57 protein-coding genes and 1 pseudogene (2 of these 58 running past the window's edge) are annotated in these 56,306 nt (G+C 64.5%); 46 read left to right on the top strand and 12 right to left on the bottom strand.

Annotated features, from left to right (window positions below):
* Both AAF358_15945 and AAF358_15940 read left to right on the top strand, forming a co-directional pair.
* Nucleotides 1-448 carry the 3' portion of a PaaI family thioesterase gene (locus tag AAF358_15945; GenBank protein MEM7707048.1) on the top strand. The gene continues 11 nt to the left of window position 1, outside the view, so only the last 448 of its 459 coding nucleotides appear in the window; the start codon falls outside the window, past its left edge; the stop codon is at nt 446-448.
* A gap of 26 nt (nt 449-474) precedes the next feature.
* Nucleotides 475-666 (top strand): hypothetical protein, encoded by a 192-nt coding sequence (locus tag AAF358_15940; protein MEM7707047.1) that lies wholly within the window; start codon nt 475-477, stop codon nt 664-666.
* 79 nt (nt 667-745) lie between these two features.
* On the opposite strand, the gene AAF358_15935 is transcribed toward AAF358_15940, so the two are convergent.
* Nucleotides 746-1,474 carry a 16S rRNA (uracil(1498)-N(3))-methyltransferase gene (locus AAF358_15935; GenBank protein ID MEM7707046.1) on the bottom strand — a complete coding sequence of 243 codons (729 nt, stop codon included), beginning with the start codon at nt 1,472-1,474 and terminating at the stop codon, nt 746-748.
* Nucleotides 1,475-1,534: 60 nt separating this feature from the next.
* Here AAF358_15935 and gspG point away from each other — a divergent pair, with 60 nt between their 5' ends.
* Genes gspG through AAF358_15890 form a run of 9 tightly spaced genes read left to right on the top strand, consistent with a single transcriptional unit; the run spans nt 1,535 to nt 7,735 of the window.
* Nucleotides 1,535-1,963: a type II secretion system major pseudopilin GspG gene (gspG, locus tag AAF358_15930; GenBank protein MEM7707045.1), complete on the top strand. Its 429-nt coding sequence runs from the start codon at nt 1,535-1,537 to the stop codon at nt 1,961-1,963.
* 2 nt (nt 1,964-1,965) lie between these two features.
* Nucleotides 1,966-2,451 carry a prepilin-type N-terminal cleavage/methylation domain-containing protein gene (locus AAF358_15925; GenBank protein ID MEM7707044.1) on the top strand — a complete coding sequence of 162 codons (486 nt, stop codon included), beginning with the start codon at nt 1,966-1,968 and terminating at the stop codon, nt 2,449-2,451.
* Nucleotides 2,441-2,854 (top strand): type II secretion system minor pseudopilin GspI, encoded by a 414-nt coding sequence (gspI, locus tag AAF358_15920; GenBank protein MEM7707043.1) that lies wholly within the window; start codon nt 2,441-2,443, stop codon nt 2,852-2,854. Before AAF358_15925 ends, gspI begins: the two co-directional genes overlap by 11 nt.
* On the top strand, nt 2,851-3,471 hold the full coding sequence (gene gspJ / locus AAF358_15915) for a type II secretion system minor pseudopilin GspJ (GenBank protein ID MEM7707042.1): 621 nt from the start codon (nt 2,851-2,853) through the stop codon (nt 3,469-3,471). The genes gspI and gspJ overlap by 4 nt, the downstream gene beginning before the upstream one ends.
* Nucleotides 3,468-4,445, top strand: coding sequence for a type II secretion system minor pseudopilin GspK (gene gspK, locus AAF358_15910; protein ID MEM7707041.1), 978 nt, complete (start codon nt 3,468-3,470; stop codon nt 4,443-4,445). The genes gspJ and gspK overlap by 4 nt, the downstream gene beginning before the upstream one ends.
* 50 nt (nt 4,446-4,495) lie before the next feature.
* Nucleotides 4,496-5,674, top strand: a complete 1,179-nt coding sequence (gspL, locus tag AAF358_15905) for a type II secretion system protein GspL (protein MEM7707040.1) — start codon at nt 4,496-4,498, stop codon at nt 5,672-5,674.
* Nucleotides 5,671-6,138 (top strand): type II secretion system protein M, encoded by a 468-nt coding sequence (locus AAF358_15900; protein MEM7707039.1) that lies wholly within the window; start codon nt 5,671-5,673, stop codon nt 6,136-6,138. The genes gspL and AAF358_15900 overlap by 4 nt, the downstream gene beginning before the upstream one ends.
* A complete protein-coding gene (locus tag AAF358_15895) occupies nt 6,135-6,914 on the top strand; it encodes a type II secretion system protein N (GenBank protein MEM7707038.1) in 780 nt (259 codons plus the stop codon). Before AAF358_15900 ends, AAF358_15895 begins: the two co-directional genes overlap by 4 nt.
* A 41-nt stretch (nt 6,915-6,955) precedes the next feature.
* Nucleotides 6,956-7,735: an inositol monophosphatase family protein gene (locus AAF358_15890; protein ID MEM7707037.1), complete on the top strand. Its 780-nt coding sequence runs from the start codon at nt 6,956-6,958 to the stop codon at nt 7,733-7,735.
* Between the two features lie 287 nt (nt 7,736-8,022).
* Here the strand turns inward: AAF358_15890 and AAF358_15885 are convergent, their stop codons facing one another.
* Both AAF358_15885 and AAF358_15880 read right to left on the bottom strand, forming a co-directional pair.
* Nucleotides 8,023-8,751 (bottom strand): gamma-glutamyl-gamma-aminobutyrate hydrolase family protein, encoded by a 729-nt coding sequence (locus tag AAF358_15885; GenBank protein MEM7707036.1) that lies wholly within the window; start codon nt 8,749-8,751, stop codon nt 8,023-8,025.
* Between the two features lie 142 nt (nt 8,752-8,893).
* Complete coding sequence (locus tag AAF358_15880) at nt 8,894-9,715, bottom strand: alpha/beta fold hydrolase (GenBank protein MEM7707035.1); 822 nt, start codon at nt 9,713-9,715, stop codon at nt 8,894-8,896.
* 49 nt (nt 9,716-9,764) lie between these two features.
* Between AAF358_15880 and AAF358_15875 the strand changes: the two genes are divergently transcribed.
* The 6 genes from AAF358_15875 (at nt 9,765) to AAF358_15850 (ending at nt 17,437) form a co-directional block, all read left to right on the top strand.
* Nucleotides 9,765-10,223: a MarR family transcriptional regulator gene (locus AAF358_15875; protein MEM7707034.1), complete on the top strand. Its 459-nt coding sequence runs from the start codon at nt 9,765-9,767 to the stop codon at nt 10,221-10,223.
* Nucleotides 10,224-10,521: 298 nt separating this feature from the next.
* Entirely contained in the window at nt 10,522-11,514 is a 993-nt protein-coding gene (locus AAF358_15870) for a class I SAM-dependent methyltransferase (GenBank protein MEM7707033.1), read from the top strand.
* Nucleotides 11,511-12,737 (top strand): threonine/serine exporter family protein, encoded by a 1,227-nt coding sequence (locus AAF358_15865; GenBank protein ID MEM7707032.1) that lies wholly within the window; start codon nt 11,511-11,513, stop codon nt 12,735-12,737. The genes AAF358_15870 and AAF358_15865 overlap by 4 nt, the downstream gene beginning before the upstream one ends.
* Before the next feature lie 382 nt (nt 12,738-13,119).
* Nucleotides 13,120-15,414, top strand: a complete 2,295-nt coding sequence (locus AAF358_15860) for a tetratricopeptide repeat protein (GenBank protein ID MEM7707031.1) — start codon at nt 13,120-13,122, stop codon at nt 15,412-15,414.
* Nucleotides 15,414-16,421, top strand: a complete 1,008-nt coding sequence (locus tag AAF358_15855; protein ID MEM7707030.1) for a 2OG-Fe(II) oxygenase — start codon at nt 15,414-15,416, stop codon at nt 16,419-16,421. The genes AAF358_15860 and AAF358_15855 overlap by 1 nt, the downstream gene beginning before the upstream one ends.
* Complete coding sequence (locus AAF358_15850; GenBank protein MEM7707029.1) at nt 16,418-17,437, top strand: hypothetical protein; 1,020 nt, start codon at nt 16,418-16,420, stop codon at nt 17,435-17,437. Before AAF358_15855 ends, AAF358_15850 begins: the two co-directional genes overlap by 4 nt.
* Before the next feature lie 13 nt (nt 17,438-17,450).
* Here AAF358_15850 and AAF358_15845 read toward each other — a convergent pair whose 3' ends face one another.
* The 3 genes and pseudogenes from AAF358_15845 to AAF358_15835 form a co-directional block, all read right to left on the bottom strand.
* A complete protein-coding gene (locus AAF358_15845; GenBank protein ID MEM7707028.1) occupies nt 17,451-18,074 on the bottom strand; it encodes a class II aldolase/adducin family protein in 624 nt (207 codons plus the stop codon).
* Nucleotides 18,067-19,079: pseudogene (locus AAF358_15840) on the bottom strand (glycosyltransferase family 2 protein). Before AAF358_15840 ends, AAF358_15845 begins: the two are co-directional and overlap by 8 nt.
* Nucleotides 19,076-19,828 (bottom strand): methyltransferase domain-containing protein, encoded by a 753-nt coding sequence (locus AAF358_15835; GenBank protein ID MEM7707027.1) that lies wholly within the window; start codon nt 19,826-19,828, stop codon nt 19,076-19,078. Before AAF358_15835 ends, AAF358_15840 begins: the two are co-directional and overlap by 4 nt.
* Here AAF358_15835 and AAF358_15830 point away from each other — a divergent pair.
* From AAF358_15830 to apaG, 6 genes are read left to right on the top strand one after another with little or no spacing between them, the layout of a single operon-like run.
* A complete protein-coding gene (locus tag AAF358_15830) occupies nt 19,806-20,924 on the top strand; it encodes an aminopeptidase (GenBank protein ID MEM7707026.1) in 1,119 nt (372 codons plus the stop codon). The two genes, AAF358_15835 and AAF358_15830, sit on opposite strands and share 23 nt — an antisense overlap.
* A complete protein-coding gene (gene lptD / locus AAF358_15825; protein ID MEM7707025.1) occupies nt 20,921-23,188 on the top strand; it encodes an LPS assembly protein LptD in 2,268 nt (755 codons plus the stop codon). The genes AAF358_15830 and lptD overlap by 4 nt, the downstream gene beginning before the upstream one ends.
* Entirely contained in the window at nt 23,163-24,449 is a 1,287-nt protein-coding gene (locus AAF358_15820) for a peptidylprolyl isomerase (protein ID MEM7707024.1), read from the top strand. Before lptD ends, AAF358_15820 begins: the two co-directional genes overlap by 26 nt.
* 15 nt (nt 24,450-24,464) lie before the next feature.
* The gene (gene pdxA / locus AAF358_15815) at nt 24,465-25,418 is read left to right on the top strand and encodes a 4-hydroxythreonine-4-phosphate dehydrogenase PdxA (protein MEM7707023.1); all 954 of its coding nucleotides are present in this window, start codon (nt 24,465-24,467) and stop codon (nt 25,416-25,418) included.
* The gene (gene rsmA, locus AAF358_15810) at nt 25,418-26,182 is read left to right on the top strand and encodes a 16S rRNA (adenine(1518)-N(6)/adenine(1519)-N(6))-dimethyltransferase RsmA (GenBank protein MEM7707022.1); all 765 of its coding nucleotides are present in this window, start codon (nt 25,418-25,420) and stop codon (nt 26,180-26,182) included. Before pdxA ends, rsmA begins: the two co-directional genes overlap by 1 nt.
* A complete protein-coding gene (apaG, locus tag AAF358_15805) occupies nt 26,179-26,553 on the top strand; it encodes a Co2+/Mg2+ efflux protein ApaG (GenBank protein ID MEM7707021.1) in 375 nt (124 codons plus the stop codon). Before rsmA ends, apaG begins: the two co-directional genes overlap by 4 nt.
* Before the next feature lie 43 nt (nt 26,554-26,596).
* On the opposite strand, the gene AAF358_15800 is transcribed toward apaG, so the two are convergent.
* On the bottom strand, nt 26,597-26,875 hold the full coding sequence (locus tag AAF358_15800) for a hypothetical protein (protein MEM7707020.1): 279 nt from the start codon (nt 26,873-26,875) through the stop codon (nt 26,597-26,599).
* Nucleotides 26,872-27,306 (bottom strand): DUF4124 domain-containing protein, encoded by a 435-nt coding sequence (locus AAF358_15795; GenBank protein MEM7707019.1) that lies wholly within the window; start codon nt 27,304-27,306, stop codon nt 26,872-26,874. The genes AAF358_15800 and AAF358_15795 overlap by 4 nt, the downstream gene beginning before the upstream one ends.
* Nucleotides 27,307-27,502: 196 nt before the next feature.
* Between AAF358_15795 and pssA the strand changes: the two genes are divergently transcribed.
* From pssA to AAF358_15755, 8 genes are all read left to right on the top strand, one after another.
* Nucleotides 27,503-28,453 carry a CDP-diacylglycerol--serine O-phosphatidyltransferase gene (pssA, locus tag AAF358_15790; protein ID MEM7707018.1) on the top strand — a complete coding sequence of 317 codons (951 nt, stop codon included), beginning with the start codon at nt 27,503-27,505 and terminating at the stop codon, nt 28,451-28,453.
* On the top strand, nt 28,446-29,708 hold the full coding sequence (locus tag AAF358_15785) for a GAF domain-containing SpoIIE family protein phosphatase (GenBank protein ID MEM7707017.1): 1,263 nt from the start codon (nt 28,446-28,448) through the stop codon (nt 29,706-29,708). The genes pssA and AAF358_15785 overlap by 8 nt, the downstream gene beginning before the upstream one ends.
* Before the next feature lie 2 nt (nt 29,709-29,710).
* Nucleotides 29,711-30,133, top strand: coding sequence for an ATP-binding protein (locus AAF358_15780; protein ID MEM7707016.1), 423 nt, complete (start codon nt 29,711-29,713; stop codon nt 30,131-30,133).
* Nucleotides 30,130-30,453 carry an STAS domain-containing protein gene (locus AAF358_15775; GenBank protein ID MEM7707015.1) on the top strand — a complete coding sequence of 108 codons (324 nt, stop codon included), beginning with the start codon at nt 30,130-30,132 and terminating at the stop codon, nt 30,451-30,453. The genes AAF358_15780 and AAF358_15775 overlap by 4 nt, the downstream gene beginning before the upstream one ends.
* An 11-nt stretch (nt 30,454-30,464) precedes the next feature.
* Nucleotides 30,465-31,256, top strand: a complete 792-nt coding sequence (locus tag AAF358_15770) for an ABC transporter permease (GenBank protein ID MEM7707014.1) — start codon at nt 30,465-30,467, stop codon at nt 31,254-31,256.
* Nucleotides 31,253-32,059, top strand: coding sequence for an ATP-binding cassette domain-containing protein (locus AAF358_15765; protein ID MEM7707013.1), 807 nt, complete (start codon nt 31,253-31,255; stop codon nt 32,057-32,059). Before AAF358_15770 ends, AAF358_15765 begins: the two co-directional genes overlap by 4 nt.
* A gap of 63 nt (nt 32,060-32,122) precedes the next feature.
* Complete coding sequence (locus tag AAF358_15760; GenBank protein MEM7707012.1) at nt 32,123-33,070, top strand: MlaD family protein; 948 nt, start codon at nt 32,123-32,125, stop codon at nt 33,068-33,070.
* 11 nt (nt 33,071-33,081) lie between these two features.
* Nucleotides 33,082-33,693, top strand: coding sequence for an ABC-type transport auxiliary lipoprotein family protein (locus AAF358_15755; protein MEM7707011.1), 612 nt, complete (start codon nt 33,082-33,084; stop codon nt 33,691-33,693).
* A 77-nt stretch (nt 33,694-33,770) separates the two neighbouring features.
* Here the strand turns inward: AAF358_15755 and AAF358_15750 are convergent, their stop codons facing one another.
* A complete protein-coding gene (locus AAF358_15750; protein ID MEM7707010.1) occupies nt 33,771-34,127 on the bottom strand; it encodes a hypothetical protein in 357 nt (118 codons plus the stop codon).
* Between the two features lie 32 nt (nt 34,128-34,159).
* Here AAF358_15750 and rimI point away from each other — a divergent pair, with 32 nt between their 5' ends.
* Nucleotides 34,160-34,624, top strand: a complete 465-nt coding sequence (gene rimI, locus AAF358_15745; protein MEM7707009.1) for a ribosomal protein S18-alanine N-acetyltransferase — start codon at nt 34,160-34,162, stop codon at nt 34,622-34,624.
* A gap of 52 nt (nt 34,625-34,676) precedes the next feature.
* On the opposite strand, the gene AAF358_15740 is transcribed toward rimI, so the two are convergent.
* Nucleotides 34,677-37,478, bottom strand: a complete 2,802-nt coding sequence (locus AAF358_15740) for a valine--tRNA ligase (protein ID MEM7707008.1) — start codon at nt 37,476-37,478, stop codon at nt 34,677-34,679.
* 283 nt (nt 37,479-37,761) lie between these two features.
* The gene (locus AAF358_15735) at nt 37,762-39,234 is read right to left on the bottom strand and encodes a leucyl aminopeptidase (protein ID MEM7707007.1); all 1,473 of its coding nucleotides are present in this window, start codon (nt 39,232-39,234) and stop codon (nt 37,762-37,764) included.
* A gap of 181 nt (nt 39,235-39,415) precedes the next feature.
* Between AAF358_15735 and lptF the strand changes: the two genes are divergently transcribed.
* Both lptF and lptG read left to right on the top strand, forming a co-directional pair.
* Nucleotides 39,416-40,516 (top strand): LPS export ABC transporter permease LptF, encoded by a 1,101-nt coding sequence (lptF, locus tag AAF358_15730; protein MEM7707006.1) that lies wholly within the window; start codon nt 39,416-39,418, stop codon nt 40,514-40,516.
* A complete protein-coding gene (gene lptG, locus AAF358_15725) occupies nt 40,513-41,601 on the top strand; it encodes an LPS export ABC transporter permease LptG (GenBank protein MEM7707005.1) in 1,089 nt (362 codons plus the stop codon). Before lptF ends, lptG begins: the two co-directional genes overlap by 4 nt.
* A 34-nt stretch (nt 41,602-41,635) precedes the next feature.
* On the opposite strand, the gene AAF358_15720 is transcribed toward lptG, so the two are convergent.
* On the bottom strand, nt 41,636-42,124 hold the full coding sequence (locus tag AAF358_15720) for an RDD family protein (protein MEM7707004.1): 489 nt from the start codon (nt 42,122-42,124) through the stop codon (nt 41,636-41,638).
* 461 nt (nt 42,125-42,585) lie between these two features.
* Here AAF358_15720 and AAF358_15715 point away from each other — a divergent pair, with 461 nt between their 5' ends.
* The 12 genes from AAF358_15715 to AAF358_15660 all read left to right on the top strand — a co-directional run.
* A complete protein-coding gene (locus AAF358_15715; GenBank protein MEM7707003.1) occupies nt 42,586-43,359 on the top strand; it encodes a DUF3450 domain-containing protein in 774 nt (257 codons plus the stop codon).
* 11 nt (nt 43,360-43,370) lie between these two features.
* Entirely contained in the window at nt 43,371-44,777 is a 1,407-nt protein-coding gene (locus AAF358_15710; protein MEM7707002.1) for a MotA/TolQ/ExbB proton channel family protein, read from the top strand.
* Nucleotides 44,761-45,285: a MotA/TolQ/ExbB proton channel family protein gene (locus tag AAF358_15705; protein MEM7707001.1), complete on the top strand. Its 525-nt coding sequence runs from the start codon at nt 44,761-44,763 to the stop codon at nt 45,283-45,285. The genes AAF358_15710 and AAF358_15705 overlap by 17 nt, the downstream gene beginning before the upstream one ends.
* Nucleotides 45,286-45,320: 35 nt before the next feature.
* Nucleotides 45,321-45,725, top strand: a complete 405-nt coding sequence (locus AAF358_15700; protein MEM7707000.1) for a biopolymer transporter ExbD — start codon at nt 45,321-45,323, stop codon at nt 45,723-45,725.
* 2 nt (nt 45,726-45,727) lie between these two features.
* A complete protein-coding gene (locus tag AAF358_15695) occupies nt 45,728-46,372 on the top strand; it encodes an energy transducer TonB (GenBank protein ID MEM7706999.1) in 645 nt (214 codons plus the stop codon).
* A 57-nt stretch (nt 46,373-46,429) separates the two neighbouring features.
* Nucleotides 46,430-47,701, top strand: coding sequence for a tetratricopeptide repeat protein (locus AAF358_15690; GenBank protein ID MEM7706998.1), 1,272 nt, complete (start codon nt 46,430-46,432; stop codon nt 47,699-47,701).
* A gap of 115 nt (nt 47,702-47,816) precedes the next feature.
* Nucleotides 47,817-48,719 (top strand): site-specific tyrosine recombinase XerD, encoded by a 903-nt coding sequence (gene xerD / locus AAF358_15685; GenBank protein ID MEM7706997.1) that lies wholly within the window; start codon nt 47,817-47,819, stop codon nt 48,717-48,719.
* Nucleotides 48,720-48,855: 136 nt separating this feature from the next.
* Nucleotides 48,856-49,590: a DsbC family protein gene (locus tag AAF358_15680; GenBank protein MEM7706996.1), complete on the top strand. Its 735-nt coding sequence runs from the start codon at nt 48,856-48,858 to the stop codon at nt 49,588-49,590.
* A gap of 274 nt (nt 49,591-49,864) precedes the next feature.
* Nucleotides 49,865-53,746, top strand: a complete 3,882-nt coding sequence (purL, locus tag AAF358_15675) for a phosphoribosylformylglycinamidine synthase (GenBank protein MEM7706995.1) — start codon at nt 49,865-49,867, stop codon at nt 53,744-53,746.
* On the top strand, nt 53,743-54,378 hold the full coding sequence (locus AAF358_15670; protein MEM7706994.1) for an exosortase H-associated membrane protein: 636 nt from the start codon (nt 53,743-53,745) through the stop codon (nt 54,376-54,378). The genes purL and AAF358_15670 overlap by 4 nt, the downstream gene beginning before the upstream one ends.
* A 170-nt stretch (nt 54,379-54,548) precedes the next feature.
* On the top strand, nt 54,549-56,291 hold the full coding sequence (gene gspE, locus AAF358_15665; GenBank protein ID MEM7706993.1) for a type II secretion system ATPase GspE: 1,743 nt from the start codon (nt 54,549-54,551) through the stop codon (nt 56,289-56,291).
* Nucleotides 56,291-56,306, top strand: partial view of a type II secretion system F family protein gene (locus tag AAF358_15660; GenBank protein MEM7706992.1) — the 5' end (the start) only. 1,199 nt of this gene lie beyond the right edge of the window; the window shows 16 of its 1,215 coding nt (coding positions 1-16); the start codon lies at nt 56,291-56,293; its stop codon lies off the right edge, out of view. Before gspE ends, AAF358_15660 begins: the two co-directional genes overlap by 1 nt.

Here is a 56,306-nt window from a genome sequence, read left to right as displayed (position 1 = left end):
CGAGGCGGTTCAGGACCGCTATCCGGAATCGGTCAGCTACTGCTACGGCTGCGGCCGGAACAACAAATCCGGGCTCAAGGTCCGCAGCATTCCTGAAGGTGACGAGTGGGTCGCACGCTTCACCCCTCGCCCCGAGCACATGGCGGTCCCCGGTTTTGTGTACGGTGGCCTGCTCGCGTCCCTGATTGACTGCCACGGGGTTGGCACGGCCGCCGCGGCGTCTCTTGGAAGCGATGACCATGGACAGGAGATGCCGCGTTTTGTCACCGGATCCTTAACCGTCAACTACCTGAAGCCAACCCCGCTCGGGCCGGAGCTGGAGCTGCGGGCGCGTCCGCTGGAGATCGGTGAACGAAAGGTGCGGGTCAACGTGACCGTGAACGTTGGCGAGACCGAGTGTGTGCGGGGAGAAGTCCTGGCCGTCCGGCTCCCGGACTCCATGCAGTAGCGCAAGTGGGCTGCTTGAAGAGAAAGGTGACTTCAGTCGCCAGCTGGGCCTGGCTGGCAAGGCGCGAGCCGCCGCCAATGGCCGCAGCCCTTGGCAAGGCTCGCAACGCCGCCAGGCGGGCCCAGGTGGCGACCCGCAGGGCGAGCGTGTCAGGCGCCATGCCGGCGTTGATCCGCCGCGGCCATAGCTACGGCTATGACCCCGACCCATCGCCTTGACCTTGGGCCTTGGCCTGACGCCCGACACGCTCGCTGAACTTACCTTTCTTTTCAAGCGGCCCACTAGCCCACTAGGCCACTAGGCCGCAAAATCCCCCCACAGCGCCTGGGCCGCTGCCAGCATCGCCGGGCCGGCGGTTTCGGTGCGCAGAACGCGCGGGCCCAAGGCGGTTGCGGCGAACCCCTGACGCTGCGCCGCTCTCAGCTCCGCGTCGCTCAGTCCACCTTCCGGCCCAATCAGCACCGCCAGACCGTTCGGTGTTGACTGACCACGGCTCAGCGGGTCCCCATCCGGCGTCAGCGCCAGGCGAACATCGTAGCTAGCGTCAATCTGGGAGAGCGCCTCGTCCAGCGCGCTTAAGGCTTGGACCTGCGGCACCCAGCTGCGGCCGCACTGTTCGCAGGCCTGGACCACCACCGCCTGCCAGTGTTCCAGGCGTCGCTGGGCGCGATCACCGGACAGCCGCACCTCGGTCCGCTCGGAGCTGACGGGCATGACCTCACGGACCCCCAGCTCCGTCGCTTTCTGCAGCGCATAATCCATCCGCTCCCCGCGGCCGACGCACTGAATCAGCAGCGTCCCCAGCCCCTGCTCCGGGGTCAGGCCGAGGTCCTCCAGCAGCTCGAGGCGCTGGCCCGTCGCGTCGGCCAGCGCCGCCTGCCACTGCTGTCCTCGCCCGTTAAAAACCGTCACCTGGTAGCCGGGCTTCAGGCGCAGCACGCGGCGCAGGTAGTGTGCCCGCTTTTCTGGCAGCGTCCAGCCGCCGTTGGCGGGGGCATCGGCCAGGAAAAGCCGCTGACGTCTCATTGTCGCGGGGTGTCCTTCTCAAGTATGGTTGAGGCCTCCAAACGATCGACCTGGGCTGTTATGCAACAACGTAAAAACCGGGGCTTCACCCTGATTGAAATTCTGGTTGTGGTGGTGATCATCGGAATCCTGAGTTCGGTGGTAGTGCTGAACCTGGGCGGGGTCACCGACGATGCGCGCCGGCAGGCCGCTTTGACCGATATCCGCACCCTGGAGCAGGCGCTGGAGATTTACAAGCTTAACAACACATTTTATCCCAGCACTCAGCAGGGCCTGCAGGCTCTGGTCAGTGCGCCCGGCGGCTACCCTGAGCCCCGAAACTACAAGCAGGGGGGATACCTCAAGCGGCTGCCCAAAGACCCCTGGGGCAACGACTACGGTTACGCCAACCCGGGCAGCCGCAGCGAGGTCGATATCTACAGCCTGGGCGCGGACGGCCAGCCGGGCGGTGAGGGGCTGGCGGCCGACATCGGCAACTGGCAGCAGTAACCATGATCTTTCGGCCACGAAAGCAGGCCGGCTTTACCCTCCTTGAGGTTCTCGTCGTCGCGATCATCATGGCCGTCCTGGCCGGCGTCATGCTGCTGTCCAGCTCCCTGGCCGGGCCTGCCGCCAAAGCGGCGGACGCCCGTCGCCTGCTGATCCACCTGGTGAATCAACACTGCGAGGAGTCGGTGCTTCTCGGGCGTGAAGGCGGCGTTCGGCTGGTCGAAGAAGGTTACGAATTCTACTGGTGGGACGGCGAAGCCTGGGTGCCTCGGGAAGACAAGCTGTTCCAGCCCCAGGCGCTGAAGCCCCCGCTGACGCTGGAGGTATCGCTGCCGCAGGCGCGCTCGGAGCTGGCCGACGTGCCGGAGGTGGTCTGTGATTCGGCGGGCGAAATCAGTGAGTTCAGCGCGGCCGTTGTGGCAGACGCCGTCCGGATGCTCGTGACCATCGACGATCGCGGCAGACTGGTCCCCGACGATGCCGGCTAGTCAGCGGGGTTTTACCCTGCTCGAAGTGCTCGTCGCGCTCGTCGTGGTGTCCGTGGGCCTTGCAGCGATTTCCCGGCTGGGCGTCCAGCACGCTCAGTCCGCGATGGCCCTGGACGAGCTGACGCTCGCCGGCTGGGTAGCGAGCAATACGATCGAGCTGGCCCGGCTTGAGCCGACCGGTCTCAACGTCGGCCGACGTCAGGGCCAGACCACGATGGGGCGCCAGCGCTGGTACTGGGAGATGAACGTTGCGCAGACCGAAGTCGACTCGATTCTGCGGCTGGACGTCGCCGTGTTTGCCGACTCGCGGCGCCAGCAGCAGGTGGTCTCGCTGTCTGGCTTCATGCCCCAGGCGGTCGCGGGCCCCGCGCCGAGCGCCGTGGGCGCGGTGGCGGGCCCATGAGGACCTTTGCTCCTCGCCCAGCGTCCGATGGCTTCACGCTGCTGGAGCTGGTGGTCGCGCTGGCGGTGTTCGCCACCCTGTCGGTGATGGCCTACGGGGGGTTAGGCGGCTCCCTGCGCGCCGGCGAGGCGCTTGAGGAAAGTGCTCAGCAGCGGGCGGACCTGCAGCGCGCGATCCGCCTGATCGAACAGGACTTCCGTTACCCGGTGGCTCGCCCGGTGCGAGACCAATACGGCGATCCGGTGCCCTCACTGCTCGGGACGCGTCGCGCCATCGCGCTGACGCGAGCCGGCTGGGCCAACCCGGCGGCAGCGCCACGATCCAGCCTGCAAAGGGTGGAGTATCGCTGGCAGCGCGGCACCCTGACGCGGCTGCAGTGGGCGAGCCTCGATCGCTCGGCGGCCACGCCGGTTAACGAACGGGAGCTCCTGGACGGGCTGGAGCGGCTGTCGATCACGTATCACCGTAACGGCCGCTGGCTCGACGTTTGGCCGCCGGCCAATGGCGGGCCCGCGCCGGCGCTGCCCGACGCGCTGCGCGTGGAGCTGGAGCACCCACAATTTGGCGCGATCACCCGAGTGTTTGCCCTGGATACCGTCGCGGGTGTGCGGCGGTGACCGGCCAGCGTGGTGTTGCTCTGGTGACGGCGCTGCTGATTGTTTCGCTGGCGTCGATCATCGCTGTCTCCATGGCGCAGCGCATGCAGCTAGACATCCGACGTACGGGCAATCTGCTGGCCGTGGAGCGAGGCTATCAATACGCTCGGGGGCTCGAACTTTGGGCCATCGAGGCGCTGCGCCTGGACGCTCAAGAGTCCGCCGGGCGCGACTCTTACGTCGAGCCCTGGGCGAGCGAACTGCCCGTCATCACGCTGGACGAAGGGCGCCTGACCGGTCGCATGACGGACCTGGACGGCCGCTTCAATCTCAACAATCTGGTGCTGGACGGCGTTCGCCAGTCGGCGAGGATCGCGCAGTTCGAGCGGCTGCTGACGGCGCTGGCGCTCGATCCGGCGATCGCGCGGCGCTGCGTCGACTGGATCGACGCTGACAGTACCAACGAGCGGGACGGCGCGGAAGACGACAGCTATGGCCGCCGTCAGCCGCCGTATCGCGCCGCCAACGCCCCTTTTGTGGATCTATCTGAGCTGCGCCTGATCGACGGCGTGACCCCGCCGGTGTTCGACGCGCTCGAGCCTCACGTCAGCGTTTTGCCCGCGGCCTCTCAGGTGACGCCGATCAACGTCAATACCGCCACCGTGCCGGTGCTGATGTCCATCGATGCCCTGATCACCCGGCCGGTGGCAGAGTCGCTGTTTCAAAATGGCCGCGCCAATTTTGAGTCGATCAACGCGTTCCTCAATCACCCGGAGGTACGGCCCTTCCAGCAAACCCTTATCACCTATTTTCAGCAGCAACTTCTGAGCCTGGACAGCCAACACTTTCTGGCGCGCGGCCTCATCGAGATCGACGGACGAACGCGGCGCTTTCAGAGCCTGATCGTTCAGCTGGGCAATCGGTTTACGGTTCGCTGGCGCGCGCCCGAACGCTATAGCCGCGGGTATGCGGTGGCGGCGCAGCAGTCGGGGTAAACTGAGCACCATGCATCAACCCAGCAAAGCGCCCGCCGCGAGGATGATTCTTGGCGGCTGATCAAATCATCCTGTCCCTGGCCGGTGAATCGCCGCGCTGGTGGCATCCCCAGCACGGTGCCGGGCAGGGGCCGCTAAGCACGCTGCCCGAGCAGGGTCGTGCGCCGCTGCTGGTGCTGGTCCCTGGGCGGGACGTCACGATTGCGCGCGTTGTGCTGCCTGCAGGCAGTCGTCAGCGGCTGCGTCAGGCGCTGCCGTTTGCGCTGGAAGAGCAGCTGGTCGAAGACGTTGATCACTACCATTTTGCGCTCGGGGCAAAGCTGGATAGCGGCACCTGGCTCGCCGCCGCGGTGGCCCGCGATCGTATGACCGGCTGGATGGACGCGCTGGCGGAGGCCGGCCTGAGCCCCGACGTGCTGCTTCCCGAACCGCTGCTGCTGCCAACACCGACCGCCGAAGACCAGGCCAACGTGCTGCTCGAAGACGATCGCGCCCTCGTTCGGGTCGGCGCGGCGCAGGCGTTTGAGGCGAACTTAAGCGATCTCGACGTGCTGCTGTCCCTGCAGCCCGATCTCGCAAAGGTTCAGGTGGCGGATCCCGGCGGCCGCTGGTCCGGCGCGCCGGGCCTGACGCGTCAGCCGCTTGAGCTGGGCCGCTGGCCGAACGATCAGGCGGCGGCCATCTCCGCACCCGAACTCAATCTGCTGCAGGGGCAGTGGCAGGGACGCGGCGATGTAGCGGCGAGGATCGGCGGACTGTGGCGCTGGGCTGCGATCGCCGGAGCCGCAGCGGGCGTGTTGCTGCTCGCCAACCGCTACCTCGAGGTACGGGCGCTGTCCGAGCAGCTTCAGGCCCTGCAGGGCGTCGCTGGCGAGGTTGCCGGGTCCGCGCTGGATCAGGTAGCGCCCGGCAGTGACTATCGCTCCCAGCTGAGTGCTGCCCTGGGTCGGCTGCAGGGCGCGCGCGGTGCCGCCGAGGACGGCTTTCTTTATCTGCTCGAAATCGTCGGACCCGCGCTGGTAGCGGGTGACCGCGTAGAGCTCGCCTCCATCAACTTTCGTTCGGACGGCATGGTGCTGGATCTGACGGCCGGGTCGCTGGACCAGGTCGAAAACCTGCGCCAGCAGATCAGCAGCCAGGCGCCGGTGCCGGTGGTGATCGAGTCTAGCGAGACGGTGGTCGACGGCACGCGGGTCCGGATGCGCATCGGCGGGGACCAGCGACAATGAACGCCCGCGAGAAAAAGCTGGTCTGGCTGGCGGGCATCATGCTGGCGGTGTTCGTGATCTGGCTGGCCGCCTGGCGGCCCCTCACGCAGCAGCGCCAGACGTTGAGCAGCAGCGTCACGCAGCTCAGTGACGACCTGCCGTGGATGCGGGCGGCGGCGGCCGAGATTCAGCGGCTGGGTGACGCCGCGCAGCCTGTGAGCCGCGGTGGGCAGTCGCTGCTGGCGCTCGCTGAGAGTTCAGCCCGCGGTGCAGGCCTGGGTCAATCCTGGCGTCGCGCCGAACCGGGCGCCGGCGGAGAGCTGCGGGTGTGGCTCGAAAACGCGCCCTTTGACGCCATGCTGCGGTGGCTGATCGTGCTGCAGAAGCGGCATAGCGTGTCGGTAGCCGAGGCCAGCATCGATCAGGCCGGCATTGCCGGCGTGGTCAACGTTCGCCTGCTGCTGGCCGAACCGCTGGGCGAATGAGGCGTCGCTGGCTGGCGGGGGCAGTCGGGGTGGCCGCCCTGCTGCTGCTTGCGCTGGCGATTCAACTCCCCGCGTCGCTCGCCCCCCGGCTGCTGTCCAGCCAGCTGCCGCCGCTGGCACTAAGCGGCGTAAGCGGATCGCTCTGGCAGGGTCGGGCGGTCCAGACGAGCTGGGATCGCTGGCCGGCCGGAGCGGTTCGGTGGCGTGTCGCCATCCTGCCGCTGCTTGCATTTCGACCGCGGCTGGAGCTCGAGCTTGAAGGACCTCCGCTCCGCGGGCAGCTTGTGCTGCAGCGAAATTTTGACGGCACGATGCTGATCAGCGGCGCCCAGATCACGCTGCCGGCGCTATGGCTGCAGCAGATTATCAATCAGCCGGCGCTGCGGTTGGCCGGTACGGTTGATCTAAAGATCGATCGGGCGATGGTCGACAGCGAAGGCTGGCTGGTGGCGCTGGACGGCACCGCGCGATGGCGCGACGCGGTGGTCAGCGTCGACCAGCGCAGCGCCCTCGGTGATCTGCTGCTGTCCTGGACCACCGACAGCAATGGACGCATCAGCGGCACGCTGGCGGACGAAGGCGGGCCCCTGGCGCTGGCCGGTGAGGTTTCTATCGCTAATCGCGCCTATCGGGTTCGAGCGCTGGTGTCAGCGCGCAGCGGCGATGTCGCGCTGCGGCGGGCGCTGAGTTATCTGGGCCGCACCGAACCGTCGGGTGAAGTTCGGCTGGAAATTTTTGGCCCGCTGGTGCCGCTGAAGCCTACCTCGGGAACCTGAGACCCAACGGGGTTCCAGCCTAAGACAAAGGAAATGAGTTCATGAACGTTGAAGACCCCCGGCTCGCGTGCGCGATCCGCGCCGCCGACGCGGCCGAAGCGATCATCCGCGACAGCTACCGAAAAGGCCTTGCGGTGCGGCACAAGGCTGACCTGAGCCCGGTCACTGAAGCGGATGTGGCCTGCGAAAAGGCCATCTATTCGATCATTGCGGACGCCTTCCCGGACCATGGGTTTTTTGGTGAGGAGACCGGCCGGCAGGGCAATCAGGGCAGCAACAGCCTGTGGCTGATCGATCCCATCGACGGCACCAAGAGCTTTGTGCGCGGCTATCCTTTTCTCTCGACTCAGATTGCCCTGGCAGAATCCGACGAGCTGGTGGTCGGCGTATCCAACGCGCCGTTGTTTGAAGAGCGCGCCTGGGGTGTGGCCGGTCAGGGGGCGTGGCTGAACGGGGAGCCGCTAGCGGTCAGCACCATCGATGAGCTCAGCCGGGCGACCGTTTCGACCGGCAACCTCAAGTCCCTGGCCGCCAGCGACGCGTGGCCGGCGCTGGCCACCTTGATCGGCCGAACCGATCGAATTCGCGGCTACGGCGATTTTTATCACTACCACCTGCTGGCGGCAGGGCGTATCGATGTGGTGGTTGAGTCGGACGTCAACATTCTAGATATTGCGGCGCTCAAGGTTGTGGTCGAAGCGGCTGGGGGCACCATGACTGAGCTGGGCGGTGGCCCGATCACCGTCGATTCCACCTCCGTGTTGGCCACCAACGGGCTGCTGCACGAGGAAGTCTGCCGGCTGCTCGCTTTCTCAGGCTGAAGCAGTCCGACAGGACTAGTGTCCTGTTTGAACAGTTCGTTGTATTTCAGCGCGTGTCCACAAGGCCCTGGAGTCAGGCGCGAGCCGCCGGCCAGGGTGGTTCCCTGGCCAAGGCTCGCAACGCCGCTCCAGGCCTTGTGGGTCGCGCCCGAAGGGAGCCCCCTTGGGCGCCAATAACCGTGTTGCATCGCTTGCCAAGGGCGTCGGCCATTGGCGGCGCGATGCGCCTTGTTCTTGGCGCCCAACGGGGCTCTGAAACGCAACGAACTGTTCAAACAGGACACTAGCTAGCGCGACGGCAGCGAGACCCGCGGCCGGGGCGGACCAAACCGATCGAGCAGCGGGTTGAATACCGTGTCCGCCATCGCGTTCATGCCGTTGAGGTGGCGCTCGGTATCCGCCTGAATCTGGTCAACCCCGCCCACCGCCGCGTGCTTGAGCTCCGCTTGGTAGGCCGGCAGGTGCAGCCAGCGATGGATCAGGGCTCGATCCATTTCCAGATGAAACTGGAATCCGTACGCGTTGCCGTAGCGAAAGGCCTGGTTGGGGCAATCGGGGGTGCTGGCCAGATGGACCGCGTCCCGGGGGAGGTCAAAGCCATGACCGTGCCATTGGAAGATCGGCGAGGTTTGGTCCAGCGAGCCGAGCACCGGGTCCCCGGCAGTTTCGGCGGTTGGGGACAGCGGGTACCAGCCGATTTCCGGCCGCGGCAGCGGGCCGACGCTGGCCCCGAGCGCATGCGCCAGGAGCTGGGCGCCAAGACAGATTCCCAGCACCGGCAGCTCCGCATCGAGGGCGTCGCTGATGGCGCTAATCTCGGTCTGGAGGTGGGGCAGGCGGTGCCGATCAGCCACCATCATCGGCCCGCCGAGGACAATCAGTCCGTCATAGCGGGTGACGTCGACGGTGGCGGCGGGGTCCCGTTCGAAGTTGACGAAGCGAATCCGATGCCCGCGGGCTCGAATCAGCGCATCCAGCGTGCCCAGCGGTTCGGCCGCCACGTGCTGGAAAACCATAATTTTTGCCATGGTCTCAATAGGGGCGTTCGGTCGAGCCCCTATCAACGCACGCTGTGCACGCGGACACAAGACCCCTCGCTCTACGGGATCTTGGGCCGGAAGACCCACCGCGGCCACAGGAGCGGCCGCGTGAATCGGGCTAGGCGGCCTGTCGCTCCGCGCTGTCACCCCCGCGCCGCGCGAGCGCTTCGCGGATGTGGCGCCAGATGGTGGGGTTGAAGCCCATCCCGAGGTGTGAGGCAGAGACCTCAATATGCCGGACACTCGGGCTGGTTTGATCCTGCGCGGCGCCCCAGCCGACGATGGCGTCGCTGCGGCTGACAATCGCCGTGATCGGGACCGAGATCGGCGTTGACTCCCGCTTGGCGGTTTCCCGCTCGATCCAGTCCAGATTGATTTTGCGCTGGCGAAACCAGTCAGCGGCGGCCGTATACTTTGGGCCGCCGACCGTCGGTGACCCCATGGTGATCACCTGGTCGATCAGCTCAGGAAAATCTCGCGCAACCTCCCGCGCCATAAAGCCACCGAGGCTCCAGCCGATCAGGGTGACGGGCCTGTCGAACTCCTGCTGAAACTCGGTCACCCGCTCAACCAGCCGGTCGATCACGTACGGCACGCCAGCTTCACGGCGGTAGGGTTCGAGCCGCGGCATGTCCCAGCGCTCCGATACGTCGGACTGCTGATGATCCACATCGAGCCCGCCCAGATTTCTGCCCAGCCCCCAGCCGACGGCGGGATAGCCCAGGCGTGTAAGGAAGTATCTTAGCGGCCGGGTATAGCTGTCGCCGGAGCCGAACCCCGGAATCACCATAATCGGCTGCTCGGCATTGTCTTTTGGAGCGCTCAGGCGCGCCCCGGCCAGGACCGGCATCATGCGAAGCACGTCGAGCGCGGCTCGGGATTCGAGCAGCAGCTGCGGCTTGGTTGGTGGTGCAAGGGTGCCAGGAATCCTGGTTGCCATGGTGTTTACCTGTTACAGTTTGTTCAGACACGAACAATATAGTTCAGGTATGAACGAAATGCAACCCGATCCACATCGCGATGATTTTGCCGCCTGGCTGAGCGTCGTGAAGACCTACGCGCTCTGTGAGAAGGCACTGACGCGCGCGCTCGCACCGCTGCAGCTTTCCATCCCCAAAAATGACGTGCTGATGAACATCGCCCGCCGCCCGGGCCTGACGCAGCAGCGGCTGGCGGATCGGCTGCTCGTGGCCCGCAGCAACGTGAGCATGCTGCTGCGCGATCTCGAGCGCGACGGCCTGGTCAGCCGCCGGCCCTGCGCCACCGACGGCCGGGTAAAGGAGCTGTTTCTCACCGATGAGGGAGAGGCGCTCGTCGCGCGCAGCCGGCCGGTGCAGCAGGCGGTGGTCAGCCACATGCTCGGCGTTTGCAGCCCGGGGGAGGTCGAACAGATGGCCGAGGTCATGGAGCGGGTCGCGCAGAGCCTGCGCGAGCTTCTTGAAGACTAGTGCGCTGTCCCGCAAATAACTTTCGCTTCAGCCCGTCCCAGAACGGCTGTGGGAAGGCACGAGCCGCAGCGCCATGGTCATTCCATGGCCAAGGTTCGTAACGCCCCCACAGCCGTTGTGGGATGGGCCCTGCGGGAGCGTTGAGGACGCACCATGGCCGCGTTGCATGGCTTGGCAAGGGCTACGGCCATTGCCGGCGCCACGCGCCTTGCCCTGGCGCGTCCTCAACGCTCTGAACGCAAGTTATTTGCGGGACAGCGCACTGATCTATAGCCTGAACCGGTTAGAATCCGCCGCCATGGACGATACGCTTCAGGCCCTGCGACAGCAGGGGCAGGATCTTTGGCGCTCCGGGAGGTACGGCGCCGCCACGCGCAGCTTCGCGGGGGCCGCACGATATGGGCAGGAGCGGGACATCCTGGCGTTGCTGCGTGCGCTGCTGGCGCTGGGCAACCTCAGCGAGGCGGCCAAGCTGGTGGCGTTCTGGCGCCAACGGAGCCCTGACTCCGGAGCGCTGGCCGCCTACGAGGTGCTGCTGCTGTGGGCGGCCGGGCGCACGGTTGAGGCACGTGACGCAGCACGCCGGCTGGACGCCTCGCCGTTTTGCCAGGCGGTCGCCTGGGCTGTGGAGGCAGCGGCCGCACCGGCCACCCTTGCTGCACCGAGTCCCGCGTCGCCGCCCTGGTCAGACGCGATGGACGGCATGGCCCACCTGCTGCCGCAACCCGACCTGGCGTGGCTGGCATTTCCGGCAAACGTGCTCGACTGGGCGCTGGCAAACGCGCCGACGGGCGGGCTGTGCGTGGAGTGCGGCGTCTTCTGGGGCCGCTCGATTCGCCTGCTGGCTGCCCGCCGGGACCGGGTGCACGGCTTTGACAGCTTCGCCGGCCTGCCCGAAGCGTGGAAGGTCGGTGAACCGGAGGGCGCCTACAGTACGGGCGGGCAGCTGCCGCAGGTACCCGCCAACGTCTTGCTCTACAAAGGCTGGTTCGACCAAACCCTGCCAGCTTTTGTCAGCGACCAGGACCAGCCACTGGACCTGCTGCACGTCGACTGCGACCTCTACAGCTCGACGCTGACGGTGCTGAACGCCTTTGCGCCGCTGCTGCGGGAAGGCACGGTGATCGTCTTTGACGACTACATGGGTTTTGCGGGCTGGCGCGATCACGAGCACCGCGCGCTGGAGGAGTTCAGCAAAAGCCGGGGCATAACTTACGCGTACCGAGCGGCGGCCATGCTCGGACGCGAGGTGGCGATCACCGTCACCGACCCGAGATCTGACCGCACGTGACCGATCAGCCCACCGCCTCGGTTCGCTTTGTGCGCCTCATGGCCCAGCGGCTCCACGAATACGGCGCCGGTGCGCACCGTCTTGAGGGCGCTGTTAAAAGCGTCGGTGAGCGGCTCGGTCTCGAGGTGGAGGTGTTCTCGTCGCCAACCAGCATGTTCCTGACCTTTCGCGAGGTTGGCGCCGACCCTGACGACGTCCTGCTGCCGACTCAGCTGCTGCGCCTCAATCCGGGTGAGGACGATCTGGGACGCCTGTGTGCCGTGGACGCGGTGAGCGAAGCGGTGGCAGACGGGAGTCTCAGCGTCGCCGACGGTGCCGCAGAGCTCAAGCAGATTGCGCTGCCGGTGCCCGCATCACCACTGCCCGTCCTGACCGCCTGGGGGATCGTCGGCATGACCGTGGCCGGCCTGCTGGGCGGCAACTGGGTCGACATCGGTCTGGCCGCCGGGCTGGCGGTGCTGACCGGCTTTTTCAGTCTTCGCAGCGCTCGCCTGCTCGAGCTGGGCAGCTTTGAACCGATCGCTGCGTTTGTGGTGACGGTGCTCGCCTATGTCTGTGCAACCTGGCTCGGCGGTTCGAACGTCCCGCATATTGTCGTCGGCGCGCTGATTGTGCTGATGCCCGGACTGTCACTGACCATGGCGATCACGGAGCTGTCGACTCGACATCTGGCGTCCGGCACCGCGCGTTTCGCCGGGGCGGTGGTAGGGCTGGTCAAGCTGGCTTTGGGCGTGGTGATGGCGACCCAGCTGATGAACCTGCTGGGCTTCACTCAGCTGACGGTGGTGGTGGATCCCGTGTCTTCACCCTGGTTCACCTGGCCTTCCATCGTGCTGGTCGGAGTGGCTTTCGGCGTGTTGTTCAAAGCCCGCCGCTCGGACTATCCGGCGATGGCACTGGCTGGACTGCTGGCGTTTACGGTGAACAAGCTCGCGGGCGGAGCGCTGGGCGCTGATGTCGGCGTGTTTTTTGCCGCCTTTGCGGTTGCGGCGCTCAGCAACCTGTATTCTCGCGTGCTCCGCCGTCCGGCCTCGGTTATGCGTCTGCCAGGGGTGATATTGCTGGTTCCCGGTTCCCTCGGCTATCGCTCGCTGACGCTGATGTTTTCCGACAACGTGAACGACGGCCTCGCCGCCGCGGTGGCGGTGGCGACGGTGCTGGCGGCGCTGGTTGCGGGACTGCTGCTGGGAAATACGGTGGTTCCCCCACGCCGCCATCTCTAGGGGTCGCTGGCCGAAGGGGCCAACACGCCGCACGTTCCAAGAGCGGGCCCGGGAGTGGGCGCCAAGAATCCGGCACCTCCCTGTGCCGGTTTCGCCCCTTTAGAACCGGTGGCAACCGCCTGCCTGCAGCTCATCCCTGAAGCCGGCGGGTGCCGTCGGAAGCCCGCTGTTCCCCGCAAGCATGCCGACGATCATCCGGGCTTCGCGGTCCGAAGTCTCAACGGAAAGCTAATGGATTTGTGACGATCCCATGACCGGCGCAGGGCCGGTGTCATGGAGGGCTCAATTCAGCGGCTGCCCAGCAGGGCATCAAGGGCACCGATGATCGCCAAACTCCTTGCTACAATTAGCGCTTGGCTTAGCGGCGTGATCAGTGAGGTCCATGGGTTTACAGATCGACCAAAGTCGGCGCGAAGCGGCGATCGACGGCAGCGTCCTGGACCTGGAACCCAAACTGTTTGATCTGCTGCAGCGCCTGGTCGCCGCCAACGGTGAGCTGGTCAGCAAAGATCAGCTGCTGGCGGCGGTCTGGGAAGGCCGGGTTGTCAGCGATGCGGCGATCTCTCAGGCTGTGGCCAAGCTGCGCCGAGCCATCCGCGCGGCGGGCGTCAGCGAAGACCCCATCAAAACGGTACACGGCCATGGCTATCGCTGGGCGGGCGCAGACCTGCTGAGGCCCTCGGTCGACGAAAGGCCTATGGCGCCGAAAGCGCCATCCCAAGGGAACACGACAGCCCGCAGCAGCGCTCGCTGGCGCTGGGCGGTGCTGGCCGTGCTGGCCCTGGCTGCGCTGGTGCTGGGTCTGCGGCCAGAGCAGGCGGCCGCCCCGGCGACGCTGGCGGTTGCGCCGCTGGCCGTTGCCGCCGACAGCGACATCGACTGGGCTGAGCTGGGCTTAGCCTCGATGCTCGGCGACGCGGTCAAAGACCGGACCTCGCTGCAGGTGATGAGCGCTGCCCGCGTTCGTTCCGCGCTGCGCCGGCGCGGCATTACCCGCGCGGATCCCGCGGCCCGACAGCTCGCCGCGCTGGCAGACGTGGCCGGCGTCGACCACCTGCTGCTCGCCAGCGTGTCGCGCGGCAGCGGGGGTTATGAGATTCGATACGAGCTGGCGAGCCCAAGCAATCCGGTGCAGAGCGGCACGCTGGCGGCGGACAGCATCGAGATGCTGGCGTCCGGTCTTTCGCAGGCGGTCGCCAGCGAGCTGGATGTGGCCTACGCGGCCGGCATTGCCCTCAAAAAAATCTCCGCGGACGAATTTGTCAACGAGGCGTTCGCCCGCGGCATGCAGTCGCTGCTCAGCGGAGATGCTGAGCAGGCCAGGGCGTTTTTTGACAGTGCGCTGGCCAGCGACCCCAAGATGGCTTGGGCTCGGTATGAGCTGGGCAACGCCCTCAATCAGCTCAGCCGCTTTGAGCAGGCCGTGGGGGCTTTCAACGAAGCCCGCGCCCAGGCGTTGGCCAGCGGCGACATCAACCTGGCCGGCGCCGCCGCAACCGGGCTGGGGATGGTGGCGTGGCGCAACGGCGATCTGGTGCTCGCTGAGCAGCACCTGAACGACGCGCGGCAGCGCTTCCAGGCGGTCGGCAATGATGCCAACCTCGCGAGCGCACTGGGCAATCTGGGAATCCTGGCGGAGAACCAGGGTCGCCGAGATGAGGCCAAAACGCTTTACGGGCAGACGCTGTCGCTGTATCGCCAGGCCGGTAAAAAGCTGGGTGAGTCTGTCGTCTACAGCAACCTGGCGGCGCTTGAGCGGAAGCAGGGACGGTATGTTGAGGCTGAAACGCTGCAGCGCCGGGCCGCGGAGATTCAGGAGCAGGTGGGCCTGAGGCAGATGCTGGTGTTTTCCTACTCGGAGCTCGGTACCGTCATTTTTGCGCAGGGTCGGTGGGAGGAAGGAGCTGAGTTTCTGGAACGTGCCGTGGCGCTCGGCCAGGAGCTCGGCGATCGGCTGGGCGCCGCCGACGCGCTGTCAGCGCGCGCCGAGCAGCTGATCCTGCAGGGCCAGCTGGCCGAGGCTAAGCGGCGGCTCGAGGAGGCGCTGGCCGTGCAGCGGGAGCTGAACAATCCGGCCGGGGAAGGCACCACAAGGCTGCTTCTCGGGCAGATCGCGAGCTGCCAGCGAGACGAGGGGGAGAGCTTCCGGCAGGCTGATCGGGCCGTAAGCCTGTTCGAGGAGCTGGGCAACCCCCTGCTAAGAGCGCGTGCGTTGATCGCGCGGGCCGGCAGCGGCGTGGGTGCACAGACCGACAACGACCTCGCGGCAGCGCTGATCCTCGCCCAGGACACCGCCGATTCCTCGCTGCTCGCTTCCGTGCTCAAAGCGCGGGGCGAGCGACAAAAGGACCCCGAGCTGCTGAGGGAGGCCCTAGACCACGCCCAGGCGGCTGGCGACCAGCGGCTGCGAGCGCTGCTGGCGATCGAGCTGGCGCTGATCCTGCTGGACGACGATGATGCTGACGGCCGCGAGCTGGACGCGTTGCTGGGAATCGCTCAGCGCTGGCAGCCGGCCTATTCCGGCAGCCTGTTTCTCGAGGCCCGACTGCTGCGCCGCAGCGGTGAACCTCAGGCTGCGCTGGCACAGCTGGTCAAAGCCCGAGATGCGGCTGGGGAGTGCTGGCAGCCGCGGCAGCAGGCGCAGCTGGATGAGCTGGCTGCCGGAGGCCTGAACTGATGACGTTGGGTACGGAACTCCTGATCGAGGGCCAGCGGCTGCCGAACTTTTTACGGCCCGAGCGAAGCCATCGTCCGGTCAACTACTACGCAGAATGCTGCGGACGGCCTCAGGTGCTGGTGGTCAGCCCCTCGCCCCTGGCCCCGGAGCAGCAGGCGCAGCTCTCGCGTCTCGCCTCCGGTGATGCCCTGCTGGTGGTGCTGCAGGTGGTTTCGGGGCCGACCCGGTTGGCGCCGATCGCGGGAGTTGATCTGCTGCTGGCTGACGACGGCCAGGTCGCCGCATTCTTAAGTCGAGCGCCTGATCCTGCCGTTCTCGTACTCGATCGCCAGTTTCGGCTGCTGCAGCGCCAGCCGCTGACGGGGACCGATCCGGATCAGCTGAGGCAGCGCCTGGAGGCCGCCGACGAGGCCGCTCAGCACGCGCCGGTGCTGGTGGTCCCGCGGGTGATGTCGGGCGAGCTTTGTCGGCAGCTGATCGCGGCGTATCACCAGGATAACGAGGCCTCGGGGGTGTACCGGCTGGCGCAGGGGAAGGCGGTCTATGAGCCTGATCCCGACGTCAAAATCCGGCGTGAACACCGGATGACCCACAACCACCCGCTATGGCAGACGGTTGAGACCCGGCTGCGCCTTTGCCTGCTGCCGGAAATCCAGTGGGCATTCAACTACGAGGTCACCCACTTCGAAGGGGTCAAGGTGGTGGCGTATGACGCTCGCGACGGCGGTCATTTTGCCCCGCACCGCGACAACGACGGCGAGGATACGGCCCACCGTCGCTTTGCCATGACGCTCAACCTGAACACCGATGACTACGCCGCCGGGGAGCTGTGTTTCCCCGAGTATGGCCAGTGCTTCAAGCCAGAGGAGGGCGCCGCCGTGGTGTTCTCCTGTAATCTCGCGCACCAGGCCAGGCCCGTGACCGAAGGCGTTCGGTTTGCGCTGGTCAGTTTTTTCTACTCGCAGCCCGACCAGTTTCGCGAAGTGCCCATGGAACGACGCGTTTGAGCCTGCCGCCCCAGGTCCGGCTCGACACGCCGGACTGGTTCTGCCAGCAGCTGGACCTGCCAACGCGCAGATTCTTGCTGCGGCCGATGACCGCCGACAGCTACCGCCGCTCGCTGTTTCTCGATGAACGTATCGCGGCGCCCAGCGCCGAGCAGCAGATTGTTGCGATGGCGGCGTGTCGGGAGCCGCTGGCGGAGGTCGAGGTGTTGCCGGCGCTGTGGGTGTTTCATCACGGTCACTGCGGCTCCACCTACCTCAGCCGCATGCTGGAGCAGCTCAGCCCGCTGCTGGCGCTGCGCGAACCTATGACGCTGCGCGCCCTGGCGGTGTTTCAGCGCGACCTCGCGAGCCCCCTCAGCCTGATGGACCCGGCCGACTTCGACGGACATCTCGACCAGCAGCTCAGGCTGCTGACCCGGCGCTACGAGCCGTCGCTGCCGACGCTGGTAAAGGCAACCAGCGACTGCGGCAGGCTGGCAGGGCCGCTGCTGGCCAGCCACCCTGAACACCGGGCCCTGCGCGTGGGTATCCCCCTGGAAAGCTATCTCCAGACGATGCTGCGAAGCGAACTGCGGCGGCAGGAGCTGTACCACTTCTCCCAGACCCGGCTGGCTGACCTGCAGGCCCTGGGGCTGGGTCCGAGCGTAAGGCTATATCAGCTGACGCCCGGCGAGCTGGCCGCCATGAGCTGGCTGGCGGTCAACCGATCGCTGGACGCCGCCGAGGCCGAGCTGACGTCGGCGGCACCGGGCGAGCGTGTTCTCAGCGTGGATTTTGAAAGGTTTCTGGCCGAGCCGGTGACGCAGCTGGCTCGAATTGCCGCGTTCTATGGCATCACACCCAGCGAGGAACAGATCGAGCAAGCAGCCCGGGGTGAGATCGCTCAGGGGTACTCCAAAGACCCAGCCATGCGCTACGACCGCAGCAGCCGGCAGGCGGAGCTCGAGCAATCGGCTAAAGAGCACACGGACGAAATCCAGCGAGGGCTACGATGGGCTGAAGCGTTCAACGCCTGATCGCCGCGGTGGGTCAGGGGAGCGCCAGCGCTGCGGCATACGCCTGAAACAGCTCAACCGCCGCCTGCTCAGCGCTCTCACCGAAGCTGAGGACGCCGTCCCGGTGCCCACCCATCGACAGGATGCCGCTTCCGGCCGGACTCTCGTGAAGCCGTGCCAGCTCCTCGGCCATCGCGGGGGTCCCGTAACCGATCTGAGGATCGCTTTGTGGCAGGCCCAGGTTGGCGGACTGGGCCCAGATGGTCGGCTCATGCACATGAAAGACCCATCGAACCGACGGGCCCAGCCGGTAGGCGGCGGCGTGGGTTAACGCCTCCGAGGAGGGTCTCGCCGGACCCCGTGCCGCCAGGAAGTTCTGGCTCAGGTCCACGTCGATGACTCGGGAGACGTGCTCTTGCCCCAGCTCAACGTCACCGGTCTGGGTCCCGCTGATCACAAACCCGCTGCCGGCGGCAGACCGAAAGCTCAGGTTGCCGTAGGCGTCGCCGCCGTAGCGATTTGGATCGCGACCGAGCCAGCCGAGCCGGCGAAACACGTTGTGCCACCGGCACAGCAGCGGCAGGTCCGGCTCGGGTTTCAGTGGTTCACCGGTGTGGCGCAGGTCATACTGAATGACGCCCTCACGCGCGTCAGTCACCCGAGGGTACCGCCTTCAGGCTCGCTTCCCGAGGGTTCTCCGAGCGACCGGCATGGCGTGAAACGGGCTGGCTCTCGCCGACCAGGTAGAGGGGCCGCTGCTTGGCTTCCACAAACACCCGGCCAAGGTATTCGCCGATGATGCCAAGGGCCAGCAGCTGGACGCCGCCGAGAAACAGAATGACGACCATCAGCGAGGGATAGCCGGGCACCGGATCGCCGTAGAGTAGCGTCTTGGCGATGATGTAGAACCCGTAGACCATGGCCCCAAGCGAGGCCCCGATGCCAAGGTAGGAGGCCGCCTTCAGCGGGACGTTGCTGAAGCTGGTGATGCCCTCCAGCGCAAAATTCCACAAGGACCGATAGCTGAACTTGGTGCTGCCGCCCAGCCTTGGTTCGCGTTCGTAGGGCACGGCAATCTGCCGATAGCCGACCCAGGCGAACAGTCCTTTCATAAACCGATGGCGCTCCCGAAGCCGGCCCAGCGCCTTGACGGCGCGTCGGCTGAGCAATCGGAAGTCGCCGGTATCCGGCGGCACCCGGGTTCGGGAAAGCCAGTTGATGACCCGATAAAAACCGGCCGCCAGCCGCGTTTGACCAGCGATTCTCCGGCCCGCGCGGTCCGCTGCGCGTAAACGACGTCATAGCCTTCACGCCAGCGTTCGATCAGCGCGGGAATCAGCTCCGGCGGATCTTGCAGGTCCGCATCGATGATGACCACCGCATCTGTGCTGGTGTGGTCCAGCCCGGCGGTCATCGCGAGCTCTTTGCCAAAGTTCCGGCTTAACGACAGCCAGCCGACGGTCGGCTCGTCAGCGGCCAGCTGGCGGATGACCGGCAGACTCTGGTCGGTGCTGCCGTCATCGACGTAAAGCACGTCCCAGCACAGATTCGTGGGCTGGAGCGCGTCGGCCAGGCGCCGGTGCAGCGCCGCTAGATTTTCTGCTTCATTAAAGACCGGCACCACAACGGTCAGGGTGAGGGGTTGGTCCACCGCGGCGCTCACCGTGCAACGGCCACCAGCCGCTCGGCGTCGAAGTCGTAGTCCGTGCCGGACAGGTCAGCCTTCAGTTCGATCTGCTCGAAACCGGCGGTGGTCAGCAGGTTGCGGAGCTCCGCACCGCTGTAAAGCTGGTGATGCCAATGCGCCCGGTGAGCGACGCCGTCCCGGATCAGCGTCCATTCGTTGCTGTAAACGGTCATCTGTTCTTCCAGCACCGGCCGCTCGACCAGCATCGCGCCGTCGTCCAGTTCCGTGACGTGGACGGGCTCCAGATCGCGACAGACGATCTCCTTGCCCACAATGTCGAGCACCAGGGTGCCGCCAGGCGCCAGATTCTCGCGGCAGCGCTGCAGCACACGCAGGTCGTCAGCCGGATCGTCGAAGTAGCCGAAGCTCGACCACATCGAAATGATCAGGTCAAAGGAGTCTGGTCTGGCGAATTCCCGCATGTCGGCCTGAACCCACTCAACCTGCGCCCCTGCAGTCGTCGCCACCTCTCGCGCCTGGTCGAGCAGGACGCCGATCAGGTCCACCCCCGTGACCTGCTGGTCAAGCTTTGCCAGCGGCACCGCGTGTCGTCCCGGGCCACAGCCAAGGTCGAGGATCCGGTGCTGCTGGCCACCGGCGAGCTCCACCAGGAGCGGGGCCTGCTCCTGCGCCACTCGAAAGCTGGCGGGATGGAACATACAATCGCCGAACGTGTTCCAGAACTGCTCATCGGCAAACCAGTTGTTCACCGCCCGGGTGCCCATCGCACGCCTCCTGGTCTTCTGTGGGTTGTGCCTGCTCCTGTCAGGCTGCGCCACCGTCTCTTACTACGGGCAGGCGGTCAAGGGTCACTGGCAGATCACGCGCGGCAAGGAAGACATCAAGAAACTGCTCGCCGACCCCGACCTGGAGCCCGAGCTCAAGCGTCGGCTGGAGACGGTCATCGCCATCCGCAGCTTTGCGATCGACGAGCTCCTGCTCCCCGATTCCGGCAGCTATACCGACTACGTTGACCTCGAGCGCGACGTGACCCTCTGGCTTCTCAGCGCTGCGCCGGCCTATTCGCTTTCGCCGCGCCGCTGGTGCTACCCGTTTGTCGGTTGTTTCAATTACCGCGGCTACTTTAGCCGCCGCCAGGCAGAAGCGGAGCGGGACCGGCTGGCCAAGAATGGCTATGACGTTGCGCTAGTTCCGGGCCTGGCCTATTCGACGCTGGGTTTTGCCAACGACCCGGTTCTGTCCACGATGCTGCGCTATTCGGATTTGCAGCTGGCGGGCGTGCTGTTTCACGAGCTTGCCCACGAGCGGCTGTACGTGCTGGACGACAGCACCTTCAACGAATCGTTTGCCACCGCGGTGGAAAAGCTTGGCCGTCAGGCCTGGGCCCGACAGCAGCAGCTGGGGGACGTCCCGATCAGCAATCCTCAGGCCGAGGTATTGCGGAGAGAGTTTGATCAGCTGGTCCTGGAGGTTCGGGGGGAGCTAGAGCTGTTGTACCGCGGGGAGGACACCGCGCCGGCGCAGCAAAAGGCGGCGATCTTCGACAGCTTTCGCCGCCGTCACGATACCCTGAAAGAACGCTGGCAGGGCGCCAGCCCAATCGATCACTGGTTTGAGGGTGAGGGTCCCAACAACGCGCGCCTGGCCCTGTTTTCAACCTACGAGCTGGCGGTGCCGGCGTTTGTTGCGCTGTTCGAACGATGTGAGCGGTCCTGGCCCTGTTTCTACCGTGCCGCGGAAGAGCTTGCTGACCTGCCGCGGTCGGAGCGGCAGAGTCGTTTAGAGGCGCTGGGGCAGCAAGCTCCGCCCCAGTGGCCGGGCGAAGCCCCGGCACAGCCCGCGGGTCAGCCGGACCGATGAGCGGCGCGTTGCCTGGCGCCAGCAAACGTGCGAAGGTGCCGGCGCCTGCGTTCGGTAACAGTCTTTTGGTCCAGTGTTTTCGCCCCTGCGGTTTTGCCGCGTGTCTATGGTTGCTCTCGCTCCCGGCGTGGGCCCAAGACCCGCTCGCCTGCCGCCAGGCGGAAACGCCGCAAGCACAGCCCTTTGCCGCTGAGCTGCCGCCGGACGCCGTTGGCGTGCTGGCGCCGCAGCTCGACCTGAGCCAGCTGGGGTTTAGCGTTTTCAGCGGCGGTGTCGACGTCTCCCAGGCCGGCCAGCGGCTGCAGGCGGACCAGGTGAGCCTGGACCGCCAGACCAACATCGCCAGCGCAACTGGCTCGGTGCGTTACTTCAGTCCCGAGCTGACGATCCGCGCGGAGCAGGCCGAGCTGGATCTCAGCGGCCGCGAGGTCGACATCGATCTGCTCGACTACTGGCTCGGCCGCGGCGCCGGGCGCGGCAGCGCTGACAGCGCCCAGCGCTTCGGCGAAGCCCGCACCGACCTTAAGGCCGTCACGTTTACCACCTGCCCGACGGGGGTCAGCGACTGGCAGATCAGCGCTGACCGGATGTCGCTGGATCATGAGGCCGGCCGGGGAACCGCTCGGGCCCTGACCCTGCGGTTCAAGTCGGTCCCGCTCCTCTATCTTCCCTACGCGGCCTTTCCGCTCGACGATCGGCGCCAGTCAGGCTTCCTGCTGCCGGCGATCGGCGGATCAAACGACGACGGCCTCGACGCATCGATTCCCTACTACTTCAATCTGGCGCCGGAGCGAGACCTGACGCTGACGCCACGCCTGATCACCGACCGGGGGCCGATGCTCATGGGGGAGTATCGCTACCTGGGGCGGCGGTCCCAGGGAGAGCTGGGCTTCGAGGTACTGCCCGATGACGATCGAACCGGCCAGCGCCGCAGTTACAGCTGGCTCCAGCATGCCGGCCGCCTCGGCGACCGGTGGTCGCTGTTCGTGGATCTCAACCACGTCTCGGACGATCGCTACTTCGAGGATCTGGGCAACAGCCTTTCGGCCAACTCGCGCAGCTTCCTTCGCTCCCTGGCGCAGCTGAGCACAGCCGGCCGCTACTGGAACGCCTCGCTGGCGGTCGACGACTACACCAGCGTCGACGACACGCTGGCCGCCACCGCTGAGCCCTATTCCCGGCTGCCGCGGCTCAACTATCAGCTGGACCTGCCGCTCGGTTCCACCCGGCTCGAGGTGGATACGGAGCTGGTGGCCTTCGACCGGGATATCGGTGACGAGGGCTGGCGCCTCGACCTCATGCCGCGCCTGTCGCGCACGTTTGCCGGCGCTGCGTGGATGCTCGAGCCGTCTTTGAGCGTTCGTCACACGCAGTACCGGCTGGACAGCCGGGCCGGGGATCTCGATGACTCGCCGTCGCGCACCACGCCGATTGCGGAGCTCGACGGCAGGCTGTTTCTGGAGCGCAGCGGCGCGCGCTACACCCAGACGCTGGAGCCGCGCTTTTACCTGCTCTACGTGCCCTTTGAGGCGCAGGACGAGATTCCGACCTTCGACACCCGGGATCTGACCTTCAGTTTTGGGCAGCTTTTCAGGTATAACCGTTTTTCCGGCGCTGATCGGCAAGGTGACGCGAGCCAGCTGACGCTGGCGCTGACCACCCGGCTGCTGGACGGCGGCCGGGATGTGCTGGAAGCCAGCGTCGGCACGATTGTGCACTTCCGCGATCGTCGGGTGGGTTTGACCGGCACGGCAGCGGACGATCGCGACACCTCGCCCCTGGTGGGCGAGCTGACCTGGCGCCCGAGCAACAACTGGCGCGTGGTGCTGGGGCTGCAGTATGAGCCCGAGCCGCTGGTCGGGAACGATCGTCTGCAGCAGCGCCAGCTCAGCGTCCGCTATCGCGGCGCTGAGGGACGGCTGCTGAACTTTGCTTATCGTCAGCGGTCGCAGGTGGTAGATCAGGTGGATGTCTCCGCCTGGTGGCCCCTCAACGAGCGCTGGGCGGTGCTGGGGCGGGCCAATTATTCCTTTCAGGACGAGGCGTTGCTGGAAGGATTGGCCGGCTTTGAATATCAGAGCTGCTGCTGGGCAACCCGCCTGATGGTGCGGCGCTTTGTAAGGACTTTGGACGGCGATTATCGAAACGCCCTCTATTTTGAACTGGAACTGAAAGGCCTGGGCTCTCTGGGTCGCGGCACCGGAAGGGTGCTGGAACAAGCTATTGCAGGTTACCGCTATGACAATGTACCGACCGCTTTCTAATCCGCTGAAGTCGCTGCTCGCCGCCGCCGGCCTGCTGGCCAGCCTCAACGTGGGTGCTGAACCTCTCGAGCGCATCGTCGCCGTGGTTGAAGACGAGGTGATCGTCCGGACCGAGCTGGACCGCTCGGTGGCCAACGTGGTCAAGCAGTTCAACGCTACCGGTCAGCCGCTGCCGCCGCGCAGCACGCTGGAGCGACAGATCCTGAGCCAGCTTGCGCTCATCCGGCTCAAGCTGCAGAACGCCCGCCAGACCGGCGTCAGGGTCAGTGATCAGGAGGTGGACCAGGCGATTGCCCGGGTCGCCCAGCAGTCGGGCATCACTCAGGAACAGATGCGCCGCACCATTGTCGCTGACGGCTTGAGCTGGCAGCGATTCCGGGAGGACATGCGCGATGAGCTGATCACTCAGCAGCTGGAACGTCGCGTCTCCAACAGCCGGGTCAACATCTCCGAAAGCGAGATCGATCTGTTTCTGGAAAATCAGGATGGCCCGGAGGGTGAGTTTCGCCTGTCCCACATTCTGATCGGCCTGCCGGAGGGGGCGTCACCCACCCAGGTGCAGGAGGCACGAGACAAGGCCGACTCGCTGCACGGTGAGCTCGGGGAAGGTTCAGACTTCTCGACGCTGGCGATCACCCATAGCGACGGACCGCAGGCGCTGCAGGGCGGCGATCTGGGCTGGCGTCCGGCGAATCAGGTGCCAACCATGCTGGCCCAGGAACTGGGCGCGATGGAAAAGGGTGATTTCACCCGACCGATTCGCGACGCCTCAGGCTTCCACCTGTTCCGGGTTGCGGACTATCGCGCTCAAAGCATGAACATGGTGACCGAGATTAAGGCCCGGCACATCATGGTGGAAACCTCAGAGCTGGTGACCCAGGAGGAGGCGCTGGACACGATTACCGATATCCACGAGCGCGTGACGGGTGGGTCCGACTTCTCCGAGCTGGCCCGGCAGTATTCGGACGACACCAGCTCCGCGAACCTCGGCGGCGACATGGGGTGGTTTGTCCCGGGCACCTTCGGTGAACGCGTCCAGGGTGTGCTCGATTCGCTGGCGGACGGTGAGATCAGCCAACCGTTTCAATCGGCAGCCGGGTGGCACATCCTTCAAAAAGAGGGCGCCCGTGAACAGGACCGGACCGTCGACATTCAGCGTGGGCAGGCGCGGGAAGCGCTGCGCCGCCTGAAGGCCGAAGAAGAGTTTCGCCTGTGGGAGCGCGAGCTGCGCGACGAGGCCTACATCGAATATCGCATCTAGCAAACAGGACACCAGGTGAAACCCATTGCGGTCACCGTCGGTGACCCGGCGGGCATCGGTCCGGAGCTTTGCGTCCGGCTGGCGGCGGGAGGCGCCGAGGTGCCTCTGGTATTCGTCGGCAGCGGCGCGGCGCTGCTCCAGGCCGCAGAGTCCCTGGGCCAGTCGCTAGAGCTCGCGCCGTTTCGAGCGGGCCAAAACGCCCCCCGCCAGCTGCTCGATGTCCCGGCCGCTGCGCCGGTGCAGCCGGGTACACTCAATACGCGCAACTCACCTGCCGTTGTCGAAATGCTCGAGCGTGCCTTTGACGGCTGCGCCGGCGGTGACTTTGCCGCCATGGTTACCTGTCCGGTTCATAAGGGCGCCATCAATGACGCAGGCATCGCCTTCACCGGGCACACCGAGTTTCTCGCCCAGCGTTCGAATACCCGGCGGGTGGTCATGCTGCTGGCGGCCGGGGATCTTCGAGTCGCCCTTGCGACAACCCACCTGCCCCTGGCCCGCGTATCGGAAGCGATCGACCGCTCGATGCTCAGCGAGACGCTGGCGATCATCGATCAGGGGCTGCGGCAGCGTTTCGGCATTGCCAACCCCGCCATCGCGGTTTGTGGCCTCAATCCACATGCGGGCGAGGGCGGGCATCTGGGAACCGAGGAGCAGGACACCATCACCCCGACCGTCGAGTCACTGCGTGCCCGCGGAATGAAACTCACCGGTCCGCTGCCCGCTGATACGGTCTTTACGCCGCGGGTGCTCGAGCGGCATGACGCGGTGCTGGCGATGTATCACGACCAGGGTCTGCCGGTGCTGAAGTACGTTGGGTTTGGGAGTGCTATCAACGTGACGCTCGGCCTGCCCATCGTGCGCACCTCGGTTGATCACGGCACCGCGCTGGACATCGCCGGTCAGGGCATTGCCGACCCTGGCAGCCTGAAAGCTGCCCTCGCCACGGCTGTGACGATGGCGAGCTGATGCGCGCCCGGCGCCGCTTCGGCCAGAATTTCCTCCACGATCCGAACGTCATCGACAAAATTGTCGGTGCGATTGCGCCGGTACCGGGCGAGCGGCTGCTGGAAATCGGACCGGGGCACGGCGCGATCAGTCGGCCGCTCATGACCGCTGGAGCGAAGCTGACGGTGCTCGAGATCGACCGGGACCTGGTGGCAGAGCTGTCGTCTGACCCCGGTTTTAGCGAGGCACGAATTGTTGAGGGGGACGCGCTGGACGTGCGGTTTGCTGAGCTCGGCGAGGGCCCTTACCGGGTAGTGGGCAATCTGCCGTACAACATTTCCAGCCCGCTGCTGTTTCACTGCCTGGATCAGCTCGACCAGCTGCGCGACGCCCACTTTCTGCTTCAGCTGGAGGTGGTGCAGCGGATGGCTGCGCAGCCGGGCAGCCGAGTTTACGGTCGACTGAGCGTCATGTTGCAGTATCATTGTCAGGTGCGCAGTTTATTTACGGTTGCCCCCGGCGCGTTTATGCCGGCGCCCAAGGTGCATTCGGCCCTGGTACGCCTGATCCCCCACGCCGAGTTGCCCTCGCGGGCGCGCAGCTACGAGGTGTTTTCCCGCGTTGTCAGCAGCGCTTTTGCCCAGCGGCGCAAGCAGCTGGGAAATTCGCTGCGGTCGCATCTCACGGCAGCCCAGCTCTCATCTCTGGACATCGATCCAACGCTCCGACCCGAACAGCTTGCGCCGGCAGACTTTGTCGCGATCGCCAATGCGGTAACGCCATGAATGCGCCCGACCTGAAGGTCAGCGCCCGGCCACTGTATCTCTCTGATCAATCCGACCCGGACGCCGAGCGCTACGTGTTTTCGTACCAGATCGAGGTGGCTAACCAGAGCCACATGCGGGTCCAGCTGATGTCCCGCTACTGGCTGATCACCCACGGGTCGGGTCGGGTCGAGGAAGTGGTCGGCGAAGGGGTTGTGGGTCAGCAGCCGGTGATCGAAGCGGGTAGCGCTTTCCGCTACTCAAGCGGCGCAATCTTGGAATCACCGGTGGGCACCATGGAGGGCCATTACGTGCTCGTGGACGACTCGGGCCGTGAGTTTCAGCTCCCCATTCCCCGTTTCCGCCTCAGCATGCCTGGCATCCTGCATTAGCCGATCGTCACAAAGGCCATCCGTGGCTGGTGTCAGAAACTAGCTAGTTGCCGTTTGACGGCATCACGTTGACGTCGTTCCGGATTTCTACCCGTTCAAACTCGACGCCGGCCGCCGGCTTTTGGTCGCTGACGACCCATTCGCCTCGGTCGTTTTTCCAGCGGTAGAGAGCAACCTTGGACTTTGGCGCGATCGGCAGGCTTTCGGTGACCCAATCCGGCCGCTGCTGCGGCTGGTAGTACCAGAAACCCGCCATGGCCACGCCGGCCAGCAGCAACAGCAGCACCGCTGGCTTGACGACGCTGCGCCGGCGACGTCTCACGGGTCGCAGTGCTCCGCGACGAGGTCGCGCGCCTCGGTCAGCAGGTCCTCTCGCTCCTCGTCGAGCAGGTACGTGCGGCTACCGTCGTCCTCCACGCGAAAGACGCGCGGCCGTGGCTCAATCTGGGCGATCATGTTGCGGCCTTTCTGACACTGGATCCGACGGTTCTCTTCCTCGATCTCGCTGTTGTCCGGCTCCTCCGACTCAGCGTAGAGCTCACCCTGGGGCGCCGAGGTGCTGGTGGTTTCGGTCGGCGGTGCGGGCGGGGCCTTCCGAAGCTTTACCCGCTCTGCCTGGCTGCCCGGGGGAGGGGTCGACGTGAAATGCACCGTGCCGTTTTCGTCGGTCCACTTGTAAACGCGCTCCGCCGCCCGTGTTTCCAAACTGCTGCCCAGTGTCAGGGTCAGCGCCAGGGCTGGAGCGAGACTCACTAACCATCCGCGGTGGGATTTCCGGCCGATCTGTCGCTTTTTTGCGTTCATTGCCCGCACCTTTTGCTACCGATCCCTGCATTATGCGCCTCCGTTTCCGGGTAAAAAAGCCTACCCATCGGCGGTTTGCGGCCTTAAGTCTGCGAACGCTGCTAAAATACCGGGGTTTCAGCACTGCTGTGTCATCCCCAAACCAGTGAGCGACTCGCAAAGCCAGCCATCATCCAGCGGTCCGCAGGACGGGGTGGGTAAACCCCACCGCGGCATTTACCTGCTGCCAAACCTGCTGACCACAGGCGCCCTGTTTGCCGGCTTCTACGCCATTGTGGCGGCCATGAACGGCCGGTTTGGCGACGCCTGCGAAGCGCTGATCATCGCCGCGGTGCTCGACGGTCTGGACGGACGTATTGCGCGGCTCACCAACACGCAGTCGGAGTTTGGCGTCCAGTACGACAGCATGTCCGACCTGGTCTGCTTCGGCCTGGCGCCGGCACTGCTGGTTTACCTTTGGTCGCTGGCGGCGATGGCCGAGTGGGGTGCGCTCTGGGCCAAGGTGGGCTGGCTCGTCTCGTTCTTGTTTGCCGCCTGCGCCGCCCTGCGCCTGGCGCGCTTCAACGCGCAGGCGGGGGTCGCCGATAAGCGGTTCTTCCAGGGGATTGCGTCCCCGGCGGCCGCTGCCCTGCTGGTCACCGGGGTCTGGATCTGCGAAAGCGAAGGCGTGACCGGCGCCGGCCTGCAGGCGCCAACCCTGGTTGTGACGCTGGCCGCCGCGCTCCTGATGGTGAGCAACGTGCGGTATTACAGCTTCAAGTCGTGGCCTGCCCGGGTTCCGTTTCTGTGGATCTTTGTGGTGGTGATCATGCTGGTGCTGCTGGCCCTGGATCCGCCAAAGCTGCTGTTCACCGTAGCCTACCTCTACGCGGCCTCAGGACCGGTCCTCACCTTGATTGGCCGCTCCCGACGCAAACGCCTCCGCCACAGGATTCGCCAGCGCCGTGAACGCGAGCGCGGCGATGAGACCGAGCCGGCGGCGACGCCCGTTGAAACCCGACGGCCCAATCGCGCCGCCAACGACGAGCGGCATGGCCCCGAGGTTGAGTCTGTCCCGGACCCCAACGCTGCGGCCGGCGGTGACAGCCGTGAGTGAGGCGATCAGCCGGGCGCTGGATGAGGCGCCGGTTCGAGCGCTCTCCGATCTCGACCTCCTCGTGGAACTGGGCCAGGAGTTTGCCCAATCGATCGACATCGCCGCGACGCTCGATCGCGCCGTCGAGCGTATTTCCGGCTATATGAATGCCGAAGCCGCCTCTGTGTTTCTCGTCGACGGACAGTCGGGAGATCTCGAGTGCCGAGCCTGCGCGGGCCCGGTGGACGTCACGGGGCTGCGCATCGATATGGGGCAGGGCATCGTGGGTCGCGCCGCCAAAGAAAACCTGTGTCAGCTGGTGCGCGACGTCAGCCAGGATCCGGACTTCGCCGGCAACGTCGATGCCAAAACCGGCTTTCGAACCCGCTCGATTCTGTGCACACCCCTTCGAACGTCGGGCGGCGTGATCGGCGTACTGCAGGTGCTCAACAAGCTCGACGGCGGCCTGTTTGGTGAACACGATCAGGAGACGCTTCGGGTGTTGGCGTCACCCACCGCGCTGGCGATCAACAACGCCCGGCTTGCCTCGAACCTGCTCGAGCAAAAGCGCATCAAAAAAGAGCTGTTTATGGCCCGTCGGCTGCAGCGTTCGCTCCTGCCGCGCCGACGCCCCGCCCCCTTTCCTGTGCAGGGAATCAACCTCCCGGCGCGTGAGGTGTCCGGCGACTTCTTTGATTTTTTTGAGCTGCCGGATGGTCGGATCGGTTTTGCCGTGGGCGACGTGTCCGGCAAAGGCATGAACGCCGCCCTGCTGATGGTGCGCACCACCAGCCTGCTGCGTTGGATCGGCAAAGCGGGTCAAGCGCCGGGCCAGTGGCTGGCCCAGGTCAATAACGAGCTGCTGTCAACCGTCAGCGACGGCATGTTCATCTGCGCTGCCGCGGGCTATCTCGAGCCCAAGACCGGCACGCTAACCTGGTCGAACGCCGGTTTTCCGCCGCCGATTCTTCACCGACCCGATGGGCATCAGGAGACCTTTCCCGCCGGGGCGCCGCCGCTCGCGATCATTCCGCAGTCGGGTTACGCCGATGAACGGGTGAGCCTGGACGATGGCACGATGTTCTTTTACTCCGACGGTGTGACCGAAGCGCGGGGTCGCGACGGCGCCATGCTGGAGGAGGCCGGACTCAGGGCGATGATCGCGACCCAGGCCGTTGGTCCCGCCAAGACCCGCCTCGGCAGAATTGTCGGTCAGCTGCGGCAGCGCCAGCTGAACGATGACACCACGCTGCTGGTGGTCGACGGGAGAGGCTGACCTTGCAGACGCTGCTCGATCTGACGTTCCATTCCTGCCCAACGCGTCTGAAGGACGTGCGCCGGGCGGTGGCGGAGGTGGCCGAGGGCTCGGGCTGCTCCGATTCGCAGGTGCATAAGCTCAAGCTGGTGATCGATGAAGCGGTCAGCAATGTCATTCGTCACGGCTATGGGGGCCAGAAAGATGGCGAAATTCGCCTGCGCGTGACCCGTAACCAGGACCGCCTGGCGTTTCACCTCCGGGACAACGCCCCACCCGTTGACCCTGCTTGCATCAAACCCAGGGATTTGAGTGAATGTCGGCCGGGCGGGCTGGGGATCAATTTCATCGACTCGGTGATGGACGAGTGGTCCTTCAGCTGTCCCACCGATGGGTCCGGCAACGTGTTAAAAATGACCAAAACCATTGAGCGAGAGCCGTCATGAACGGATGTGAAGCGAGGGAGCAGGGGGAGTATCTGATTGTTGCGGTCAGCGGCGAGGTCGATCTGTCCTGGTCGTCGGAAGTACGCGGCGCGATCCTGGATGCGCTCGGCAAGAACAACGCCGTGCTGGTTGAGCTCGAGAAGGTGAGCTACATCGACAGCTCCGGCATCGCGGCGCTGGTCGAGGGCTATCAGACCGCAAAATCCAAAGGCGCCAAGTTTGGTCTGGTGTCGATCAGCAGCGCGGTGCAGGCGGTACTCGAGCTTGCTCGTCTAGACCAGGTTTTTCCCATCTACGCCGACGTACAGGCGGCCGGCTGAGTCGACTCTCCGTGCTGGAAAAAGCCGCCAACGCCATGAGCCAAGGGGTGCTGAAAGCGGTCAGCAACTTCGGGTATATGGGTGCGCTGCTGGTCGAAAGCTTCTACTGGATCTTATTCGGTCGGCGCCGCGGACAGCCGGTTAAAATGGGGCCGCTGGCGAGCCAGATGGTCGAGACCGGCGTCCAGGCCATCCCGATTGTCATGGTGCTCTCCTTTGCGATCGGCGTGAGCCTGGCGATTCAAACGATCTACGCGCTCAAAAATTTTGGCGCCGAGTCGCAGGTGATCCTGGCGATTGCGATCGGCGTGACCCGCGAATTTGGGCCGCTGATCACCGGCATCCTGGTGGCCGGGAGAACAGCGTCTGCGCTGGCTGCCCGGATCGGGTCGATGGTGGTATCGCAGGAGGTCGACGCGCTTCGGGTGATCGGCATCATGCCTGTACGCTATCTGGTGGTTCCCCCGCTGGTTGCGCTGCTGGTCATGGTGCCTACGCTGACCGTGCTGGCGGATGCGGCCGCGATCTTCGGCGGCGCCGTCTACAGCCTTCCCAACCTCGACGTGTCGCTCTGGGCCTACCTGGTGGCCAGCGTGGACTCCCTCAAAGCGGGTGACGTACTGCAGGGGTTGGCCAAGTCGCTGGTGTTTGGCGCGATAGTTGCGCTGGTGGGCGTAAGCTCGGGCTTCAACGTCAAAGGCGGTGCAGAGGGGGTCGGTCGGGCCACCACTCAGTCGGTGGTGATGGCGATAAGCTGGATTGTGATCGCCGACATGGTCTTTACCTTTTTCCTGAACCGATGAGCGATCAAGCGCCACCCGTGATCGAAGTTGAGGGGCTGGTGACTCACTACGGCCGCCGCAAGATCCTCGACGGCGTCGATCTTAAAATGTCGGCGGGGGAGATCCGGGTGATTATGGGGGGCAGCGGATCGGGCAAGAGCACGCTGCTCTGGCACCTGCTGGGACTCTATAAACCGACCGCCGGAACCATCAGGCTGCTGGATCAGAACATCACCGAGATCAGCGCCCAGGAGTTTCAGGCCCTGCGTAAGGAGCTGGGCGTATCGTTCCAGGGCGGCGCGCTGTTTACCTCCATGTCGGTCGGAGAAAACGTGGCGCTGCCGCTGCGGGAGCATACCGATCTGGACGAAAACACCATCCGGATCATGTCCCGGCTCAAGCTGGAGGTTGTGAATCTCGGTGGTTTTCAGGATTTGATGCCGTCCCAGCTTTCGGGGGGCATGATCAAACGTGCGGCCTTGGCCAGAGCGATTGTGATGGACCCGAAGCTGCTGTTTTTTGACGAGCCTTCCGCCGGCCTGGACCCGGTGGTGGCCGCGGAGCTGGATGACCTGATCCTGCAGCTGCGCGACGCGATGCGCATGTCGATGGTGGTGGTCACACACGAGCTCGACAGCGCCTTCAAGATCGCCGACAAAATCACCGTCCTGGATCAGGGTAAGGTACTGCTGACCGGCACGGTGGACGAGGTGAAAAACAGCAAGCTGGAGCGCGTTCAGGATCTGCTGAACCGCCGGCCGCGAGACGTTAAGGTGGATGCGGAGGAGTACCTGCGCCGCCTGACGGAAGAAGAATATGTCTAAGCTGCCCGCCGCAGCTGACGACGCAGATGAACACAGCAACACCATTGGGGCCAATCGAAGTTTGTGAAACGAGATAACGTCAATTACGTGCTGGCCGGAGCGGTGGTGCTCGCGGGGATGTCGCTGCTGTTTGTGGTGCTGTATCAGCTCACCGGCCGCAGCGGCGCCAGCGATAACTACTACACGTTCTACCGGCAGGTCGCAGGGCTGCGCTACGGCACGCCGGTCTATTTTGAGGGTTACCGGATCGGTCAGATCGAATCCATCAGCCCGCAGCGGGACGGGGGGCAAACCACCTTTCGGATCGACTTTACGGTGGAGGAGGACTGGCCTATACCGTCTGACAGCGTGGCGGCCATCGCGACATCCGGACTGTTGTCGGACGTCTTTATTGTCCTGAACCAGGGTGAATCGGCTCAGCTGCTTCAGCCCGACTCCGAGATCATCGGGCGCGAGGCCTCGGATATCTTCGGCTCGCTGAACGCGCTGGCCGACGACGTTTCCGATCTCACCGAATCTCACGTCGAGCCCCTGCTGGAGCTGCTGGCGACCCGGGTCGATACCATCACAGCCAACCTGGAGTCGTCGACGCCGGTGTTGGTGGACGACGTGACCGAGCTGCTGGCCCGACTGAACGACTCAGCGGAGTCGCTCAAGACCCTCATGGGTCAGGACAACGTGAATAACGTTAGCACGATCCTGAGCAATTTCAGTCAGACCTCAGCGGATGCACAGCTGCTGGTCAGCGAGCTCGCCGAGGCGCGCAGCGAGCTCCGGCAGCTCATCGCTGACCTCGGCGCTATCGCCAGCGACAACCGCGACGGGATATCCGGTACGGTTTCCGAGCTTGAGACCTCGGTGCTGCTGCTGTCTCAGCGCCTGGACTCCATCACCTTCAACCTCGACGAGGCCAGCCGGAATCTGAACGAGTTTGCGCGCGCGATTCGCCGCAGCCCGAATCGGCTGTTGTTTTCGCCGGAGGCTGACGAAACGGGGGCAAATCCACGGTGAGCAGGCGCAACGTGACCATCCAATCCCCATGCTTGCCGGCGCTGCTGGCGGCCGCACTGACACTGGCCGGCTGTAGCTCGACGCCGGTGCCGGAGGACAGCTTCTACCGGATGGGCAATCTGCCGGAGCCGTCTTTGGTCTTCGACTCGCCGCCGGTCGATGGCAGGCTGATGATCGAGGTGCCCCGTGCGGCGGGGATCCGGCGTCAGCGGGGGATCCTCTACAGCGAAGACGAAGATCATGTAGAGGTGCGGCGCTATTACTACCACTTCTGGGAAGAGCCGCCGCCGCAGCTGCTGCAGCGCAGACTGATCGAGCGTTTGCGTCTCGCCAACGCTGCGGTGTCGATCACGGAGGGGCTGTCCAGCGACGTGAACTACCGGCTGCGGACCCGCATCCGGGAGTTCGATCGGGTGGTCGACGCCGGTGTGGCTTCCGCGGTCATCGACGTGGACGTGATCCTGTTCACCGGCTTCGCGGAGGGAGAGGCGGTTTTTCGCGGCAGCTACCGTGAACAGGTCCAGGCCGAAAGCGATCTGATGGTCGATACCGCCTCGGCCTTCTCTCGTGCGCTGGACGAGGTCATCGACCGCTTTTTGGGTGAGCTAGAGGGTTCGCTCTGAGCCTGTCAGCCCGTCAGCAGCAGTGCCTGTCGGCGCTTGAGATCGAACGCTGGCAGCGCCGTTCGCGGGACGTCGCATCACCACTCCGCGCCAGCGGCGGCGGTGAGCCAAAGCTGCTGCAGCGGGCTTCTGATCCCCTGGCCACCGTCCTGCTCGACTGGGACCTCGAGGATGCCTTCGACCTGGACGCCGCCGAACCCGGGCCCGAGCTGCTGGCCAAAATCCTGGGGGCCACCGGCTTTGCGCGGGAACGCTTTTCGGTTTATCAGGTCGCTGACCAACCGCCGGAGCTCGAGGGGCAGGTGCTGTGGTTCACCCAGCGCCCCGTGGTGGCGGTGGGCAGCGTGCTGCTGCTGCCATCGGTACCGGCCATGCTGAGTGACCCCGGCCTGAAGCGGGTAGCCTGGCAGCATCTCAAACGCTGGATGGCCCAACAGTCGTGAGCGCGGTCCTCGAGTCTCCGGCGATGGAGATCCGACCGATGGTGGAGCGGGATATCGCCGCGGTGCTGCCGATCGAGGCTCAGGCCTACCCGTTCCCCTGGTCAAAGGGGATTTTTGAAGACTGTCTGCGGGTGGGTTATTCCTGCTGGGTGGCCGAGCGGGGGGACGCGGTGATCGGTTACGGCATCCTGTCGGCGGGTGGCGGTGAAGCGCACGTGCTAAACCTCTGTATGGCGGAAGCCTATCGTGGCTTGGGCCACGGGCTGGCGCTCCTGAATCGTCTGATCAACGTGGGACGATGGCATCACTGCCGTACCATTTTTCTGGAGGTTCGCCCGAGCAATACGCGCGCGATCGCCGTCTACGAAGAGCGGGGGTTTTCGGTGGTAGGGCGCCGCCCGAACTACTATCCGGCGGCGCAGGGCCGAGAGGACGCCCTCATTATGGCGATGAAGCTCGTGAGCGGTTCGCTCGGTCAGGAAAGCTGAGCTGGCGACCGCCGCTTAACTGTCCAGGCGTTCCAGGGATGGCCTGCTTGGCCTAGAGATTCCTTAGGCGCTCGATCTGCGCTGCCAGGTCCCGACTTTCCGACTCCGCTGCGGCGAGCTGATCACGCGCCTTGGTGACCACCGCCTCCGGCGCGTTAGCGACAAACTTTTCGTTCGATAATTTGCCGTTGAGCCGCTGGATCTCCTGGGACTTTCGCTCGAGTTCTTTGTCCAGGCGGGCGAGCTCCTCCTTGGGGTCGATGATGCCCGCCAGCGGGACGTGCAGCTTTAATTCGCCAGCGCTGGCAAAGGCCGAGGCTGGCGCTTCTTCGCCGTCAGCGAGCCAGCGGCAATCGCCGAGTGAGCCCAGCGCCTGGAGCATTTCCACATGTCGGTCGAACAGGCGCCGATGCTGCTCGCTGCCGCCTTCGAGGAGCAGCGTCAGCGATTTGCGCGGTGCGATGTTCATCTCGCCGCGGATCTGTCGCAGGCCCAGCAGCAGCTGCTGCAGCCAGCGTACCTCTTCTTCTGCCGCCGGGTAGCTCCGGTCATCGCTGACGCCTGGGAAAGCCTGAGTGGAGATCGTGGTGCCGTCGATCGACAGCTTGGGCGCCACCCGTTGCCAGATCTCTTCCGAAATGAACGGCATCAGCGGGTGGATGAGCTTCAGCAGTTCTTCCAGCACCGACAGCAGGGTGTAGCGGGTGTGCGCCGCCGAGGGATGTCCATCGGCGTTCAGAATCGGTTTGGTCAGCTCGAGGTACCAGTCGCAGTACTCGTGCCAGATGAATTCGTAGATGGCCGCCGAGGCGAGGTCAAAGCGATAGCGCTTCAGGTCCTGGTTGACCCGGTCCGCGGCGTGATTCAGGCGCGAAACGATCCACTGATCAAAGATGGTAGCCTGCGCGGGCTGCTGCTGGACAGCCTCATCCTCGACGTTCATCAGCACGTAGCGAGCCGCATTCCAGATCTTGTTGCAGAAGTTCCGGTAGCCTTCGATACGGCCGGTATCGAAGCGGATATCCCGCCCATGGGTTGCCAGGGCGGCAAAGGTGAAGCGCAGCGCGTCGGTCCCGTAGGCCTGGATCCCGTTGGGAAATTCTTTGCGCGTGGCCTTCTCAATCTTGGCCGCCATCTGCGGTTGCATCAGGCCGCTGGTGCGCTTGTGCAGCAGCGCATCGAGGTCGATGCCGTCGATGAGGTCCAGCGGATCGAGCACGTTGCCCTTGGACTTGGACATCTTCTGGCCCTGGTAGTCGCGGATGAGGCCCGTGATGTACACCTCGCGAAACGGCACGTCGCCCATAAATTTCAGGCCAAACATGATCATCCGGGCGACCCAGAAAAAGATAATGTCAAAGCCGGTGACCAGCACGTTGCCCGGATAAAACCGCTGCAGCCGGTCGGTCTGCTCCGGCCAGCCCAGGGTGGAAAACGGCCATAGTCCGGAAGAGAACCAGGTGTCGAGGACATCTTCGTCCTGCTTCAGCGGGCGATCGCCAAGGTCATGATTCTCCCGAACTTCCGCCTCGCTGTTCCCGACGTAGACCTGACCGGCGTCGTCGTACCAGGCGGGAATGCGATGTCCCCACCAGAGCTGGCGGCTGATGCACCAGTCCTGAATGTTGTTGAGCCACTCGTAGTAGGTTTTGTCCCAGTTGCTTGGGACAAAGCGCACCGCGCCGCTGCGGACAGCCTCAATTGCCGGCTTGGTGATGGCGGCCAGCCCGCCTGGACGGCCGTCGGGCTGCTGGTCCCGGGTCAGATCGACATACCACTGATCGGTGAGGTACGGCTCCAGCACCGCCCCCGAACGGTCGCCGCGAGGAACGGTCAGCGTATGGTCCTCAGTTTTTTCCAGCAGGCCGGCGGCCTCGAGGTCGGCGACGATGCGCCGGCGCGCCTCCATCCGGTCGAGGCCTTGATAGGCCTGCGGGCCGTTTTCGTTGATCGCCGCTTCCGGCGTAAAGATATTGATCAGCGGCAGCTGGTGCCGCTGGCCCATCTGGTAGTCGTTGAAGTCGTGGGCTGGCGTGATCTTCACGCAGCCGGTACCAAAAGCTGGGTCGACGTAGCTGTCGGCGATGATCGGGATTTGCCGGTCGCTGAGCGGCAGCTCGATGCGCTGACCGATGAGGTGCTGATAGCGCTCGTCGTCGGGGTGTACGGCCACCGCCGTGTCGCCGAGCATCGTCTCGGGGCGGGTCGTGGCCACGACCAGGAATTGCTGCTGGTCGCCGTCCGCGTCCGCCAGGGGGTAGCGCAGGTGCCACAGGTGCCCGCGCTCCTCTTCCGATACCACCTCCAGATCGGACAACGCCGTGTGCAGCACCGGATCCCAGTTCACGAGCCGTTTGCCACGGTAGATGAGGCCCTGCTCGTAGAGCGAAACAAACACCTCGCGAACCGCCGCTGACAGTCCTTCGTCCATCGTGAACCGTTCGTGCTGCCAGTCGACCGAGTCGCCCAGCCGGCGCATCTGCCGCGTGATTTCACCGCCCGAGTGAGCCTTCCAGTGCCACACGGCTTCGGTGAACGCCTGGCGGCCGAGGTCATGTCGGGTCTGGCCTTTGCTCTCCAGCTGGCGCTCGACCACCATCTGCGTGGCGATGCCGGCATGGTCGGTCCCGCACTGCCAGAGCGCACTATGGCCGGCCATGCGATGGTAGCGTGTCAAGGCATCCTGCAGCGTATGCTGGAATGCGTGGCCCATGTGCAGCACGCCCGTGACGTTCGGGGGCGGCAGCATGATGCAGTAGGGCTGACCCTCGGATGTCGGTGCAAAAACGCCGAGCTCCTCCCAGCGCTCGTACCAGCGCTGCTCGATCGCCGCCGGCTGATAGCTCTTGTCCATCGCAGGCTAGTGTCCTGTCACGTTAATTTGTTGAGTTTCAGCGCGTGTCCACAAGGCCCTGGAGTTAGGCGCGAGGCGCCGGCCAGGGTGGTTCCCTGGCCAAGGCTCGCAACGCCGCTCCAGGCCTTGTGGGACGCGCCCGAAGGGAGCCCCCTTGGGCACCAAAAACCGCGTTGCATCGCTTGCCAAGGGCTACGGCCATTGCCGGCGCGATGCGCCTTGATCTTGGCGCCCAACGGGGCTCTGAAATGCAACCAATTAACGTGACAGGACACTGGGTGTGTCAGCCGGCGCGATTGATCAGGAACTGCGTCAGCAGCGCCACCGGTCGGCCGCTGGCGCCATTCTTGGTGCCGCCGTCCCAGCCGCTGCCGGCGATATCCAGATGCGCCCAGTCGAAGGCTTTGGTGTACCGGGCAAGAAAGCAGCCCGCCGTGATCGCGCCGGCGGTCGGGCCGCCGATGTTGGCCATATCGGCGTAGGGTGTATCGAGCTGAGGCTGGTAGTCGTCCCACAGGGGCAGACGCCACGCTCGGTCGTGGGTGTCTTCCCCGGCATCCACCAGCTCGGCGGCCAGCTTGTCGTGGGGCGTCATCAGGCCGCTGGCGTGCTTACCCAGAGCGATCACGCACGCTCCGGTCAACGTTGCCACGTCGACCACCGCCTGGGGCTTGAAGCGCTCGGCGTAGGTGAGCGCATCGCAAAGTATGAGTCGGCCCTCGGCGTCGGTGTTGAGTACTTCCACCGTCTGGCCGGACATGCTGGTCAGGACGTCACCGGGACGATATGACTTCCCGTCAGGCATGTTCTCCACGGCCGGGACGAGCGTCACCAGATTGATTTTCAGCTTGAGCGCAGCGCAGGCGGCAAACGCCCCGATGACGCTGGCGGCGCCGCACATGTCGTACTTCATCTCGTCCATACCCTTGCCGGGCTTCAGGGAGATACCGCCCGTATCGAACGTGATGCCCTTCCCGACGAGGACCACCGGCGCCGCGCTTTTCGCCGCTCCCTGGTAGGTGAGTACCACCAGCTTGGGCGGGTGAGCGCTGCCCTGGGAAACGCCCAGCAGGCAGCCCATGCCGAGATTCTCCAGCTCCTTGCGGCTGAGCACCCGGGACTTGCAGTTCGGCAGCTTCTCCGCCATCGAACGACATTCCTGGGCGATGTAGCTGGGGGTACAGATGTTCGGCGGCAGATTACCCAGCTCCCGGGCCCGCTCAACGCCGGCGGCCATCGCGGCCGCTTCGCGGAGCGGTTTACGCAGCGTCTTATCCCCGAAAAAGGTCACCCGGGATACCGCCGAACGCCGAGCGCTGCGGGCCTTGGTGGCGGTGTAGCGGTAGGCGCCGAAGGCGCAGGCGAGTGCGCAGAGTCGGGTTCGCCAGGCCGCTGTATGCCCGCTGATGGTCAGCTCGGGCAGCGCACAGGCGGCTGCGCGAACGTTGCGCCCGGCCAGGAAAAACATGGCGCCAGCGGTTGCCGCCTGCAGCGACGAGGGGCCAAATTCTTCCGCCTTGCCGCAGCCGACCACCAACACCCGGTCGGCCTTGACCCCGGGCACGTCCGGCCAGAGAAACATCTTGCCAACCTGGGTGGCGATGTCGCCGCTTTTGAGCATCTTCAACAGCCGCCCGCCGCTCGCTTTGTTGACTGCCGCGGCCGCTCCCCGGAGCCGAGCCTGTTCATGCACACCGATGATGAGGCAGGGCGTCGCAACTTCAACCGCTGACTGTTCAGCTACGGAAAATTTCATGGGTTCAACATCTCACATGGTTGGGGCGCTGCTGGCGCCATGGACACGGCTGGACGAGGACCACCCATGGATCCACCATGGATAAGGGCGCTTGCCGAAACGATAACGGGCTCGACACCCCCGTCGCGCCCGTTGCTAAAATGACCCGGTATTTTAAAGGAATTTAACCTGCGGTAAACCCATGCGAATCGCCGACAGATACCTGCTGAGGACGGTTGGCTTAACCTGGCTTGGCGTCCTCGCCGTGCTGCTGTGTGTCACCGTTGGACTGGCGGTCGGCGACACGCTGGCGGACGTGGCGATGGGTCGCGTGCCCTCGAATTTGCTGATGACGCAGCTGATGCTGAAGAGCCTGGAGGGACTCACCATACTCCTGCCGCTGTCGCTGTTTCTCGGCATCATTTTGGGTTTCGGCCGGCTCTACCGGGACGAGGAACTGACCGTGCTGGCGGCGTGCGGGATGGGTCAGCGGAGCCTGTTTCGGCCGTTGGCGTGGCTGCTGGCGCCGATGCTGGTGATGATCACGATCTTGTCGCTATGGATTGCGCCCTGGGCACTTCGGACCTCCAAAACGCTGATTGCCCGAGCCGCGAGCGACCTGTCGGTGGCCGGCCTGCAGGCCGGGCGGTTCCACGAGTTTGCCAGCGGCGGCAGCGTGGTTTACGTGGGCTCTCTCGAAGCTGACGGGTCGTTTCGCAATGCTTTCATCCATATCGAGCGCAACGGGCGGAAAGACATTGTCACTGCCGACAGCGGGTATCAATACCAAGACGCGAGTGGTGCACGTTATCTCGCGCTGCGCGATGGAGAGCGCAGCGAAGGTACGCCCGGTGCCGGCGACTATCGATGGATGAAATTTGTCCGCAACGATCTTCGCCTCCCCGACCCGGCGAAAGACCAGGTGATCACCAAATTTGGCGCGCTGCCGCTCGCGGAGGTGATGGCCGGCGAGACCCCCTATCACCACGCGGAGTTCCACTGGCGGATTGCGCCGATCGCCGCGATGGTGGTGCTGACCATGCTCGCGGTGCCTTTGTCCCGCACCAACCCGAGACGCGGTTATTTCGGCAATATGGTGCTCGCCATCATGATCTATGTGACCTACGCCAATCTGCTGGCCATCGGCACCTCCTGGCTGGAGGACGATCCGGGCTGGCGCTCCGCTGGCCTGTGGTGGATCCACCTCGACGGCGTGCTGCTGGCGCTGTGGCTGCTGCGTAATCGCCATCGCCGCCGGCAGGCGTCCCAGCCGCCGCCGCCCCTGGGTGCAGCTACCCCATGATTGGCGCTATTGCTGATCGGCACATTGGCCGCACGGCGATCGCGGGGATGGGTTTGGCGCTGGCGGTGCTGGTTTCGCTCGACGCGGTGTTTACGCTGATCGCAGAGCTGGGGGACGTCGGTCGCGGGACCTACACCGCCGGCAATGCGGTTCAGTTCACGCTGCTGGTGATCCCGCAGCATGCGGCCAACCTGTTTCCGACGGCCGCGGTGGTCGGCGCCCTGCTCGGCGTCGGCGGCATGGCGGCCAGCGGAGAAATTGTGGCCTACCGGACCGTCGGCCTATCGCGGCTGCGGATCGCTCTTGCGGTAGTGCTCGCGGCGGCGGTGCTGCTCCTCCCGATCTTGCTGCTGAGCGAGGTGGTCGGACCGGCCGGAGATCGGCTCGCCAAAGCCATGCGCCTGCGGGCCACCACCGAAGGGGTGGCGCTCTCCAGTGATGCGGGGCTCTGGGTGCGAGACGGCGATCGGGTGATCCATGCCCGAAGACCACTGGTCGCCAACGCGGACCCAACGGAGCCGGTGGTGCTGGCGGACATCGATGTCTTTGAGTTTGAGGAGGGGCGGCTGCGGCAGGCAACCTCGGCCAGCAGTGCCCGCTTCGAAAACGGCCGGTGGACGTTGTCGGAGCTGCGTCGCAGCCGGTTGGCGGAAGGCCGGGTCAGCACCGAACAGCCGGTCGAGGAAACGTGGGATTCCCTGATCCGGCCCAGTCAGATCCGCGCGGCCATCACCCGCCCCAAAAACCTGCCGATCCACGAGCTGCGGCCCTACGTGAGCTATCTGGAGCAGAATGCCTTGAACGCCAGGCCCTACGAGGCGGCCCTTTGGGCTCGATTGGCGTACCCGCTGTCGACGCTTGTCATCGTGTTTGCCGCCACGCCGTTCCTTTTTCAGGGGGTTCGGGCAGGCACGCTGGGTGGGCGCCTTTTCGTGGGCATGCTGCTGGGGATCGGGTTTCACCTGGTCAACCGGTGGTCGGGCAGCCTGGCTCAGGTTTACGACATCTCGCCGGTGCTGGCTGCGCTGCTGCCCAGCGGCCTGTTTGCGCTGGTGACGCTGTGGGCCCTGCGGCGGGGTAACTGAACTCGGCGGCGCTTGGGTATCCGGCCGCCGCGGGTTACGCCTTGGTGCGCGGCTTCTTGTGGATGATGACTTTCACCGCCCGAGTCGAACTGGCGATGTCGTGCCATGTGCCTTTGCCACCCAGCTGCCAAACCAGGCCCAGGCCACCGACACTCCAGGACAGCACCGCTACCCAAAACCTCAGCTGGCACTGAGCGAGGGTCGGGAGTGCACCGTCGGATCGGCGAAGCTGCATCCGCCACGGGCGCATACCCAGGGTGTGACCTCCCCGCCACCAGCTGAAGCAGAAATACGCGTTGATCAGCGCCAGGAGATACAGCTGAAACGCCAGCGATCCGGCGGTAACGACATCGCCGCTGCTGAGCATCGCCCAAGGGGCGGTCGCCACAAAAAGCAGGCCGACAATCGCAAGCCAATCATAGAGGTTGGCGAGCAAAAGCTGCCACCACGGTGCGTACTCCGGCACCCCTTCTGGCTCCGTTGAGGCCGAACCCGCGGGGCTGCCGGAGCTTTCTGTTGGCACGTTGGCATCCATGGTGCGAGCTTACTGCATGGCGCCGTGAAGAGACCGTTTTTGGGGTGTGCCAACCGGGTTCCGGTAGCCTGAATCGGGGTAACACCAGGTAGCGGGTCCTCCCGGGCGGCTTCGGCCCCGGGGTCGTCGATCAGGGTGCGAGGGCCGGGGCCAGGCTTGTCAGCTATGGGTAAAGGCTGCTAACTTTCCCGGCTTGGGCCCTACGAAAATGCCGGTACAAGGCGTTGTGGGAATGGGTCTCCGGCCGGCCTTGTCGAGGCACGCAGCGAGACGTCATTATCGCCCCGGGGGGCACGACCCGGCTTCGTTTGCTTTTACACAGACAGGCGCTAAGCTGTTCGGCCTCAAACGACTGGGACAACCGGCGTTCTTGTGCCACGAAGCCCTTCCGAGGGGTTCGGAAGACGCCAGTTGCGACTTTTTAGCCTACAAAGTTGGGACAAAACAATATGCCAATCCGACCATTTCGCGCTGTGGACTGGGCAGCCGTGGCGCTCGTTGCGAGCTTGACCACCGGCAGCAGCCTGGCTGACGTGCTGGACTCATCGGTTCAAACCGAACAGCAAACCAACCAGGACACCCGCCAATCGCAGGATCGAATCAACAATCTCGCTTCGGAAACCGAAGATCTCATTGCCGAGTATCGGCGGGTCCTCCGCGAAACTGAGTCGCTCCGCGTTTATAACGACCAGCTGCAGCGGGTCGTGAACAACCAGGTCAGCGAAATTGACGCAGTCAATCGGCAGCTGGAGCAGCTTGAGAGCACCAACCGCGGTGTGGTTCCGCTGCTGATCGAAATGATCGACACGCTGGAGCAGATCGTCGAGGCTGACGTGCCGTTTCAGCTCGAGCAGCGCCGCAACATTGTATTGGATCTGCAGGACACCATTTATCGCGCGGACGTCACGACCTCCGAAAAGTATCGACGCGTGATGGACGCCTACCAGCGCGAAATCGATCTCGGGCGGAACGTTTTCTCCTACCAGGGCAAGCTTCCGGAAACCGATCGGACCGTGAATTTCCTGGTGGTCGGTCGCACGCTGCTGATCTATCAATCGCTCGACGGTGAGCAGGTGGGCTGGTGGAATCCGAACAGCCGCAACTGGGAGGAGCTCGACGGGAGCTACGTCACCCCGATTAATAACGCGGTGCGCATGGCCAACAACCAGGAGGCCTTCAATCTGGTCAAGCTGCCGGTTCCGGCCGCTGGGGGTGCAAAATGATGATCCGTCAAATGACCCAACGACTCAGCACGTTGCTGATCGCCGGCGCCACCGCGTGCGTGCTGGCTGCGCCGGTTGGCGCACAAACGCTCGACCAGCTCCTGGACGAGACCAAAGCGGCTGCCAGCCGCCAGACCGCTGAAAATAAGCAGCGTGAAGACACCTTCCGAGCCAACCGCAACCAGCAGCGCCAGCTTCTGTCCCAGGCTCGGGCCGCGCTCCAGGCCGAGGAAGACAAGTCAGATCGGCTGAAGAACGCGTTCGACGAAAATGAACAGACGCTCGCTGAACTCGAAACCGTCCTCAATGAGCGCATGGGGAACCTCGGTGAGATGTTTGGCGTCGTTCGGCAGGTATCGAACGACTTTAAGGGCAAGGTTGAGGGCTCGATCGTCAGCGCCCAGCTCCCGGGTCGCGAGGAGTTTCTCGGCACGCTGGCCCAGCGCAAAGAGCTGCCCAACATCCCGGAGCTACAGCAGCTTTGGTATGAGGTCCAGCGGGAGCTGACCGAGCAGGGCAAGGTGACCAAGTTCACGGCCGACATTCTGCGTCCGAACGGCGAGATCGACCGCGCGCAGGAAGTCACGCGAGTCGGCGTGTTCAACGCGATCTCCGGCGGCAAGTTCCTGCAGTGGCAGGAGCCGTCCACCGACCATAAGCAAGGCATTCTGGCTGAGCTCGAGCGCCAGCCCCCGGGTCGTTTCCTGGGCCTGGTCGGCGGGTTTGAGGGTGCTGCGGCAGGCACCGCCGAGCCGATGGCGGTCGATTTTACCCGCGGCGTGATTCTGTCCCTGGTGGTTCAGACCAAGACCTGGGCTGAGCGCCTGGGTATCGGTGACGGAGTGCTCTCTGAGATGGGTGACGCGGGCCTGATCGGCTACGTGATTATGGCCATCGGCCTGCTCGGACTCGCGGTGGCGGCCTTCCGGGGCGTGCTGCTGTTCACCAAAGGCATGGCCATCAGCAGCCAGCTCAAGAAATCTGCGCCCGACAGTGGCAACGCGCTCGGCCGGGTCCTGGCGGTTTACGCCGAAAACCCCGATGCCGACGTTGAGACGTTAGAGTTGAAACTGGACGAGGCAATTCTGCGGGAAACCGGACCTTTGGAGTCGGGCTTGAGCTTCATCAAGATGCTGTACGTGATCGCACCGCTGCTGGGTCTGCTCGGCACGGTGGTCGGTATGATCGGGACCTTCCAGGCCATCACCCTGTTTGGTACCGGCGATCCGAAGATGATGGCAGGCGGCATTTCCCAGGCACTCATCACCACGGTGTTGGGCCTGTGTGTGGCGATTCCGCTCACCTTCCTGCACAGTCTGCTGCAGAGCCGCTCGCGCGCTCTGATTCAGATCCTCGAAGAGCAGAGCGCCGGTATCGTCGCTCGCATTGCGGAGAAGCAGGATGGCGTGGCTGTCTAACATTTCGACCAACCTTGCCGAGTTCATCGAGCTCGGCGGGGGGGTGTTATGGGCCATCATGGCGGTTTTGCTGCTGATGTGGACCTTTATTTTGGAGCGCATGTGGTACTTCAAAATGGTGCACCCCCGACGGATGCGCCAGGTCATCAGCGCCTGGGACGCCCGGGTCGACACCAACTCATGGCACGCCCGTCAGATTCGCCAGGCGATGATTTCGGAAGTGAGCAACGACATGGGCCGCAATATTTTGCTCGTGAAAACGTTGATTGCCCTGTGTCCGCTGCTCGGCCTGCTGGGAACGGTCACCGGTATGCTGAACGTTTTCGACATCATGGCCATCACCGGGACCGGCAACGCCCGCGCGATGGCGTCTGGCGTGTCCAAAGCGACCGTTCCGACCATGGCAGGCATGGTCGCGGCCCTTTCCGGGGTCTACTTCGGCACCCGCTTTGAGTACTGGCACAAAACCGAAACCCATAAATTAGGGGACCTGATGCAGCGCCACTGAGCGCCGCCGGATCCCAACCGAACGAGGAAAGCCCGATGCGACGTCGACACGGCCAGGAAGACGATACCGAAATCAATATTACGCCCATGCTGGACATTGTGTTCATCATGCTGATCTTTTTCATCGTGACCACCTCGTTTGTTAAGGAGTCGGGAATCGATGTGAGCCGCCCGACCGCCAACACGGCGGAGAAGAAAACCAAGGGCAGTATCATGATTGCGATCAGCGAGAACGGTGAGGTCTGGATGAACAAACGGCGGGTTGAGGTGCGGGCTGTCCGCGCCAACGTGGAGAAAGCCCACGCCGAGAACCCCGAGGGCAGCGTGGTGATCATCGCTGACGACAAGTCTGCCACCGGTATTTTGGTTTCGGTGATGGACCAGGTGAAGCTGGCTGGAGTGAACGCCATTTCGGTAGCGGCTGAAAAACCCGGGAGGTAATCATGGTAGCGATGCAGGACAACGTGCGGACCGGAATTTGTCTGCTGCTGGCGGTAGCGGTCACGGTCTCCCTGTTTCTCTTCATGCAGTATCTGATCTCGGGTGGCCCTGGGCTGGGCGACAAAGGCGACGTACCACCGGGGATCCGGTTTGGGCCGATCGATCTTGAGGAGGACCTGAACGTCAAGAACCGCGAAGTGCCCAAGAAGCCGCCGCCGCCGAAAGATCCGCCGCCACCGCCGAAGATGAACGTGCAGAACATGGATCGGGTGGTGACACCGATGCCGAACATGAATATGCCGAAGCTGGACGTGCCGGTCAGCGGTAGCGGCCCGTTCCTGGGCGGCTTCGGTGCCGGCGACGCCAACTCCGAGGGGGACATCATCCCGCTGGTCCGGATCCAGCCGCAGTATCCGCGGCGGGCGGCGATCGCGAAGATCGAGGGTTACGTGACCGTCGAGTTTACGATTACCGAATCGGGTACCGTGACCGATCCTTCGGTGGTGGATTCCAAACCCCCTCGAGTGTTTGACCGCGAGGCGATTCGCGCGATCCTCAAGTGGAAATTTAAGCCGCGGGTGATCGACGGTACGGCGGTTGCCAGGCGGGCAACCCAGACCCTCGAATTTAAACTCGCTGATACCTGATAACCCTCCGGCTGTCGCTAATCCAGGCAGCCGGTGCCGTCTCAAGTGGAGATCAGAATGACCAAAACTCGACTGTTTCGCCCCTCAGCGCTCAGCCTGGCGTTATGTTTGTCGCTCGCCCTCGCGCTGCCCCTGACCTCAGTCTTGGCCCAGGAAGATGCCTCCACCCGTGAGCCGCCGGCCGCCGTGTGGAAAAACGAGCGCAACTTCAACGCGGTGCAGAAGGCTTGGGAGCTGGTTGCAAACGAGGAGTACGCCGAGGCAAAAATTGAGTTCGCCGAACTGGTCGAGAAGATCAAAGACCCCTACGAGCGATCGCAGGCGATGTTTGGACTCGCCCAGGCACAAATGGCGTCGGATGATTTCGACAGCGCGCTGAAGCTTTACGAGCAGATCGTCGAAATGGACGTGTTGCCCAACCAGCCCCACTTTGACGCCATGTTCCAGATCGCTCAGCTCTACTACATGCGTGAGCGCTACGATGATTCCCTGCGCTGGATCGACAAGTGGCAGGAAGAGTCCGGCCAGGTCAAGGTCGAGGCCTACGAGCTGCGGGCGTCGATCTATGCTCAACGCGACGACTTCGTCAAAGCCCTGGAAAACATCGACATCGCCATCGGGATGTCGGACGCGCCGAAAGAAACCTGGTATCAGCTGAAGCTGGCGATGCACTACGAGCTGAAGCAGTTCCCCGAGTCGCGGGAGACGCTTGAGATCCTGCTGCGCGGCTGGCCTGAAAAAAAGCAGTACTGGACGCAGCTTTCTTCGATCAACGTGACGCTCAAAAACGATAAGGAAGCGCTGGCGCTCCTCGCGCTGGCACACCGACGCGGAATGCTTGAGACCGAGCAGGAGCTGATCCAGCTGTTCAGCCTCTATGGCTATTTGGAGCTGCCTGTCAAAGCGGCAGAAATCCTGTCCGAGGGTCTCGAAAGCGGGGTGATTGAACCGACGCAGAAATACTGGGAGCAGCTGGGTAATGCCTGGTACGCGTCGCAGGAGCTCGATAAGGCGGTCGTGGCGCTGGCCAACGCCGCAGAACTCTCGCTGGACGGCAAGCTGGATATGCAGGTGGCTCACATTCTGATCGATAAGGAAGACTGGGGTGCGGCCAAAAAGTCGCTTACCGCGGCCATCGACAAAGGCGGGCTCACCGAAACCCAGACGGGCAACATGTATGTGCTGCTGGGGATGGCGGAGCTGAATACCGAGAACACCAGAGCCGCTCGGACCGCCTTCCAGACCGCCCGCAAGTATGACAAGACGCGACAGAGCGCCCAGCAGTGGCTGAACCACCTGGACGAATTGTCGAAGCGTTCGGGCCCCTGAATCAGCTCGATCAGGGTTGCCCTGACTGGGCCTACCTGGATCAGACTTTAAGGGCAGCGGTGAGCGATCACCGCTGTCTTTTTTTTGGGCGGTCCACGTCCAACCGAGCAAACCGTTGAGCGCCTCACCCGCAACCGACCCGCTGATCGAGCAGTTTGTCGATCAGCTCTGGGCGCGAGATGGAGCCGCCGAGAACACGCTGGCCGCGTACCGCTTCGATCTGAGCGGCCTGTCGCTCTGGCTTGCGGCGCGGGAACACACGCTGCTGACCGCGGAGCGAGGGGATCTACTGGAGTATCTCGGGCGCCGCGCTCAAATCGGCTTCAGTCTGGCCTCTAATGCCCGCCTGCTGTCGTGCTTGCGGGTGTTTTATCGGTTTCTGCTGGATAGCGGGCGGCGCAGCGATAACCCCAGCGAACGAATCGAGGCCCCAAAGCTCCGCCGCCCTTTGCCCGGCGCTATCTCCGAGGATCAGGTGGAGCGCCTGCTGGCAGCGCCCGATGTGACCACCGCGCTGGGCCTGCGTGATCGGGCGATGATTGAGCTGCTCTACGCCACCGGACTGCGCGTGTCCGAACTGGTCAATCTCAAAGCGTCGGAAATCAGCACGCGACAGGGCGCGGTCAGGGTCGTGGGCAAAGGCAGCAAGGAGCGCCTGGTGCCGATCGGCGAAGCCGCGCTCCACTGGCTGACGCGCTACCTGGAAACCTCACGCCCTGACCTGCTCGGGGACCGAAGCTGTGAGGCGGTGTTCGTCACGCGCCGCGGCGCCGGCATGACCCGGCAAGCGTTCTGGCACCTGATCCGTCGGCACGCGCAGCAGGCGGGCATCGAGGACCACCTGTCGCCGCACACGCTGCGCCATTCGTTTGCCACCCATCTGTTGAATCACGGCGCAGACCTGAGGGTTATCCAGCTGCTGCTCGGTCATGGCGATCTGTCGACCACACAGATTTACACCCATGTGGCCACCGATCATTTGTCGGAGCTGCATCGCAAGCACCACCCTCGGGGGTGACCCGTTGGCCGGTTCCGGCGGCACTTTTCCGCCGAGTATCGGGTCAACCACGCCGCGCACGAGGCAAAATGCTAAGGTAGCGGAATTTTTCGGGGCCAAACCGGTCCCACGAGCGAACATCAACGTAGTGAACACCATGAACAGAAAGACTCTGCTGCTGGTCATCGCCAGCCTCATCTCCTCAGTCGCGATGGCCCAGCCTGGCGTGTCGGGCAGCGAATCTGCCGTGCGCGCGGCGATGCAGCGACTGGTGCCGGACGTCCAGATCGATTCCGTCAAACAGGCACCTTTTGCCGGCTTCATGGAGGTGCTGCTGGGGGCCCAGCTGGTCTACGTGTCGAACGACGGCAAGTATCTAATCGACGGGCAGCTGATCGAAATGGCCACCCGGCGCAACCTGTCGGAGGCCAGCAAAGGTGCGGTGCGCAGTAGCCGCCTGGAAGGCGTGACCGATGGTGAGCGGATCCGGTTTGCGGCCAACGGCGAAAAGAAGCATCGAATTACCGTGTTCACCGACATCGACTGTGGTTACTGCCGACGGCTTCACGACCAGATCGCTGAATATAATCGTCTCGGCATTGAGGTCGACTACCTGTTTTTCCCGCGTGCCGGTCTAGGCTCTCACTCCTTCGATAAAGCGGTCTCCGTCTGGTGTGCTCCGGACCAGAATGCGGCAATGACGCTCGCCAAGTCGGGCGAAGAGCCTGCGGCGGCGCAGTGTGACAACCCGATCGAAAGCCACTATAACCTGGGTCGGGAGCTGGGGGTCACCGGGACACCGGCACTCGTCACCGATAGCGGCACGCTGATTCCTGGGTATGTTCCGCCGGCTGATCTGATCGTGCGTCTCCAGCAGCTGGCGACGCCCTAGACCGCCGCCCGGATTCTGACGCTGCGGGCGGGGCTAGCTCCCTCCCACGGCGGCCGCAAGAGCCGCACCAAAACCCCGTCTTTTGAACGGCCGCGAAGCGGCCTGGGTCGCCCGCGGGCACTGGATTCCGGTATCATCGGGCCTGCTCCGGCTTCGGGTTTTCCTCACCAGATGATTGGCCGCACGAATGGCGTGAACGCCTCGAGTCAGACCGTCTTATGCTCCGGTCAGATCGTCGTTCCGCCGCAAATCCCGAGGTTCTGACCAGATGCTGCTGCGCTGCCTCTCCGGAGCCCCGTACCTGTCGGTGTTTCGGCTGGAGAAAATCAATCGTCAGCTGTCCGCCCGGGCTGCCGCCCGTGGCGGTGGTGCCGTGCCGGAGCTGATGGAGGCGAGGGAGGTCTTCCTGGCCGCGACTACTCGATCGGCGGCCCGCACGGTGAGTGACGCCCACTGGGTTGAGCTGTCCTCCCTGCTGGGCGCACGCGACGAGATCTCCCTGGAATCCCAGGATCACAGCATGGTGTTTGTGTTGCCCCGGGAAGGCACGATCAGCCCCTGGTCGAGCAAAGCCACAGAGATCGTCCGGGGCTGCGGCCTTGGCTGGGTCAGACGGGTGGAACGCGGAGTCCGCTACCAGTTTGCTGCACCCGTTCGCCAACCGCTCGAGACGCTGCACCTCCACGACCGAATGACCTCACAGGTGTTGGCGGACCTGACCGGGGTGAGGGCCCTGTTCGAACAGGGCAAACCGCAGCCGGTTGGCCGGGTGGCGGTGTGGCGGCTGGGCCGTGAGGCACTCGTCAGCGCCAATCGCGCGCTGGGTCTGGCGCTCGCAGAGGACGAAATCGATTACCTCACGGCCGCCTACGGTGAGCTCGGCCGGGACCCGACAGACGCCGAGCTGATGATGTTTGCGCAGGCCAACTCGGAGCACTGCCGTCACAAAATTTTTAACGCCGACTGGCGGGTTGACGCTGTGTCGGCGGAGCGCTCGCTGTTCGGCATGATCCGCAACACCCACGAGCGTTTTGCTGATGGGGTACTCAGCGCCTACAGCGACAACGCGGCGGTGGTCGAGGGAAGCACCGCCGAGCGCTGGATGGTCGACCCGAAAACCCAGCGCTATGTCAGCCGGCGGGAACCCAGTCACTTCATGATCAAGGTCGAAACCCACAACCACCCGACGGGTATCTCACCCTACCCAGGGGCGGCGACGGGTTCCGGCGGCGAGATCCGCGATGAAGCGGCCACCGGGCGCGGCGGCAAACCCAAAGCCGGGTTAACCGGGTTTTCTGTCGCCGATCTACACTTGCCCGATAACCCGCGCCCGTGGGAGGAAGACACCGCCCGACCGCCCCACATGGCCAGCGCCCTGGAAATCATGCTCGAGGGGCCGATCGGTGCAGCGAGCTTCAACAACGAGTTTGGTCGCCCGGCGCTCTGCGGCTACTTCCGATCCTTTGAAGCGCGGCTGGGTGGAGTTGCCTACGGTTATCACAAGCCGATCATGCTCGCCGGCGGCATGGGGAGTATCGGCCCGCACGCGGTGCTGAAAAAGCCGCTCAAGCCTGGCCATCATGTGCTGGTGCTAGGTGGTCCGGCGCTGCTGATTGGTCTCGGTGGTGGCGCCGCCTCGTCGATGAGCAGCGGGAGCTCCGACTCAGAGCTCGACTACGCTTCGGTGCAGCGGGACAACCCCGAAATGCAGCGACGGTGCCAGGAGGTCATCGATCGGTGCTGGGCGCTGGGCGAGGACAATCCGATCGAGTCGATTCATGACGTCGGTGCCGGCGGTTTGTCCAACGCGATCCCCGAGCTGCTGAATGATGCCGAGCGCGGGGGCATGCTCGAGCTGCGTCGAATCCCGCTGGGTGACTCCGGCCTGTCGCCGATGCAGATCTGGAGCAACGAGGCCCAGGAGCGCTACGTGCTGGGCGTCGCGGAGTCGGGGCTGGCGCTGTTTCTCGCGTTCTGCCAGCGAGAGCGATGTCCGGTAGCCAATCTGGGTCGGGCCACGAGTGAGTGCCACCTGCGCCTGAACGACGAGCTGCTGAATGAGCCGGCGGTGGATCTGCCGATGTCGGTGCTGTTTGGCAAGCCGCCGAAGCTAAGCCGGGACGTTCGTCGGCTGCCGCTACCCCTCAGCCGGCTGCCGCTGGCCGACATCAAGCTGGAACGGGCGCTGCTGCGGGTCTTGCGGATTCCTTCGGTCGCCAGCAAGCGCTTTCTGATCACCATCGGTGACCGCACGGTGGGTGGGCTGGTGAGCCGCGACCAGATGATCGGGCCGTGGCAGGTGCCGGTGGCGGACTCCGCGGTGACGCTGGCGGATTTTCATGGACACGCCGGCGAGGCGATGGCGGTTGGCGAGCGCACGCCCATAGCATTGCTGGACGCACCCGCGGCCGCCCGGATGGCGGTGGCGGAGGTGGTCACCAATCTGGCGGGCAGCGGCATCGGCCGGCTGTCCAGGATCAAGCTGTCGGCCAACTGGATGGCGGCCGCCGGCGCCGCGGGGGAGGACGCACGTCTCTTCGACGCGGTGAAAGCGGTCGGCATGGAGTTTTGCCCCAAGCTGTCGCTGACCATTCCGGTCGGCAAAGACTCGCTGTCGATGCAAACCGTGTGGACCGATGAAACGGGGCAGGAGCAGCGCCGCCGGGCGCCGCTGTCGCTAGTCGTGAGCGGCTTCGCGCCGGTGGCGGACGTGCGCCGGGCGCTGACGCCGCAGCTGAAGGTGGACGCACTGCATCCGCTGCTGCTGGTGGAGTTGTCGGCCGGCGCGCAGCGGTTGGGCGGCAGCGCGCTGGCCCAGGCTTACGGCACCGTCAGCGCAGAAGCGCCAGACGTACAGCCGGAGCCGCTCGGAATCTTTTTTGAGCTGATCACCTCACTCAACGCACAGCGGCTGCTGCTGGCATACCACGACCGCTCGGACGGCGGCGCCGTCACCTGCGCGCTCGAAATGGCCTTTGCGGCGCGCTGCGGACTCGATATCGAGGTGCCCGACGATGCCAACGCGCTGCCCTGGCTGTTTAACGAAGAGGCGGGCGCGGTGATCCAGGTCCGCGCCGACAATGTCGACCATGTGACGCAGGCGTTCCACCGCCGTGGGCTGGCCTGCCAGCTGCTGGCCAGGCCGCGCAGCGACGGACAGGTGCTGATCAACCAGCAGGGGCGTACGCTGGTTTCGAGCACGCGCAGCGGGCTGCAGCGAGTCTGGGAGGAAACCAGCCACGCGGTTGCCCGGCTGCGCGACAACCCCGCCTGCGTCGATGAAGAGCGCGAGGCCATCGCCCAGAATTATCCCGGATTGAACCCTCATCTCAGTTTTGATCTCGATGAACTGCCCGATCAGGTCAGGCAGGCGCAGCGGCAGGATCACAAACCCCAGGTCGCCATTTTGCGCGAGCAGGGAGTGAACGGCCATACGGAGATGGCGGCGGCGTTTCACTTCGCTGGCTTTACGCCCGTCGACGTACACATGACCGATCTGATCGAGGGGAAGGTGCGGCTCGAACAGTTCAGCGGTCTGGCTGCGTGCGGCGGGTTTTCCTACGGCGATGTGCTCGGTGCCGGTCAGGGCTGGGCCAAAGCGATTCTGCACCGCGCGGATTTGCGCGCCCAGTTCGCTGATTTTTTCCGCGACCCGGACCGATTTGTGCTCGGCGTCTGCAACGGCTGCCAGATGCTGTCCGCGCTGCGCGAACTGATCCCCGGCAGTGAGGGCTGGCCGCGGTTTGTCAGAAACCGGTCGGAGCAGTTCGAGGCTCGGTTGAGCCAGGTTGAAATCACCGACTCACCGTCGGTCCTGCTGCAGGGCATGCAGGGGTCACGCCTGCCTGTGGCCGTGTCTCACGGTGAGGGCCGGTGCCTCTTTGAGTCGGAGGCAGGCGTCGGCCAGCTGGGTCGGCGGCTGGCGCTGCGGTTCGTTAAGTCCGACGGTCGGGCTGCCCGGCGGTATCCCGAAAATCCGAACGGGAGTCCCGGCGGAATCACCGGGGTGTGTAATGCTGACGGGCGCGTAACCCTGATGATGCCCCACCCCGAACGCGTGTTCCGCACCGTCCAGCACTCGTGGGCGCCGGGCGACTGGCCGGACTACGGTCCGTGGACAAAGATGTTCCTCAACGCAAGAGCGTGGCTCAAATGAGCGAAACGTCGCCCGCCACGGTCACGCTGAAGGGCTTCCTGCTCCGGGCGTTGCTCTGGCTGCCGCTCGCGTTCTTTTTCTGGATTCTATGGCGCCAGCTCTTTGTGGTTCCGGTCACGGTGCTGGTGGACCTGCTGCTGACCGGTATCTGGCCAGAACAGTTTTACAACGTCGTCCAAAATGGCCACGAGCTGGAGGCTGAGGTGCTCATGGCCATTCCGGAAGAGCAGATGCGGCCGGGCCAGGGGCAACCGGTGGTCGCCATTCCGGTCAACCCGCTGATCTATGGTTATGGTCTGCCGCTCTTCGCCGGGCTGGTGATCTGTACGCCTTTGAGCCACCTCACGCGAACGCTGCAGATCCTGGTGGGGTGGCTGGTGATTGCGCTGGTCCAGTCGTGGGGCAGCATCTGGGAGACCTTCAAAACCTTGCACTTCCAGCTCGGCGCAGAAGGGGCTGCCGTGATGGCTGAGGTGGGTATCGGGCCGTCACCGACCGCGCTGGCCTATCAGTTTGGTTACCTGATTATTCCCAGCGTGGTGCCGGTGATTCTCTGGCTGCTGCTCAATCGAGCATACATCGAATCCCTGGTGCCGCAGCTTGGCGGCCTCGGTGGGCGGGGACGCGCTTAGGTCGCGTTGAAGTTTGTCGGTTGAGGCCATGGCGGCCGTTGTTCGCTTGAAATGGAGAGGCGGAACAATCCGCAACGAACTCGTGACCGGCATAGCTGTCAGAATATTTCAACAATGCCGATAAGAACAAGCGCTTTGGGACCGCGGAGCGCTGATGGGACACAGTGATCATGGCAGACACAGCACGGGATGAAGCCGGCAACGCGGATGATGCGTTACCGGAGCAGTTAAGCGAGTTCGATCAAGAGCTTTGTTCGGCGCTTGTAGAGGCCGGGCGGCTACGCGACGCTGACGTGGTGAAGGCGCAGCGGCTGGCGGCGGAGAGCAACGACAATTTTGTCGGGCTGCTGGTGCGGCTCGGGCTGGTCTCTGAACGTGATGTGGCAGAGACCACGGCCGGCCTGCTCGATCTCAAGCTTATGAGCAGCAAAGACTTCCCCGAGGTACCGCCCGCGGTGGACCTTCCCATGCGGTTTATGCGGGAACGCCACGTGGTGCCGCTGGCCGAGCAGGGGGATACCGTCTTACTGGCGATGGCCAATCCACGGGACGACTACGCCATGCGCGCGGTCGGCATGGCGCTGAACCGCCAGATCCAGCCCGCGGTGGGAATCCAGTCGGAGATCGACGACGTCATCGAGCGTTATTTTGGCGGCGGCCGCAGCGCCATGGGCCAGATTGTCGAGAATCTGACCGACGAGGTGGCGGCCGGCGAAGACGATGTCGAGCACCTGCGTGACCTGGCCTCTGAGGCGCCGGTGATCCGGCTGGTCAACCTGATCATGCAGCGCGCCGTGGAGTCGCGCGCCTCCGATATTCATATCGAGCCTTTCGAGAACCGGCTGAAGGTGCGCTACCGCATTGATGGCGTGCTGCAGGAAGTGGAGGCGCCGCCGTCCAGCTCAACCGCGGCCGTGATCAGCCGAGTCAAGATCATGGCAAAGCTGAACATCGCCGAACGCCGGCTGCCTCAGGATGGCCGCATCATGCTCCGGGTGCAGGGCAAGGAGCTTGATCTGCGGGTATCCACGGTGCCGACGGCCCACGGCGAAAGCGTGGTCATGCGTATCTTGGACCGGGAGAGCGTTGTATTCAGCTTTGACAAGCTGGGGTTCCGTGAGCCGGTGCTGAGTCAGTTTAACGAGGTGCTGGATCTGCCTCACGGCATCATTCTGGTCACCGGCCCCACCGGTAGCGGTAAGACCACAACGCTCTACACTGCGCTGTCCCAGATCAACACACCGGAACGCAAGATCATCACCGTTGAAGACCCGGTGGAATACCAGCTCGAAGGCGTCAATCAGATTCAGGCCAAGCAGAGCATCGGGCTGGACTTCGCGGCTGCGCTTCGTTCGATCGTTCGCCAGGATCCGGACGTGATCATGATCGGCGAGATGCGAGACCTGGAAACGGCCAAAATTGCGATTCAGTCGGCGCTGACGGGCCACCTGGTGCTGTCCACGATTCACACGAACGATGCGCCGGGTGGGGTCACCCGCCTGCTGGACATGGGGGTGGATGATTACCTGCTGACCTCCACGGTCACGGGCATCCTGGCTCAGCGGCTGGTGCGACGCCTGGACCCCGATTCTCGGGAACCCTACGAGGCGCTCCCCGAAGTGGTTGAGGAGCTCGAGCTGGCCCGGTACACGGACCAGACCCCGATCCAGTTATACCGGGCCGTCCCGTCAGACAATACGCCGACGGGCTACGTCGGCCGAAGCTCAATCTTGGAATTTCTGCGCATGACCGACCCGCTTCGGCGCCTGGTCATGCAGCATGCGGACGCCTCCAAGATCATGGATATGGCCCGCGAAGAGGGCATGCGGACGATGTACGAGGACGGGCTGGCCAAGTGTGTCGCCGGGCTGACCACCGTTGAGGAAGTGCTGCGGGTCACGCAGGAAAACTGATGCCCACCTTTCGCT

This window comes from Pseudomonadota bacterium, assembly GCA_039033415.1.
Taxonomy (GTDB): Bacteria; Pseudomonadota; Gammaproteobacteria; order Xanthomonadales; family SZUA-38; genus JANQOZ01.
Note: the sequence above shows the minus strand (reverse complement) of the source record. Positions and strands in the feature narration are given on the sequence as shown.

What these genes read in the sequence shown, in the direction of transcription:
- AAF358_15935 (MEM7707046.1), bottom strand. Translation starts at nt 1,474, where the DNA reads ATGAGACGTCAGCGGCTTTTCCTGGCCGATGCCCCCGCCAACGGCGGC.
- gspG (MEM7707045.1), top strand. Translation starts at nt 1,535, where the DNA reads ATGCAACAACGTAAAAACCGGGGCTTCACCCTGATTGAAATTCTGGTT.
- AAF358_15925 (MEM7707044.1), top strand. Translation starts at nt 1,966, where the DNA reads ATGATCTTTCGGCCACGAAAGCAGGCCGGCTTTACCCTCCTTGAGGTT.
- gspI (MEM7707043.1), top strand. Translation starts at nt 2,441, where the DNA reads ATGCCGGCTAGTCAGCGGGGTTTTACCCTGCTCGAAGTGCTCGTCGCG.
- gspJ (MEM7707042.1), top strand. Translation starts at nt 2,851, where the DNA reads ATGAGGACCTTTGCTCCTCGCCCAGCGTCCGATGGCTTCACGCTGCTG.
- AAF358_15900 (MEM7707039.1), top strand. Translation starts at nt 5,671, where the DNA reads ATGAACGCCCGCGAGAAAAAGCTGGTCTGGCTGGCGGGCATCATGCTG.
- AAF358_15895 (MEM7707038.1), top strand. Translation starts at nt 6,135, where the DNA reads ATGAGGCGTCGCTGGCTGGCGGGGGCAGTCGGGGTGGCCGCCCTGCTG.
- AAF358_15890 (MEM7707037.1), top strand. Translation starts at nt 6,956, where the DNA reads ATGAACGTTGAAGACCCCCGGCTCGCGTGCGCGATCCGCGCCGCCGAC.
- AAF358_15885 (MEM7707036.1), bottom strand. Translation starts at nt 8,751, where the DNA reads ATGGTTTTCCAGCACGTGGCGGCCGAACCGCTGGGCACGCTGGATGCG.
- AAF358_15880 (MEM7707035.1), bottom strand. Translation starts at nt 9,715, where the DNA reads ATGGCAACCAGGATTCCTGGCACCCTTGCACCACCAACCAAGCCGCAG.
- AAF358_15875 (MEM7707034.1), top strand. Translation starts at nt 9,765, where the DNA reads ATGAACGAAATGCAACCCGATCCACATCGCGATGATTTTGCCGCCTGG.
- AAF358_15870 (MEM7707033.1), top strand. Translation starts at nt 10,522, where the DNA reads ATGGACGATACGCTTCAGGCCCTGCGACAGCAGGGGCAGGATCTTTGG.
- AAF358_15860 (MEM7707031.1), top strand. Translation starts at nt 13,120, where the DNA reads ATGGGTTTACAGATCGACCAAAGTCGGCGCGAAGCGGCGATCGACGGC.
- AAF358_15855 (MEM7707030.1), top strand. Translation starts at nt 15,414, where the DNA reads ATGACGTTGGGTACGGAACTCCTGATCGAGGGCCAGCGGCTGCCGAAC.
- AAF358_15835 (MEM7707027.1), bottom strand. Translation starts at nt 19,828, where the DNA reads ATGGGCACCCGGGCGGTGAACAACTGGTTTGCCGATGAGCAGTTCTGG.
- lptD (MEM7707025.1), top strand. Translation starts at nt 20,921, where the DNA reads ATGAGCGGCGCGTTGCCTGGCGCCAGCAAACGTGCGAAGGTGCCGGCG.
- AAF358_15820 (MEM7707024.1), top strand. Translation starts at nt 23,163, where the DNA reads ATGACAATGTACCGACCGCTTTCTAATCCGCTGAAGTCGCTGCTCGCC.
- rsmA (MEM7707022.1), top strand. Translation starts at nt 25,418, where the DNA reads ATGCGCGCCCGGCGCCGCTTCGGCCAGAATTTCCTCCACGATCCGAAC.
- apaG (MEM7707021.1), top strand. Translation starts at nt 26,179, where the DNA reads ATGAATGCGCCCGACCTGAAGGTCAGCGCCCGGCCACTGTATCTCTCT.
- AAF358_15775 (MEM7707015.1), top strand. Translation starts at nt 30,130, where the DNA reads ATGAACGGATGTGAAGCGAGGGAGCAGGGGGAGTATCTGATTGTTGCG.
- AAF358_15765 (MEM7707013.1), top strand. Translation starts at nt 31,253, where the DNA reads ATGAGCGATCAAGCGCCACCCGTGATCGAAGTTGAGGGGCTGGTGACT.
- rimI (MEM7707009.1), top strand. Translation starts at nt 34,160, where the DNA reads ATGGAGATCCGACCGATGGTGGAGCGGGATATCGCCGCGGTGCTGCCG.
- AAF358_15740 (MEM7707008.1), bottom strand. Translation starts at nt 37,478, where the DNA reads ATGGACAAGAGCTATCAGCCGGCGGCGATCGAGCAGCGCTGGTACGAG.
- AAF358_15735 (MEM7707007.1), bottom strand. Translation starts at nt 39,234, where the DNA reads ATGAAATTTTCCGTAGCTGAACAGTCAGCGGTTGAAGTTGCGACGCCC.
- lptF (MEM7707006.1), top strand. Translation starts at nt 39,416, where the DNA reads ATGCGAATCGCCGACAGATACCTGCTGAGGACGGTTGGCTTAACCTGG.
- lptG (MEM7707005.1), top strand. Translation starts at nt 40,513, where the DNA reads ATGATTGGCGCTATTGCTGATCGGCACATTGGCCGCACGGCGATCGCG.
- AAF358_15715 (MEM7707003.1), top strand. Translation starts at nt 42,586, where the DNA reads ATGCCAATCCGACCATTTCGCGCTGTGGACTGGGCAGCCGTGGCGCTC.
- AAF358_15710 (MEM7707002.1), top strand. Translation starts at nt 43,371, where the DNA reads ATGACCCAACGACTCAGCACGTTGCTGATCGCCGGCGCCACCGCGTGC.
- AAF358_15705 (MEM7707001.1), top strand. Translation starts at nt 44,761, where the DNA reads ATGGCGTGGCTGTCTAACATTTCGACCAACCTTGCCGAGTTCATCGAG.
- AAF358_15700 (MEM7707000.1), top strand. Translation starts at nt 45,321, where the DNA reads ATGCGACGTCGACACGGCCAGGAAGACGATACCGAAATCAATATTACG.
- AAF358_15695 (MEM7706999.1), top strand. Translation starts at nt 45,728, where the DNA reads ATGGTAGCGATGCAGGACAACGTGCGGACCGGAATTTGTCTGCTGCTG.
- AAF358_15690 (MEM7706998.1), top strand. Translation starts at nt 46,430, where the DNA reads ATGACCAAAACTCGACTGTTTCGCCCCTCAGCGCTCAGCCTGGCGTTA.
- AAF358_15680 (MEM7706996.1), top strand. Translation starts at nt 48,856, where the DNA reads ATGAACAGAAAGACTCTGCTGCTGGTCATCGCCAGCCTCATCTCCTCA.
- AAF358_15670 (MEM7706994.1), top strand. Translation starts at nt 53,743, where the DNA reads ATGAGCGAAACGTCGCCCGCCACGGTCACGCTGAAGGGCTTCCTGCTC.
- gspE (MEM7706993.1), top strand. Translation starts at nt 54,549, where the DNA reads ATGGCAGACACAGCACGGGATGAAGCCGGCAACGCGGATGATGCGTTA.